The 53201-nt window shown below is 37.6% G+C and carries 56 protein-coding genes (1 of these 56 only partly in view); 33 read left to right on the top strand and 23 right to left on the bottom strand.

Translation table 11 applies throughout. From position 1 onward, the window contains the following. Positions 1-272: 272 nt before the first annotated feature. Complete coding sequence (locus KH400_RS16980; RefSeq protein WP_246589767.1) at positions 273-977, bottom strand: FadR/GntR family transcriptional regulator; 705 nt, start codon at positions 975-977, stop codon at positions 273-275. A 438-nt stretch (positions 978-1415) separates the two neighbouring features. On the opposite strand from KH400_RS16980, the gene KH400_RS16975 reads away from it, so the two are divergent. The 6 genes from KH400_RS16975 (at position 1416) to KH400_RS25350 (ending at position 6338) form a co-directional block, all read left to right on the top strand. Beyond that, positions 1416-1727 carry a UxaA family hydrolase gene (locus tag KH400_RS16975; RefSeq protein ID WP_246589756.1) on the top strand — a complete coding sequence of 104 codons (312 nt, stop codon included), beginning with the start codon at positions 1416-1418 and terminating at the stop codon, positions 1725-1727. Beyond that, complete coding sequence (locus KH400_RS16970; RefSeq protein WP_246589754.1) at positions 1714-2892, top strand: UxaA family hydrolase; 1179 nt, start codon at positions 1714-1716, stop codon at positions 2890-2892. Before KH400_RS16975 ends, KH400_RS16970 begins: the two co-directional genes overlap by 14 nt. Before the next feature lie 98 nt (positions 2893-2990). Then, positions 2991-4034, top strand: coding sequence for a C4-dicarboxylate TRAP transporter substrate-binding protein (locus tag KH400_RS16965; RefSeq protein WP_217226600.1), 1044 nt, complete (start codon positions 2991-2993; stop codon positions 4032-4034). Between the two features lie 203 nt (positions 4035-4237). Further along, a complete protein-coding gene (locus KH400_RS16960; RefSeq protein ID WP_217226598.1) occupies positions 4238-4720 on the top strand; it encodes a TRAP transporter small permease in 483 nt (160 codons plus the stop codon). A gap of 1 nt (position 4721) precedes the next feature. After that, the gene (locus KH400_RS16955; RefSeq protein ID WP_217226596.1) at positions 4722-6005 is read left to right on the top strand and encodes a TRAP transporter large permease; all 1284 of its coding nucleotides are present in this window, start codon (positions 4722-4724) and stop codon (positions 6003-6005) included. A gap of 204 nt (positions 6006-6209) precedes the next feature. Continuing rightward, a complete protein-coding gene (locus KH400_RS25350) occupies positions 6210-6338 on the top strand; it encodes a hypothetical protein (RefSeq protein ID WP_281418739.1) in 129 nt (42 codons plus the stop codon). A 46-nt stretch (positions 6339-6384) separates the two neighbouring features. On the opposite strand, the gene KH400_RS16950 is transcribed toward KH400_RS25350, so the two are convergent. From KH400_RS16950 to fdhD, 11 genes are all read right to left on the bottom strand, one after another. Further along, entirely contained in the window at positions 6385-6522 is a 138-nt protein-coding gene (locus KH400_RS16950) for a hypothetical protein (protein ID WP_217226594.1), read from the bottom strand. Between the two features lie 167 nt (positions 6523-6689). Next, positions 6690-7661 (bottom strand): MBL fold metallo-hydrolase, encoded by a 972-nt coding sequence (locus tag KH400_RS16945; RefSeq protein ID WP_217226592.1) that lies wholly within the window; start codon positions 7659-7661, stop codon positions 6690-6692. Between the two features lie 126 nt (positions 7662-7787). Next, positions 7788-10037 carry a helix-turn-helix domain-containing protein gene (locus tag KH400_RS16940; RefSeq protein WP_217226589.1) on the bottom strand — a complete coding sequence of 750 codons (2250 nt, stop codon included), beginning with the start codon at positions 10035-10037 and terminating at the stop codon, positions 7788-7790. A 145-nt stretch (positions 10038-10182) separates the two neighbouring features. After that, on the bottom strand, positions 10183-11553 hold the full coding sequence (locus tag KH400_RS16935) for a solute carrier family 23 protein (protein ID WP_217226587.1): 1371 nt from the start codon (positions 11551-11553) through the stop codon (positions 10183-10185). A gap of 85 nt (positions 11554-11638) precedes the next feature. Next, positions 11639-12775: an acyl-CoA dehydrogenase family protein gene (locus KH400_RS16930; RefSeq protein ID WP_217226585.1), complete on the bottom strand. Its 1137-nt coding sequence runs from the start codon at positions 12773-12775 to the stop codon at positions 11639-11641. A 32-nt stretch (positions 12776-12807) separates the two neighbouring features. Then, positions 12808-13173, bottom strand: coding sequence for a cupin domain-containing protein (locus KH400_RS16925; protein WP_217226583.1), 366 nt, complete (start codon positions 13171-13173; stop codon positions 12808-12810). A 31-nt stretch (positions 13174-13204) separates the two neighbouring features. Beyond that, positions 13205-14785, bottom strand: a complete 1581-nt coding sequence (locus KH400_RS16920) for a class I adenylate-forming enzyme family protein (RefSeq protein ID WP_217226581.1) — start codon at positions 14783-14785, stop codon at positions 13205-13207. A 102-nt stretch (positions 14786-14887) separates the two neighbouring features. After that, positions 14888-16069 carry an acetyl-CoA C-acetyltransferase gene (locus KH400_RS16915; RefSeq protein ID WP_217226579.1) on the bottom strand — a complete coding sequence of 394 codons (1182 nt, stop codon included), beginning with the start codon at positions 16067-16069 and terminating at the stop codon, positions 14888-14890. Positions 16070-16080: 11 nt separating this feature from the next. Further along, on the bottom strand, positions 16081-16860 hold the full coding sequence (locus KH400_RS16910) for an enoyl-CoA hydratase/isomerase family protein (RefSeq protein ID WP_217226577.1): 780 nt from the start codon (positions 16858-16860) through the stop codon (positions 16081-16083). 19 nt (positions 16861-16879) lie between these two features. Then, positions 16880-17737, bottom strand: a complete 858-nt coding sequence (locus KH400_RS16905; RefSeq protein ID WP_217226575.1) for a 3-hydroxyacyl-CoA dehydrogenase family protein — start codon at positions 17735-17737, stop codon at positions 16880-16882. Between the two features lie 166 nt (positions 17738-17903). Then, complete coding sequence (gene fdhD / locus KH400_RS16900; protein ID WP_217226573.1) at positions 17904-18701, bottom strand: formate dehydrogenase accessory sulfurtransferase FdhD; 798 nt, start codon at positions 18699-18701, stop codon at positions 17904-17906. A 299-nt stretch (positions 18702-19000) separates the two neighbouring features. On the opposite strand from fdhD, the gene KH400_RS16895 reads away from it, so the two are divergent. From KH400_RS16895 to KH400_RS16880, 4 genes are all read left to right on the top strand, one after another. Beyond that, entirely contained in the window at positions 19001-19369 is a 369-nt protein-coding gene (locus KH400_RS16895) for a Na-translocating system protein MpsC family protein (RefSeq protein WP_217226570.1), read from the top strand. Positions 19370-19475: 106 nt separating this feature from the next. Further along, positions 19476-21845, top strand: coding sequence for an FdhF/YdeP family oxidoreductase (locus KH400_RS16890; protein WP_217226569.1), 2370 nt, complete (start codon positions 19476-19478; stop codon positions 21843-21845). Between the two features lie 165 nt (positions 21846-22010). Further along, positions 22011-23126 carry an RNA-guided endonuclease InsQ/TnpB family protein gene (locus KH400_RS16885; protein WP_217226566.1) on the top strand — a complete coding sequence of 372 codons (1116 nt, stop codon included), beginning with the start codon at positions 22011-22013 and terminating at the stop codon, positions 23124-23126. A 201-nt stretch (positions 23127-23327) separates the two neighbouring features. Further along, positions 23328-24086, top strand: a complete 759-nt coding sequence (locus tag KH400_RS16880; protein WP_217226565.1) for a methyl-accepting chemotaxis protein — start codon at positions 23328-23330, stop codon at positions 24084-24086. A 290-nt stretch (positions 24087-24376) separates the two neighbouring features. On the opposite strand, the gene madM is transcribed toward KH400_RS16880, so the two are convergent. Both madM and madL read right to left on the bottom strand, forming a co-directional pair. Then, the gene (madM, locus tag KH400_RS16875; RefSeq protein ID WP_217226563.1) at positions 24377-25141 is read right to left on the bottom strand and encodes a malonate transporter subunit MadM; all 765 of its coding nucleotides are present in this window, start codon (positions 25139-25141) and stop codon (positions 24377-24379) included. Continuing rightward, positions 25122-25544, bottom strand: a complete 423-nt coding sequence (gene madL, locus KH400_RS16870; protein WP_217226561.1) for a malonate transporter subunit MadL — start codon at positions 25542-25544, stop codon at positions 25122-25124. The genes madM and madL overlap by 20 nt, the downstream gene beginning before the upstream one ends. 224 nt (positions 25545-25768) lie before the next feature. On the opposite strand from madL, the gene KH400_RS16865 reads away from it, so the two are divergent. The 7 genes from KH400_RS16865 to KH400_RS16835 are packed head-to-tail and all read left to right on the top strand — an operon-like array spanning position 25769 to position 32553. Next, complete coding sequence (locus KH400_RS16865; protein ID WP_217226559.1) at positions 25769-26425, top strand: GntR family transcriptional regulator; 657 nt, start codon at positions 25769-25771, stop codon at positions 26423-26425. 15 nt (positions 26426-26440) lie between these two features. After that, the gene (locus tag KH400_RS16860) at positions 26441-27373 is read left to right on the top strand and encodes a malonate decarboxylase subunit epsilon (RefSeq protein ID WP_312889243.1); all 933 of its coding nucleotides are present in this window, start codon (positions 26441-26443) and stop codon (positions 27371-27373) included. A gap of 22 nt (positions 27374-27395) precedes the next feature. Next, on the top strand, positions 27396-29057 hold the full coding sequence (mdcA, locus tag KH400_RS16855) for a malonate decarboxylase subunit alpha (protein WP_217226557.1): 1662 nt from the start codon (positions 27396-27398) through the stop codon (positions 29055-29057). Next, positions 28960-29934 (top strand): triphosphoribosyl-dephospho-CoA synthase, encoded by a 975-nt coding sequence (locus KH400_RS16850; RefSeq protein ID WP_312889242.1) that lies wholly within the window; start codon positions 28960-28962, stop codon positions 29932-29934. The genes mdcA and KH400_RS16850 overlap by 98 nt, the downstream gene beginning before the upstream one ends. A 15-nt stretch (positions 29935-29949) precedes the next feature. Continuing rightward, positions 29950-30246, top strand: coding sequence for a malonate decarboxylase subunit delta (locus KH400_RS16845; RefSeq protein ID WP_217226553.1), 297 nt, complete (start codon positions 29950-29952; stop codon positions 30244-30246). Next, on the top strand, positions 30239-31927 hold the full coding sequence (locus KH400_RS16840) for a biotin-independent malonate decarboxylase subunit beta (protein ID WP_217226551.1): 1689 nt from the start codon (positions 30239-30241) through the stop codon (positions 31925-31927). Before KH400_RS16845 ends, KH400_RS16840 begins: the two co-directional genes overlap by 8 nt. After that, entirely contained in the window at positions 31918-32553 is a 636-nt protein-coding gene (locus KH400_RS16835) for a malonate decarboxylase holo-ACP synthase (RefSeq protein ID WP_217226549.1), read from the top strand. The genes KH400_RS16840 and KH400_RS16835 overlap by 10 nt, the downstream gene beginning before the upstream one ends. Before the next feature lie 230 nt (positions 32554-32783). Here KH400_RS16835 and thiM read toward each other — a convergent pair whose 3' ends face one another. After that, positions 32784-33590: a hydroxyethylthiazole kinase gene (gene thiM / locus KH400_RS16830; RefSeq protein WP_246589752.1), complete on the bottom strand. Its 807-nt coding sequence runs from the start codon at positions 33588-33590 to the stop codon at positions 32784-32786. A 216-nt stretch (positions 33591-33806) separates the two neighbouring features. Between thiM and KH400_RS16825 the strand changes: the two genes are divergently transcribed. The 7 genes from KH400_RS16825 to KH400_RS16795 all read left to right on the top strand — a co-directional run bounded on the left by KH400_RS16825 (position 33807) and on the right by KH400_RS16795 (position 38962). Beyond that, the gene (locus tag KH400_RS16825; protein WP_217226547.1) at positions 33807-34715 is read left to right on the top strand and encodes a 5'-3' exonuclease; all 909 of its coding nucleotides are present in this window, start codon (positions 33807-33809) and stop codon (positions 34713-34715) included. Positions 34716-35420: 705 nt separating this feature from the next. Beyond that, positions 35421-36149: a hypothetical protein gene (locus KH400_RS16820; protein WP_217226545.1), complete on the top strand. Its 729-nt coding sequence runs from the start codon at positions 35421-35423 to the stop codon at positions 36147-36149. 60 nt (positions 36150-36209) lie between these two features. Continuing rightward, entirely contained in the window at positions 36210-36536 is a 327-nt protein-coding gene (locus KH400_RS16815; RefSeq protein ID WP_217226543.1) for a single-stranded DNA-binding protein, read from the top strand. Positions 36537-36660: 124 nt separating this feature from the next. Further along, the gene (locus tag KH400_RS16810; RefSeq protein WP_217226542.1) at positions 36661-37221 is read left to right on the top strand and encodes a hypothetical protein; all 561 of its coding nucleotides are present in this window, start codon (positions 36661-36663) and stop codon (positions 37219-37221) included. Between the two features lie 150 nt (positions 37222-37371). Next, positions 37372-37737, top strand: coding sequence for a hypothetical protein (locus KH400_RS16805; RefSeq protein ID WP_217226540.1), 366 nt, complete (start codon positions 37372-37374; stop codon positions 37735-37737). Between the two features lie 100 nt (positions 37738-37837). Continuing rightward, the gene (locus tag KH400_RS16800; protein ID WP_217226538.1) at positions 37838-38119 is read left to right on the top strand and encodes a hypothetical protein; all 282 of its coding nucleotides are present in this window, start codon (positions 37838-37840) and stop codon (positions 38117-38119) included. A 453-nt stretch (positions 38120-38572) separates the two neighbouring features. Then, on the top strand, positions 38573-38962 hold the full coding sequence (locus KH400_RS16795) for a hypothetical protein (RefSeq protein ID WP_217226536.1): 390 nt from the start codon (positions 38573-38575) through the stop codon (positions 38960-38962). Between the two features lie 32 nt (positions 38963-38994). On the opposite strand, the gene KH400_RS16790 is transcribed toward KH400_RS16795, so the two are convergent. The 4 genes from KH400_RS16790 to tnpA all read right to left on the bottom strand — a co-directional run bounded on the left by KH400_RS16790 (position 38995) and on the right by tnpA (position 41373). Beyond that, on the bottom strand, positions 38995-39396 hold the full coding sequence (locus KH400_RS16790) for a type II toxin-antitoxin system death-on-curing family toxin (protein WP_217226534.1): 402 nt from the start codon (positions 39394-39396) through the stop codon (positions 38995-38997). After that, entirely contained in the window at positions 39393-39644 is a 252-nt protein-coding gene (locus KH400_RS16785) for an AbrB/MazE/SpoVT family DNA-binding domain-containing protein (RefSeq protein WP_217226533.1), read from the bottom strand. Before KH400_RS16785 ends, KH400_RS16790 begins: the two co-directional genes overlap by 4 nt. A 249-nt stretch (positions 39645-39893) precedes the next feature. Then, on the bottom strand, positions 39894-40970 hold the full coding sequence (locus KH400_RS16780; protein WP_217226530.1) for an RNA-guided endonuclease TnpB family protein: 1077 nt from the start codon (positions 40968-40970) through the stop codon (positions 39894-39896). Between the two features lie 4 nt (positions 40971-40974). Next, a complete protein-coding gene (gene tnpA, locus KH400_RS16775) occupies positions 40975-41373 on the bottom strand; it encodes an IS200/IS605 family transposase (protein WP_217226529.1) in 399 nt (132 codons plus the stop codon). A gap of 249 nt (positions 41374-41622) precedes the next feature. On the opposite strand from tnpA, the gene KH400_RS16770 reads away from it, so the two are divergent. Continuing rightward, entirely contained in the window at positions 41623-41952 is a 330-nt protein-coding gene (locus KH400_RS16770) for a single-stranded DNA-binding protein (protein WP_217226527.1), read from the top strand. 20 nt (positions 41953-41972) lie between these two features. Then, positions 41973-42566 carry a hypothetical protein gene (locus KH400_RS16765; RefSeq protein ID WP_217226525.1) on the top strand — a complete coding sequence of 198 codons (594 nt, stop codon included), beginning with the start codon at positions 41973-41975 and terminating at the stop codon, positions 42564-42566. A 79-nt stretch (positions 42567-42645) separates the two neighbouring features. On the opposite strand, the gene KH400_RS16760 is transcribed toward KH400_RS16765, so the two are convergent. Continuing rightward, positions 42646-44322 carry a helix-turn-helix domain-containing protein gene (locus tag KH400_RS16760; RefSeq protein ID WP_217226522.1) on the bottom strand — a complete coding sequence of 559 codons (1677 nt, stop codon included), beginning with the start codon at positions 44320-44322 and terminating at the stop codon, positions 42646-42648. Between the two features lie 915 nt (positions 44323-45237). Here KH400_RS16760 and KH400_RS16755 point away from each other — a divergent pair. Continuing rightward, positions 45238-46326 (top strand): hypothetical protein, encoded by a 1089-nt coding sequence (locus tag KH400_RS16755; RefSeq protein ID WP_217226520.1) that lies wholly within the window; start codon positions 45238-45240, stop codon positions 46324-46326. A 474-nt stretch (positions 46327-46800) separates the two neighbouring features. On the opposite strand, the gene KH400_RS16750 is transcribed toward KH400_RS16755, so the two are convergent. Continuing rightward, a complete protein-coding gene (locus KH400_RS16750) occupies positions 46801-47997 on the bottom strand; it encodes a tyrosine-type recombinase/integrase (RefSeq protein ID WP_217226518.1) in 1197 nt (398 codons plus the stop codon). 466 nt (positions 47998-48463) lie between these two features. Here KH400_RS16750 and KH400_RS16745 point away from each other — a divergent pair, with 466 nt between their 5' ends. From KH400_RS16745 to KH400_RS16725, 5 genes are all read left to right on the top strand, one after another. After that, complete coding sequence (locus tag KH400_RS16745; RefSeq protein WP_217226516.1) at positions 48464-49429, top strand: helix-turn-helix domain-containing protein; 966 nt, start codon at positions 48464-48466, stop codon at positions 49427-49429. Between the two features lie 29 nt (positions 49430-49458). Then, a complete protein-coding gene (locus tag KH400_RS16740) occupies positions 49459-49629 on the top strand; it encodes a hypothetical protein (protein ID WP_217226514.1) in 171 nt (56 codons plus the stop codon). A gap of 581 nt (positions 49630-50210) precedes the next feature. Then, the gene (locus tag KH400_RS16735) at positions 50211-50354 is read left to right on the top strand and encodes a hypothetical protein (protein ID WP_217226512.1); all 144 of its coding nucleotides are present in this window, start codon (positions 50211-50213) and stop codon (positions 50352-50354) included. After that, on the top strand, positions 50327-51118 hold the full coding sequence (locus KH400_RS16730) for an Abi family protein (RefSeq protein ID WP_217226510.1): 792 nt from the start codon (positions 50327-50329) through the stop codon (positions 51116-51118). Before KH400_RS16735 ends, KH400_RS16730 begins: the two co-directional genes overlap by 28 nt. 309 nt (positions 51119-51427) lie before the next feature. Beyond that, a complete protein-coding gene (locus KH400_RS16725) occupies positions 51428-51643 on the top strand; it encodes a hypothetical protein (protein WP_217226508.1) in 216 nt (71 codons plus the stop codon). Between the two features lie 180 nt (positions 51644-51823). On the opposite strand, the gene KH400_RS16720 is transcribed toward KH400_RS16725, so the two are convergent. Together KH400_RS16720 and KH400_RS16715 are read right to left on the bottom strand one after the other, a co-directional pair. Then, positions 51824-52231, bottom strand: coding sequence for an ester cyclase (locus tag KH400_RS16720; protein ID WP_312889247.1), 408 nt, complete (start codon positions 52229-52231; stop codon positions 51824-51826). Positions 52232-52258: 27 nt separating this feature from the next. Further along, the gene (locus KH400_RS16715) at positions 52259-53038 is read right to left on the bottom strand and encodes an MBL fold metallo-hydrolase (protein ID WP_217226506.1); all 780 of its coding nucleotides are present in this window, start codon (positions 53036-53038) and stop codon (positions 52259-52261) included. A 130-nt stretch (positions 53039-53168) separates the two neighbouring features. Between KH400_RS16715 and KH400_RS16710 the strand changes: the two genes are divergently transcribed. After that, positions 53169-53201: the 5' end (the start) of an Lrp/AsnC family transcriptional regulator gene (locus KH400_RS16710; protein ID WP_217226504.1), read on the top strand. Its footprint extends 378 nt past the window's final position; only the first 33 of its 411 coding nucleotides appear in the window; its start codon is at positions 53169-53171; the stop codon falls past the right edge of the window.

Genomic DNA, 53201 nt, shown 5'->3' with positions numbered 1-53201 from the left:
GATTAAGCGTAATGCATTTGGGTTCCGCAGGTATGATCGTTTTCGGATGAGGGTTTTACTCCATCATCAATGGAAAGCAATTCAAAGTCATATAGGATAGGGAGTAGGCACATAGCCTACCCCAACATTTGACTTAGAACCTGTTTTACGGAATTATGAGATTAGAGGGGGCAGAGCTATTCAACCGATACCCAACATAAATACCATCGAAATGGTGCTTACATTTTGTATAAATGGGGTGGATGGTCACTCTTTCCTCACTGATTGCCAATTTAATTAACTTTTCCATAAAACTTTTTAGCATTTGTGAAATTAAGCTCAATAGCTTTTTTTACTGTTTCATTATCGTGGTCTTTAATCGCTTTTACCAACATCGTTCGGCAGTGAATACTGTTTTCCCAAGCCCCAGGTACATTCAGAAGCTTTAACATCGTCTCATGGCGAAGATATACAATCGTTTGCATTAACTTACTATATATTTTATTACTACTACAAAATCCCATGTGTAAATCAAATTCATCAAGGAGTTCCTGAAATGCTTGTGTATTTTTATCTTTGACAGATAACTCTTTTAACTGACCTAATATTTTCTCAAGTACTTCGATCTCTTCTTTTGACATGTTCTGAGATGCTTCGAAGTAAATCTCAGACTCGATTAGCTTTCGTGCAGCATATACTTCTTCTAAATTGTTTATTTCATTGTAATACATCCAAATAATTGTCTCAGAGGGGATTGGAGATTCATGTTTACTAACAAAGCTTCCTTCTCCGGGCTTAATTGTAATGAGACCAATCAGGGATAAAGCTCGCAAAGATTCACGTATTCTTCCTCGATTTACTCCAAACTCTTCAGCTAACAATCGTTCATTTGGCAATTTATCTCCAGGTTTTAATTGATTTGATGTTATCCAAGAAGCCACTTGTTCCATCACTTGCTCAGTGACTGTCATTCTTTTAATTGGATTTATTTTCACCATATAACCACCCCCTTTTTGATGTTTTACAAATGAATTGTGGTACCACCAAAATACCACAAAAGCATATCAAAAGAAAATATTTTATCTTAATTTTAATTTAATTATAAAAATAGATGTCCATATGCTTAACAGGTATAGTGTAGAAATTTTTATTTAAATATGAGTGATGAGTAGTATGCTAAATTAAAATAGTGTGAAAATTTGTTGAAGAAAGAAAATTCTTATGGTACTATAACTATACTGGTACTACCACACACCTTTAGGAAAGCGCTTTAATTTTAAAATTAAACAAACTTAGTTAGTAGAGCAACCGAACCTTTAAGAATCCCCTTGATAAATAATCAGTTCTATAGTGGTCCTACCATGCTATCACACTACAATAGAACTAGACTTTAAGAGTTTATAGTTACGCTAAGAAATTCGGGAGGGTGAATTAAATTGAGTGAAGAGACATATCGAACAATTGTTATGAGAACAGTTGATAGCGTGGCAGTTGCTTTGCAAGAGATCCCTGCTAATGCAGAAGTAACAGTGAATTTACCTGATGGCTCATCGAAACAAATACTCATGCAAGATACAATTTCTTTCGGTCATAAATTTGCAGTCCATGATATTAAACAGGGCGAAAATATTGTTAAGTATGGAGAAGTTATCGGAAGGTCTGTACGTGATATTAAAGAAGGCGAACATATTCATGTTCATAATCTTGAAGGAACTAGAGGACGGGGGGATAAAATTGCTACAGATTAATAAGGAAGGAAAATTTTTAGGATATCGTCGAGCAAACGGAAAAGTCGGGGTACGTAATCATGTTTTAATCTTACCAACCATTACATGTGCCACACAAACAGCACAGCGAATCACTGAACTTGTACAGGGTACAGTTAGTTTTATTCATCAACATGGATGTGCACAAGTGGGTGTGGATTATGAGCAGACGTTCAGAACGTATGCAGGAATGGGGAAAAACCCAAATGTCTATGGTGTGGTCGTTTTGGGTTTAGGGTGTGAAACTCACCAAGCAAGAAGTGTAGCTGAGGAAATTGCTAAGACTGGAAAACCTGTAAGAACAGTTTCTATTCAAGACCATGGAGGGACATTAACAGCTATAGCTGAAGGAGCCCAAGCTGCCTCTGAGCTCGTTCAAGAAGCTTCGGCCCAAATGAAAGAATGGTGTGATTTTAACGAATTAATTATTGGGACTGAATGTGGTGGGTCTGATGCATGTTCTGGATTATCTGCAAATCCTGCAGTTGGAGCAGTAAGTGATATGATCGTTGAAAAAGGTGGAACAGCGATTTTAGCTGAAACAACGGAATTAATTGGAGCAGAGCATTTACTTGCTAATCGGGCTAAAAATGATAAAGTAGCCAAGCGTGTTTATGAAGTCATAGAAGCAATGGAAAACCGTTCTATCCAAATGGGAGTAGATATTAGAACAGGTAACCCAAGTCCAGGAAATATTGAAGGCGGATTAAGCTCACTCGAAGAAAAATCTTTAGGAGCTGCAAATAAAGCTGGAAAAAGTACGCTAAATGAACTTGTTGATTACGCTGAAGAACCAACGGAAAAAGGATTGGTTTGGATGGATACGCCAGGTCATGACATTGAACAATTAACAGGGATGGTTGCAGGTGGCGCTCAAGTTGTACTATTTACAAGTGGAAGAGGAACACCTACAGGATCACCAATTGCACCAGTTATCAAAATTTCTACGAATACGCCAATGTTTGAAAGAATGAGTGAAAATATCGACCTTGATGCGGGAACAATCATTGACGGTAAAGAAAACGTACAAGATGTGGGAAAAAGAATTTTAGATGAGATTTCCTTAGTTAGCTCTGGAAAGCTTACAAAAGCAGAAATTCTTAAGCAACATGACTTTGGTATTTGGAGAATTGGTCCAACATTCTAGTTCAGTTTTTAGTAGGGATAGTTTAAGTGGCTTGTATTGTAAGCGTTTTCTAACTATCTCTACTTAACATAAAAATTAAATGGAGAGGGGTTATCGTAATGAAAAAAGTACTTAAATTGTTACCTGTAGCCGTAGTTATGATGTTAATTATGATTACTACAGCTTGTTCGTCAGACTCTAGTACAACAGATACTTCATCAACAGGAGGCGAGTCTGAGGGAGCATCAGAAGGAGAAACAATTGAAATTAATGTTGCTTATGGAAACCAACCTGATGAGCCAATTGATAAGTTTGCTCAAAAGTGGAAAGAACTCGTTGAAGAAGAAAGCAATGGACAAATTGAATTAAATCTTTATCCAAGTTCACAATTAGGTTCTGAAAAGGATGTTATTGAACAAGCTACAATGGGGAATAACGTCATCGTATTAGCTGGATATGATTTCTTAATGGATTATGTACCAGATGCAGGGATCTTAACGGCACCTTACTTAGTGGAAAGCATGGATGACTTATTATATTTAACAACCACTGATTGGTTCGAGGGATTACGAAGTGATCTTAATGGAGAAGGTCTTGATATTATTGCAAACACAGTTTACGGAGAGCGGCACCTTTTAACAAATGAAAAGGTATTATCACCTGAAGATTTAAATGGTATGAAAATCCGTGTGCCAAACAACCAAATGTCAATTGCTACATTTGAAGCAATGGGAGCAGCTGCAACACCAACTCCACTAGGAGATTTATACACTTCACTTCAGCAAGGTTTAATAGATGGGGCAGAAAATCCACTTTCAGTACTTCAAGGCGTAAAGGCGCATGAGGTTTCTCAACACCTTTCTTTTACAGGACATCAAAAGTTTATTATTTCTTGGGTTGGTGGTACATCCTTTATTGATTCATTACCAGAAGATGTTGTACAAACTCTTAGAGATACTGGGATTGAGGCTGGAGAATATGGAAAACAAGTATTAGAAGAACAAAACGAAGAAGTTTTAGCAGAATTTGAAGAGCTAGGTGTAGAATTCTATGAAGTAGACATTGATCCATTTAGAGAGAGTGTACAAGGGGTTTATGAAGAATTCCCTAATTGGACACCAGGACTTTATGAAGAAATCCAAGAGTTACTTGAACATCGTTAACACTAAATACTTTCTAAAGAAAATTGTGTTCATTACATAGAAAATGTAGATGGACAAAAAGGGAAAGATTATCACATGGAATAGTGCGCATGTACTTAAGTACGATGCGCACTATTCTCTCCATATGAATTTACCTTACTCTTCAATCTAAGAGGAAAGGAGGTAAGGTGTACTATCATTATTGTTGGTTAGGGGGAAAAATAATGATTATGAAGTGGTTTAACGCTATTGATGATGTAATTGCGACTGTCGCACTTGCAGTAATCATTTTACTAACCGGTTCTAATGTATTTTTTCGGTTTGTATTAAATAATCCGATCGCGTGGGCTGAGGAAATTGCTATAGGGTTATTTATTTGGTTAGTCTTTATAGGAATTAGCTCAGCAATGAAGCGGGATAGTCATGTAGGCGTTGATTATTTTGTGAATAAGATGCCAGAGCCTTTGCGTATCACTTGCTCAATTATTCGTGCCGCAGCCATTTATTTTGTTCTTATTTATATATTTATTTTCCTTGGCTCTGAGTTAACGGCACAGGCTACCAGCAAAGTAACACCTGTACTTGGTATCAGTTATCAATTCATTAATATTGCTGTACCATTAGGAGGCCTTTTAACAGCCATTCAATTTACCAGGGTTTTGGTTAGATCCTTTAAACAGAAGCCTGGGCAGGAAGGGGGATCTTAAGATGGCTCTCGCTCTCGTATTGTCTGTATTACTCATTTTATTTCTTCTGAATGTACCAATTGCATTTGCTTTAATAATTAGTACAGCTTCTTATTTTATATTCGTTGACACTTTTTCATTTATGGTCCTCATTCAAAGGATGATAGGGGGAATAGAATCTGTTCCTTTACTAGCGATCATCTTTTTTGTTACAGCAGGTATACTAATGAACTACACTGGGATTACAACAAGAATGTTACGATTTGCAGAAATTATTACCAGACCTCTTCCTGGGTCGATGGCTCAGGTTAATGTTGTTCTTAGTACATTAATGGGTGGTTTGTCTGGATCTAATATTGCTGATGCAGCTATGCAGTCAAAAGTATTAGTTCCAGAAATGGAGAAAAAGGGGTATTCCCGATCTTTTGCCACTGTTCTTACTGCATCAACAGCTTTAATTACACCAATTATTCCACCAGGAATTGCTTTAATTATGTATGGGTATGTTGGTAACGTTTCGATTGGGCAATTGTTTTTAGCAGGGATTTTGCCAGGGATTACTCTGTGTTTGATTTTTATGATATATGTTCATTTCTATGCGAAAAAACATAACCTTGAAACTGAAAAAAGTGAAAAGGTAACAGCAAAAGAGTTCTTTTATGCACTTAAAGATGCAGTGCTAGCGTTACTTTTACCTGTTATTATTATTGGAGGAATACGTTTTGGGATATTTAGTGCTACTGAGGCTGGGGCGATTGCTGTTGTTTACGCACTAATCCTTGGTTTAGTCATCTACCGTGAAATGAAGTTTGGTCAATTAGTTAAGGCTCTTGTTGAAACTGTACATACTGCAGCGTCAATTTTAATCATCATTGCTGCTGGATCAGCATTTGCTTGGGTATTAACTTTAGAGCAAGTGCCACAGAAAATGACGCTTTTTATCACTGAATATATTTCCTCACCATTTATGTTTTTTATTATCGTACTTGTATTTTTAATGGTTGTAGGAATGTTTATAGAAGGAAACGTATCAATTATTATTTTGACTCCTTTATTTATGCCAATGTTATTAGAATATGGTATTGACCCTGTTCAATTTGGAATTTTCTTTATCATTTGTGTTAGCCTAGGGACTATAACGCCTCCATTGGGAACCATTATGTATACGACATGCTCTATAACTGGTACAAAAGTAGAGGAGTTTATTAAACATAGTGTACCATTTTTAATGATTCTGATTATTGCGGCAATTGTAATTGCCTTTATCCCTGCCATTTCTCTTTGGGCACCTACAAACTTTATGTAATAAAATGCTTCTTACCGTTTGATCAAGTGGTGCACTAATAGAAAGTACATAGGGTATTTAGATTTCATTAGTTTTTAAGTGACTATTATTTCCCCCTTACTGATCATAGTTATTTAGAATAAAAAATGTTAGATTTGAACTATTATAACCCCTTTATTCTTAAAGGGGTTTTTTATGTAAACCAAGAGCAAGGGAAGTACGGATATGTACTTTATTATTGGAATAAGAATCAATATTGCTGAAAACAATCAGTCATTGAAGGAAGAAAAAGAGCGTTTTGATCAGCTGATGGAGCAGTTACGAGCGCGAAAACTAGCAGCGGAGAAGGGGTAAGTCTATTACTTTTATAGTGAAATGATAGATTCTTTACCTTGTTTTGTTAGGAAGTTTTCAACAAAGATTCTATTTCTTCTTCGGTAAAGGTCTTCCATTTAATATCTTTAAAAGAGTCCTTATCGATTGATTCAATCAGGTTATCTATTTCTACGTACGTAAGCGTTGTTGTTTGTTTACTCATATTGTCCATCCTCCCTTTCACTTAGAACTTTCGGTGCAGTTCACCTGTATATGGGGGTGGCGTCGTTTCATTGTGATTGTTAATTATTTCTTGGATGGGAGTAGCGTATCGGCATAAACACAAAAAATAGGAGTAACCGGATCATCGGCACTCCTATCTGAAGCATTTTAGCAATGATACTGCCAAATGCCCTCTTTGAGGACCTTTTCCACTTTATTTTTAGATTCTAAATAATCGAGTTGACCGATAATTTCAGACATGACGAGTGAAAATTGGCTTTTATATTTATCACCGTAAAACGTTTGGGCAATTTCACTCCCAGTTGAATGGCCTTGTTTGATGAGGTTGAGTATTTGTTCTGACTTTTCATCAATTCTTGTTAAACGTTTTTGTATTAATTCTTTATGGTTTTTGATATGCTCACCATGTCCTGTAAACACTGTTGACACATCTAGATTCAAACAGGTTTTCAATGACTCAATATATTCTATTAATGTTTGTTTTCGCTGTCCATTTTGGTCTGGTTCAACGATGGCATTGCTTGAGATATGTTCGATGAGATGATCTCCGGCAAATAGCCATTTTTTATCAGGGTGATAAAAGGCGATTTGATCTGGGGCGTGACCTAGCACTTCGAGCACTTGAAAGTCTAATATGTCATCTAAATGGTTTAGCGGTAAAATATCTGTGTTTACTTTCAAATGGGTATTTTTTTTACGAGCGTTATCGATATGCTGGACTTGCTTTTCTCCTTGTTGACCGCAGCCCATCTCATGATATAGTTGCTCAAAAAATTTAACTCTTATCTTCAAAAAATCATCATCTCGGTGTAAACGCGGAATGGATTGATGGTGGGCATAAACAGGGATAGGGTGGTTTTCAGTAATCCGATTGACTAGCCCCACATGATCATGATGATGATGGGTTAGAAGAATATGAGTAATATCGGTCACCTTCAGCCCATGACTGGATAAAGTCGTTACTAATTGATCCCAACAACTTTCATTATCAATACCGGCATCGATCAAACATAGGTAATTATCTTTTTGTATTAAAAAGAAGTTGATCGTTCGCAAATATGGCATTGGTGCGGAAATTGAGTAAACTTTACTATTTTCTGTTTCAATTACTTGATACATTTGTAACACGTCCTTTATCTTGAGTAAGCATAGAAGCATTCGTACCTTTGGTAAGATCGTTCTTAATATTATGCTATAAAAATTTTAGTTGTTATAAACATAATGTACAATAAAAGGTTAACTATTTCAACTTTTCTGATAATTAAAGGAGGGAGGTGATCCTCTGTCAAGTTTTTGAGGTTTATCGGACAGGCTATATAACCGATAAGCCATCATTAAATTAAAACGAACATCGGCATCATCTAGATCTACTTTTAGCACTTCACGAATTTTCTCAAGGCGATATTGCAACGTACTGCGGTGAATAAACAGAGCTTCTGATGTTTCTTTTATACTGCCATTGCGGTCTAAATAGGTTTTAAGCGTAAGGAATAAATCTGCTCCTTGACCATCTGCATAATTCAATAGGGGGGTTAAATATTCATTGACGAAGTCGTAAACCGTATCTTGATCATTGATACTATGCAAAATTGCATAGGACCCCAAATCATCGTACAAAGCAAAACCTAAAGTTGAAAAACGATGATAGACGACATTAGTTGCTTTCGATGCTTTCTTATAGCAGGGGTAATATTCGTCAATCAATTCCGTAATTCCACCAACCCCCATATAGACGTCAAAAAGATCATCCTCTTTTTTAACGATTTGTTTAATCCGTCGATAAACATTTGACCAATAGTTATTTACATCAGCCTTTTCGTTTTGAACATGAGAGATAAAAATAAATTCATTTCCTTTACGAGTAAATATCGTTCCTGGATCAAAATTGGACATGTTTGTTTTGATCTTATCCCAGATGAATGCTTTTTTTCGTTCCAATTCAACTAGGTCAATCTCAACGTCTTGATTATTCACAATCGTAAGTACGGTAATTCGATGTCGATCAAATAAATTCCAATTTATTAAATTCGCATATTGGATGATTTTATCGTAATCATCGATACTCGGAGCAAATAATTGATTAATAAAGCTCTCTTTTACTTGTTCTTTGGTTTCCAAGATTAGTTTTTCCTTCATAAATTCAATCGCATATATATTAAGTACATAGTCTAACGTTAAACGGTGAATCTGGTCAAACTTCTTTTGATTCGTAACGATGGCTAAATAACCAAGGACATCACCGCTACTAATAACTGGCCAAATGCCGAGTTCGAGTTTATCTTCTCCGATCCATAATTCATCGGTTTTTAGCGCAAGGATTTGATCCTTATGGATGGATAGACGATTGATAATTAGGGAGTGGAGGTCCTTGTCCTCTTCTTGTGGATAGTAGGAAATGGGACGTAAAAATCGATCCAATAAATAGATCGAACTCTGCAACAGAGAGCTTATCGTTTCAGTTAGTTCATTAATACTTTTTCCTTCCACCATTTTTTGAGATAGTTCTTGATGATGAATAATGATACTTTTCATTCGTGTTTTACTTTCTGATTCAAGTTTATACATACGAGCATTCTCAATTTGTGTGGAAACATGAGAGGCTAAAAAGTTTAAAAGCTCGAGATCCTCTTCAGTAAAGGTTCCATCGTCTTTTCCGCAAACATGTAGAACACCAATGGTTTTTAAGTTAACAACCAAAGGTACCGTTAACTCGCACCCTCCAGCGGTTTCTAAAGAGGGGAAATAATTCTTCATTGATTTTCTTGAATCAATTACAATGCTCTTAGGGGGTTCAATCGATCCATACGCTGGTTGATGGAAACTGAAGCGATTATTGTTCTCATCATATAAAAAGATACAGGCTCCTTTTGCTTTCGTTCCTTTACCAGCGCGTTCAACAATCTTTTCAATCATTTGTTCAATTGAAGATCCTGGAAAAATATTTTCTCTTAACCATTCGATCCCTTTTATTTTCTTTTTTTGTTTTTCTTTCTTACGAGCTAACTCCATCGCAACGGCAACATCACGACCAAATTCCTCAAATATTTTTTCAGCCTCTAGTACCAAAGGGACAAACTTACGAAAGCAAATGAGACAAAAACCAAAGCTATGGTTATTTTCTTTCAAAGGAACCGTAAACCACGTCGAGATCTCCTCATTTTCTAAGGAGCGACTAAATTGACACTCACTGTTGTCTTCCTTATCATTTGGCCACCATAAGGCATCCTGTAAGAGATTTGGAGAACAACGGTCAAGTGGAAGAGTGAGTGTATCTTTGATATTATAATCTTCACCTATCCAAACTTTTGGTGTTAAAATGTCACCTTCCTTTAAGATAACGGCAACTAAATCGCAGGTGAATTCAAGCGCAAAGGATTCTAATAAAAAGTTTAATGTTTCTTCGACCGTATCGAATTTCACTAACTGTCTAGTTACTTCTCTTAAATGATAATCGATTCTTTGTTTAAGTTTTTCTTGTTTTGTGATTGAAGTCATACGATCCCTCACTTACTTTTGCAAGTTTAAAACATAAGAAATATTTAAAACATTCATAATATTATATCATTTATTTGTTCGTGATCTCATGTTATTCACCTTCAAAAAACCTTGAAGCTTCTTCAAGGTTTTTTGAAAATGATAGTTACCCGGTTTTTTCAATGTTTTCATCAAAACTTTGATCTTCCTGTTTATCATTAGATTTTTTCTGGATTAAGAAGTAGAGGATCAGACCAACGATCAGTGCATGTGCGGCTCCATATGCAAACAAGACAATGGCCATGACTCCCGCTACACCTCGTTCAGCAGGCGTTTTTACTTGATCAATACCGATCGAAATACATAGATACCCAGTTAAAATTAATGTTAATGATAATGCGATTGGTAATACAGGTTGAAAAAGTGTCACTAGTGGCAGTGTAATCGTTGAAATAAACATGGCAATCAGTAATGAATTCGTGCCAGAATGGATTGAATCCATCGCTTTTCGTCCGTATTTATACCGCTCCATCACGGAAGCTGTACCTGCTGTAAAGATCGGTCCGGCTAACCCTGGGTGTGGTGCGAATAAAGCGTGAACAAAGTTTCTAAAAAACGTTAGCGTGTGTAAATTACTAATACTTACGGGAACCTTTTCATCGTTCCGTTTTTCTGATGCTCGATCCAACAAGGACGTTCCCACAACGATATCACCATAAGCGATAATATAAGCGATGAGAGCGGTTGGAATCGCTAGTAAAATAATGTTTAGATCAGGTAGTCCGACAACAAATGGGGTATAATTCCACAGCTCTGGAAAATTTGGAATGACAAATCCCCATTCAATCGTAGGTGTCTGGTATTCTCTTGATGCCCAACCGATGATAATCGCGACGATTATGGCAGGCATGATTCCAAAGTTAGCGATAACCTTCGCAATTCTACCTTTGTTATATAGTTGTTGAAATGAATTAGAGAACATAAGGTAGAAGCATACTAATGTTCCGATAATTAATGAAATCGGAGTTGTTGCAAGTCGACCTCCTGCTTCAATTTCTCCTAGTATCGCTGCGATACCAGCACCTATTAAGATCCCAGATTTTAACGAGTTGGGTAGTTTGGTCACAATCATTTTCCCTAAACCAGTAATTCCAAGCAAGAGGAAAATGACAGCGACTGATAGTTGTAAGCCGATCAGAGCCCTTACAGCCTCGGGACCTGGTTCAAAATTACCGAGGAAGATAATGACAAGTGGAATAGCAGCTGTAATAAACCCAGGGACAAACGGTACCCCCATCAGAGGTGGAATAAGCATTGTGAGAAGGTAAATCGTGGCAACGGCTAATGCTGCCTCGTAAGAGAACCCAACATAGTTTTCTAAAAGAGGGATGACGGTTAGGCCGATGGCAAACAAAACAATTCCTTGAATAATTTCTGGTGTCTCTAAGCGGTAATGAATAAATGGTAAGCGAATTTGAAACGGCCCCAGCGGCCAATGCGGATGCTCTTCTCCGTCTTTACGCTTGTAAAAAGCCATAAAACCACCTCCGTTATTTTAATTTTCAGAATTTATGTTTAAAAAATGTTCTTGGATCTGCTTTTTTCTCTCTATTGGATGTTTGTTATGAAAGGATTTCCTTAGCGATGACGACACGTTGAATTTGATTGGTTCCTTCATAGATTTGCATAATTTTAGCGTCTCGTAAGTATTTTTCAACTGGATATTCGCGTATGAACCCATATCCGCCAAAAATTTGCACAGCATCCGTTGCGACCTTCATTGCCGTATCAGAAGCATAGCATTTCGCGAATGAAGCATGAGTAAGAGAAGGGGTGCCTTCTTGTAAAAGGTATACAGCTTTTTGTACAAGCAATCGAGAAGCTTCAATCGTCATTGCCATATCAGCAAGCATAAATTGTAGTGATTGGAACTGAGTAATCGGTTTTCCAAATTGTTTCCGTTCTTTGGCGTAAGCTAACGCCGCTTCATAAGCCCCTTGGGCGATGCCAACTGCTTGTGATCCGACCATCGGACGCGCGCTCATCAATGCTTTCATAAAGATTTTAAAACCGTCACCTTCAGCTCCTAAACGGTTGCTAACCGGTACTCTGACTTCTTCAAAAATAACAGATGATGTATCAGAGGCACGTAGACCCATCTTTTTCTCTTTTTCACCAATCGTCACCCCAGGAGAATCGCGGTCAACGATTAACGCTGTGAATGATTTTTTTTGATCTTCATCTTTTTGAACAGCTAGCACGACAAAGAAGTCAGCGTAACTAGCATTGGTGATAAAGCATTTCTCTCCATCAAGGATATACTCATCTCCGGCTTTTTTTATCGTCGTTGATAAGGAACTCACATCGCTTCCTGCATTCGGTTCCGTCAAAGCAAAGGATGCAAATTTCCCTTCCTCAGTCAGTCGAGTTAAGTATTTGCGTTTGAGGTCATCGCTGCCACCGATAAGGATCGGATATGATGATAGTGAGTTTGCTTCAAGACTTGTAGCCACCCCTGCGCATGCCTTCGCTATTTCTTCAACGATTAAGGAGTGGGAGACCTTATCGATGCCAGGACCTCCATATTGTTCCGGAATGGCTAAGTTAGCCAAGCCATTTTCATATAACTTTTGCATAATATCTATCGGGAACGATTCTTCCTCGTCGTATGTTCTAGCAAAGGGTGCAATTTCATTTGTGGCAAAATCTCGTGCTAATGATTGAATCGCTAATTGTTCTTCTGATAAATGAAAATTCATATTACCCACCTCTATAAACGGAAGATCATGTACTAACGTGATTGATCTTCTTTTTTATTTAAAAATTTTAATGGCTTTCGGGTTGTTGCTAGAAGAATGCACCCCTTACGGGAGAATGGCGCATGAATCGTTTCTGGTGATGTAAATAGATAATCTCCTTGTTCTAAATGATATTTACCTACTTTTACTTCTCCTTCAACGACATAGACTTCTTCTTCTGCTTCGTGGTTATGAAGGGGGAATGAACTATTTGGTTCCATCTTGATAAGGACCGTACTACCACCTTCCTCAAATTGATGGAGGTTTTTCATTGAGATGCCTTCGATCCGTAAGGGTTTCCAATCTGTGTGACGAGGGATATGCTCGCTTTGTTGGTATGTTATAGATTGTTTGCTCATGTTTTGCTAGCTCCTTTTTTAGTAGTAGCTATTAACGTAATTCAGTTGTTAATTTTTCTTTCAATTGTTTTTGGAGTTCTATCTTTTTAATTTTACCGCTTGCCGTCATAGGGAACTCATCTACGACCAAGACTTTGTCAGGGACCTTGTAATCGGCAACCTTTGTTTTTATAAAGTCTAGCAAGCTCTTTTCATCGGTATCATCCTCAGCTTTTAGCTTGATACATGCACACGATATTTCTCCAAGGACGGTATCAGGTAGACCGACAATGGCTACTTCCATGACATTCGGGTGAGTGTAAAACACTTCTTCTACTTCTCGTGGATAAATGTTGTAACCGCCGCGGATAATCATTTCTTTCTTACGTCCAACAATACGGATATAACCGTGATTATCCATGGTTGCTAGATCACCAGAATAGAACCAACCATCGTTATCAAGGGCTTCTTTCGTTTTCTCAGGCATATTGTAATAGCCTTTCATAACACCAAAGCTACGACAAGCGAGTTCACCAACTTCTCCTACGTTGACCTCTTCTCGTTGTTCGTTGACGATCTTTATTTCTGCACCAGGGAGTGCTTTTCCGACTGTTTCCGAACGCACTAGGTCATTATCATTGAAGCTAGTCATCGTTAATGTAGGGGAGGTTTCACTCAATCCGTAAGCGACAATAATATTACAACCCATATCAGAGCGAATTCGTTTGACAACCTCAACAGGGCATGGAGCAGCCGCAATTAAACCCGTGCGTAATGTTGATAAATTATAATTCTTGAATTCAGGATGGTTTAACTCGAGTACAAACATAGTAGGTACGCCATGTTTGATCGTAATACCTTCATCTTCGATAATTTTTAGTGCTTCCTTCGCTTTGTATTGATCCATGAATACCATTCTTGCGCCAGAGGCGATCGTCGTTAAGATGCTTGGAACCATCCCAAACACGTGAAAAACGGGGACAGCTACTAGAAAAACATCATCTGATGTACATTTCATTTCCTCAGCCGTAATGACGGCCGTGCTGACGACATTAGCGTGGGTAAGCATAGCCCCTTTTGGTGCACCTGTTGATCCTGATGTATATAGAATCGTAAATACATCTTCCTTTGGATCGATAGCGACAGGAGAGAACGTTTTATTTTGTCCGGTGGTTAATAAATCTTCGTAAGATAAATGATCATTATCTTTGAAGCGTACCGTAAATAATTTCTCGAGTTGTTCGCACGTTTGACTAGCTTGTTTGAATTGCTCGAAATGATTTACACCACTAAATTCTTTTGTAAAGAAGGCGACTTTAGCTCCTGAATTGTTAAGGATGTATTCGACTTCTTCTGATTTATATCTTGTATTAAATGGAACCATAATAGCGCCTAAGTGAGCGATGGCCATATAAATAACGACGAATTCATTCCAGTTCGGCAAACAAACGGCGACTTTATCTCCTTTAGAGACATTTTGTTCACGAAGTGCTGCGGCTAGGGTAAGTGAATCATTCCAAACATCCTGATAAGTCATTCGCTGATATTGATCAAACACGATTTCTTTCGTAGGCCCTCTAGAGGAAGCGCTTTCAAATAGTTGGGTAATACTTTGCGGATCTTTGTTATTCATAAACGACCTCCGTATTTTACTGAATTTTACAAAAATTAAACTTATAAAAAATAGGTACGAACTAGTTCGTGAACAGGTCTGTTCAATTTATCTATGAATAGATTACAAACACTCCCAAATGGCTGCGATTCCTTGCCCGCCTCCGATGCATAATGCCGAAGCCCCGTATCGCTTGTTTCTACGGCGTAGTTCATAAATAAGAGAAAGCGAGATTCTTGCTCCACTTGCTCCAAGTGGGTGACCTAACGCAACGGCACCACCGTTAACATTTCCGATTTCAGGATTAAAGCCAAGCTCTTTTTGACAAGCGAGGTATTGAGCAGCAAATGCTTCGTTGATTTCAATTAAATCTAAATCCTCGACGGATAAATCAGCATTCGCTAACGCTTTTTGAATGGCTGGAGCTGGCCCGATTCCCATATATTGAGGATCTACGCCGACAACTGCCCAAGAGACGAGTCTAGCCACCGGTTTTAAGTTTCGTTGTTGTGCGTAATCGGACGATGTGACAATTAAGGAAGCTGCCCCATCGTTAATACCACTGGCATTTCCTGCAGTAACGACGCCATCCTTTTTAAACCGGGCAGGTAATTTCGCTAATGATTCAGCTGTTGTTTGACGTGGGTGTTCATCTTGATCAATGACGATGTCCTTTTTTCGTTTTTTGATCGTATACGGAACAATCTCTTCTGAAAATCGTCCACCTTCAATCGCATCAATTGCTCTTTGATGACTGTTAACGGCAAACTCATCAATTTCCTCTCTTGAAATGCCGTATTTTTCTGCTAGATTTTCAGCTGTTAAGGCCATTGTGCAGTCGCCATAAGGATCATATAGTGCTTCCCATAAATAGTCTTCCATCGGTGCTTTGCCTAATGGAACCCCCCAACGTGCTCCGCGAATGACATGTGGGACTTGGCTCATATTTTCAGTACCACCAGCAATAGCAACGGATGATTCACCTAATTTGATTGATTGTGCTGCATTCACAATGGCTTGTAGTCCAGACCCGCATAAGCGATTCACAGTCAGACCAGGGACGTTCTGTGGGACCCCAGCTTTTAAGCCGACGTGTCGACCTGTATAAATGGCATCCGAGCTAGATTGAATCACATTTCCAATCACGACATTGTCGACTTCCTCAGCCTCAACACCTGATTTTTTCAATGCTTCTTTGCTACTCGTTGTTGCTAGGTCTATAGCGCTCACATTACGAAATGAACCTCCGAATTCAGTAAAGGCTGTTCGTGCACCTTCGATGACCAAAATATCATTGTTTTTCATGATAATCCTCCTTATCGACCTACAAATTGTGGCTTTCGTTTTTCAATAAATGAATTCATACCTTCTTGTCGATCTTCACTGGCAAACGCATTTCCAAAACAAGCCGTTTCAAGGTCTAAGGCTGTATGTAAATCAGCGCTAGATCCGCTATTTACCGATTTCTTCATCATACGCATGGCAACTGTTGATTTATCGGCCAATTTTTGCGCCCATTGTTCTGCTTCAGGAAGTAACTGATCCAATTCAACGATTTTACTAACAAGTCCAGCTGCTAGCGCTTGCTCTGCATCAATCGTTTCTCCAAAGTAGAGGAGTTCTTTTGCTTTGGCTTGACCGATGAGTCGTTGCAAGCGTTGTGTACCACCACCACCTGGGATAATGCCGAGGTTAATTTCTGGTAAACCAAACTTTGTATTATTTGAACAAATTCTAAAGTCACAAGCCAATGTGAGTTCGCATCCGCCGCCAAGGGCAAGACCATTCACCGCTGCAATCACGGGTTTTGAAAGAGATTCAACTTTATCTAGAGCTGTTCGTGACAGCTGACACATATCTAATATTTCAGAGCCGTTCAATTTCATCATATCGTGAATATCTGCACCAGCTGCAAAAGCACCACCGTTACCCGTAATGATGACAGCTTTTACGTTGGGGTCTTGTTCAATTTCATCCATAATGAAACCGAGCTCTTTAAAAAGTTGTCTGTTCAGAGGGTTATAAGGTGGGCGATTTAAATACACCGTCGCAACATGGTTTTCGCCTACAACGTATTGCAATGTTTCCATACTCATTTTTCGCATCCTCCTATTCCTATTTATTGTAATCGAACCAACCGGCACCAGCCTTTTTACCAACACGACCTGCACGAACTAAATTGCGAAGAGTGAGTGGTGCAGCAAAGCGGTTGTCTTTAAATTCATCGTAAAAATAATCCATGACGTGTAAACCGATATCGACCCCCGCATAATCTTGCAATGTAAATGGCCCCATTGGATAATTCAGACCAAGTGTTACCGCCTTATCGATATCCTCAGGTGTTGCGACTCCTTCTTCAACTAAACGAACGGCTTCAATAAATTGTGGAATCATAATACGGTTCACAATAAATCCTGGGGTATCCTTTTTAACTTCGATCGGCTCTTTTCCTAATTTTTGAGATAAATCTTTTAGCTGTTCGACGGTTTGGTCACTAGTGCTATATCCTCTGACAACTTCAACTAGTTTCATAATTTGAGGCGGATTAAAGAAATGCATGCCAGCTACTTGTTCAGGTCGATTCGTTACAGCGGCTAGATCAGTGATTGACATGGATGACGTGTTAGATGCAATGATAGAATTAGACGGCAAAATTTCATCAAGCTGCTTAAAGATATCTTTCTTAGCTTCTAGGTCCTCGATAATCGCTTCAATCACAACTTGTGATTGATGAAAGTCTTGTAAGTTCGTCGTGCATGTAATTCGGTTTAAAATGTCTGCCTTTTGATCACTAGACATTTTTCCTTTTTCAATTGATTTATTCATAAACGCTTCCATACGACTGATGGCACGCTCTAAAAATGCTTGATCAACATCACATAGAACAACCTCATAGCCAGAAATGGCAGCTACATGAGCAATCGCTCCTCCCATTGTTCCTGATCCTACAACTCCAACTTGATTTATCGTCATACTTTTCCCTCCAGTGATTATCAGTGAATAAATGAGTAGTACTTGGTTAGATAATTAAATATTAATATTATTCTGAAAATTTTTATACCTACACGATGTAGGAGAAACAGTAAAAAAATTCATCAAATTAGCGGAATGATTGCAGGAAGGAAAAAAATGTCCACCTTTACAAGGTGGATTCAACAATTCGATATGAATGTGAATAGACGTTGAAAGAGTTCCCCCGGATAAATCCGACAGCGGTAATATTGAGGTCATCAGCTAATTTGATCGCCAAGTCGGTTGGTGCGGATTTTGATAAGATGATCCCAACGCCAATTTTTGCTGCTTTCGTTAATACTTCTGAAGAAATTCTACCACTAAAGGTTAAGATTTTATCTCGTACAGGGATTTGATTTAGAAGGCAATGGCCATAGAGTTTATCTAAAGCATTGTGCCGACCGATGTCGGTGTGTGTGACAATCATTTCACTTGGCGTTGATAATGCCGCATTATGAACCCCACCCGTTTTTTTGAAAACGTTACTTTTTTCTTGTAACTGTCTCATTAACGATATGCATTGCTGTGGTGTAATTGTCGTTGTTGATTTCGATGTTTTCGCTGTTTTTGTATCATTGTAAAAGTAAAACTGCCTGCTTTTTCCGCAACACGAACCAATGAAACGTTTCGCGTAATAGTGTTGATTGGTGATTTGGGAAGCATACAAATTGACATAGGCCAATCCGCGTTTCTCATTGATGTTGATGTTTTTTATATCACTTAGAAAGCGTATAATTCCTTCTGAAGCCAGAAACCCAATGACCATTTCTTTTATAAAAGTAGGGGTACATACGATGGTTGCAAACTCATCATTATTCACATAAATCGTTAACGGAAATTCGGTTGCGATTTCGTCCTCAACACTTTGAAATTGATTATCACTATACTGAACAATCGGTCGTTTTAAACTAATTTTTTGAGTCATATCCTTCACCTCTATTATCGTATAGCTTTACAAACTACCCACACAGTATAATTTTCAGAATTAACTAAATCTTAAACTTCTAGCAGTTGAATAACAAGCTTTTAATCTTGAAAAAGATATACATCATACATAGATATTGAAATTAAAAACAAAAACAAGTAAAATTTATATAATAGTCAAAATAGTTAGACATTTAAGATACGAGATAGCGATCCTGTCATCGGTTTTATGTGTCACATGAGGTAAGCGCATTCAAATGACCATTTTAGACTACGAAAGAAAAGGATGGACAAGGGCAGATGAATAAATATGAAGCAGAGTTTAGTAATATTGTTCGTACATTTCGAAAACAGCACATGGGAAAAGGTCCGAGCAAAATTACCACAACTTTTTGCAAAAATTGGGCGATATGTGAAATGGAAGGGAACTTGTCTCCTGTTGAAAAATTCATCGCGAGCACGTCTGATGGTAAGCAAATGCTGCGATCAGCTCGAACGGAAATGGTCAAGGATATATATAAGCAACACCCCCCAGTTGAAATGGAAGAGTTCTTACAAAGTAGGTTTATCGAGCTCTTTGTTGATATTAATATAGAACGTGATTTTGGAATGTCTATTTTTGTATTTGATCAAGACATTGAACAGAAATTTTCGAACCAAAATAAATAGGTTTGGTACAAAGTAGCGATCCTGCTGATGACTAACCACCGTGATCTCTTTTCTTCGTTGCAAGAAAGAAGTACGGTGGATTTTTGTTTTTAAGGGAGTGAATGAAATGGGGAACACAAAACATACAGGACCGATTAAATTAAATAAAAAACCGATGCCTAAACATTGGGTGAGTAAAGTGCCTTTTGGTCTAGGAAAAGTAAAGCCAAAGCACATTCGCGATACGATGAAAGTGGTCTGGAATAATAAAGATAATTTATCCTATGCATCAAAGATTTTAACGAAAGGAGTGTGTGACGGGTGCGCCCTCGGTGTATCTGGCCTTTATGACCAAACGCTTGCAGGTCCGCATATTTGTACAACGCGATTAAATGTCTTGCGTTTGAACACAATGCCTGCGATGAAGCCTGAAGTCGTTCATGCGGATATTGATGAGTTGCGTAAATATTCGAGTGCTGAGCTTCGTGAGTTAGGGCGTATTCCTTACCCATTGATTCGCAGGCCTGGAGAAAGAAAGTTTTCTCGCATTGACTGGGATGAAGCGATGGATATGGTTGCTGATAAGATGAAGCAATTAGACCCGAAGCAATATAGCTTTTTCTTAACGTCGCGAGGAATTACCAATGAATCCTATTATGTTGCAGCCAAGGTGGCTCGTTATTTAGGGACAAACCATATCGATAATGCCTCTCGCATTTGCCATTCACCATCAAAAACGGCGTTAAAGCGTTCGCTAGGGTTCGGTGCATCGAGCTGTAGCTATAAAGATTGGATCGGCTCCGATGTGATTGTCTTCTGGGGTTCTGTCGCTGCCAATAACCAACCGGTATCAACTAAGTACATGTATGCAGCTAAACGAAGAGGAGCAAAAATCATTGGTATTAACCCTTACAGAGAGCCGACGATGGAAAAGTATTGGATTCCGTCAGTGGCAGAATCGGCTTTGTTCGGAACAAAGCTTGCCGATGACTTTTATCAAGTGAATATCGGTGGAGATATTGCCTTTATGCACGGAATAATGAAGCATTGGTTGGCTATGGAGGAAGCTGAACCTGGATCAGCGATTGATCATGGTTTTGTTCAAGAGCATGTGAACGGTTTTGAGGAGTTAAAAGCAAATGTCGAGAAACAAACATGGGACCAAATTGTAGAGTCATCAGGGGTTAGCCAGGAACGGATCATTGAATTAGCGGAGCTGCTTGCTCATAGCCAATCGGGTATTTTCGTTTGGTCATTAGGGTTAACGATGCATACATTTGCCTCTGATAACATTTCACAAGTTGCAAATCTTGCGTTATTAAGAGGGTTTATCGGAAGAGAAAACTGCGGAGTGATACCGATTCGTGGCCACTCTAGTGTCCAAGGCAGCGGTGAGATGGGAGCAGATCCATTCGTCCTTCCTGGCGGCGATTTCGAACAGTCCAACATTGAGCGAATTGAAAAGCTATGGGAATTTGACCTTCCGAAGTGGCAAGGAGATGTATTAGGAGTCACACTTGAAAACATCCTCCTCCCAGACGATCATGAACGCAAGGTTAAACTTTATTATCTATCAGGTGGTAATTTCCTTGAAACGATGCCAGATCCGAATTTCGTTGAAAAGGCACTATCTGAATTAGATATCCGTGTTCATCAAGACATTATCTTTAATACATCAACGTTAGTGGATGCAAAGGAAGCGGTCATTGTTCTCCCTGCGAAAACTCGTTATGAACAAGAAGGAGGAGGAACATCGACATCTACGGAAAGAATGGTCTACTACTCTCCTAAAATTGACGGGAATAGCCAGCAAGTCGAAGAAGCCCGAACAGAATGGAAGATCTATGTTGATCTTGCCAAACGGGTCAAGCCGGAGTCTTCTCACTTGATTGACTTTAAAAACGCACAAGATATACGTGATGAAATCGCAGTCGCTAATCCGAACTATGACGGCATTCAACATTTAAAAGAACAAGGTGATGTCTTCCAATGGGGAGGGGCTTGGCTATGTGAAGATGGTGTATTCCCAACCTCTGATGGAAAAGGACGTTTGATTCCAGTTGAAATCCCTGATTTAAACAAAAGTACGGGCGATTTCTACGTGACAACGAGACGCGGAAAGCAATTTAATTCAATGGTCTATAATGAAACCGATCCTGTTAATGCCGCTGAACGCTTCGACGTCCTCATGAACGAAGAAGATGCGAAAAAACTGAGTATCACAGAAGGTGAACAAGTCGTCGTTTATAACCAACATGGCGTTTTTCAAGGGCGTGCGAAGTTTATCGATATCGCCAAAGGCAATTTAGAAGTCTATTTTCCAGAAGGAAACTTTTTGTTACCGAAAGGCGTGTATGAAGAGCACGCAAAAATACCAAGCTACAATGTCGCTGTGAAATTGGAAAAAGCTGAACGCTTTAACGCTCGAAAAGACAGAGAATACCTAGGAAAAGATGAAGAAGACCTAGAATTTGAAGAAATGAGAGATAATGCATAAATCGTTTTTGACAAGTAGCTGTAGTGAGAGCAGCTACTTGTTTTATAGGTCGAATTCACAATTAAAAATGATCAAATCTAAAAAAATTGCAGGTGAAATGAGTTACTTTCATCCAAAAACGGCAAGGATACTCCCACTTCAATCGTGTGAAGGGCGGTGAAAATAATGTCAACTATTACTGCAAAAATACAAATCTATGTTTCTGACAATCAAGATGAAAGTCTAAGGGAAACAACTAATGCTTATCGCAAGGCTTGCAACTGGTTATCGAAGCACATATTCGAAACAAAAAAACTAAATCAAGCAAAACTTAACGACTTATATTATTCTGATTTGCGAAATCAATTTGGACTAAAAAGCCAAATGGCTCAATCTGTAATGAAAACTGTAATCGCTCGCTACAAGTCAGCTAAATCAAATGGACACGAATGGTCTTTGATTGAATTTAAACTACTAGAATATGATCTTGTTTGGAATCGTGATTACTCACTAACTAAAGATCAATTTAGTGTAAACACTCTAAATGGTCGCATAAAGCTAAATTACGAGCGCAAGGCTATGAAGAAATACTTCAATGGTACTTGGAAATTCGGTACTGCTAAATTAGTACATAAGTACAAGAAGTGGTTCTTACATATCCCGATGACAAAAGAATACAAAGAGCTAGAATTCGCAAATGTAAATCATATCGTCGGTATTGATTTAGGCATTAATTTCCTTGCTACTACTTATGATAGTCAAGGTAAAACCACTTTTTACAACGGAAACATAGTAAAACATAAGCGTGGTACGTTTAAAGATACTCGCAAACAATTACAAATGCGACAAACACCATCTGCTCGTAAAAAAATAAAACAAATTGGTTCAAGAGAAAACCGTTATGTAACTGATATAAATCACCAAATTACAAAGGCACTCGTTGATAAATACCCTAGAGGTACAATGTTTGTTTTAGAAGAATTGACTGGTGTTCGTTCTGCAACAGAAAAAGTGCGTGTGAAAAATCGCTATGTTTCTGTGTCTTGGGCTTTTTACCAGTTTCGTCAAATGCTTGAATATAAAGCTCAAATGAATGGGCAGAAAGTAATTGTTGTACACCCAAAATATACTTCTCAAACTTGCCCTAAATGTGGACACATTGAGAAAGCAAACCGTAATAAAAAGCTACACACGTTTAAGTGCAAAAATTGTCAATACCAATCAAACGATGATCGTATTGGTGCTATGAATCTACACCGTAAAGGCAGTGAACATATTGGTGTAGTTACCACAGGGGCATGACCCTCGTGGTAGGGGCGAAGTCAACCGTCCTTATGTTCCACCATTCGAAGGTAGGAGAGAATTGCTCGTTCGAACTACTGGGTAGGAACAAGCGTAGTTGCTATCTACGAGGGTAGAAGCACTGTCAAACTCTGACAGACGCAAGCCCCCACTTCAAACAAACGCTAGGTCGTTAAGTGGTGGGTTGTTGACCAGTTAGTATTGGAGGATTGCCATTTTACCGTCGCAGATAAGGAAAAGTTTATTGTCTCTCTACCTGGTAAGGATCTAAAAATGGCGATTGAAGTAGGCGATCCTATTCGAGAAGGATCGATAACAGCTGTTGCTTTAAATGAAAAGAAGAGAATTGTACGACAAGGAAATAAAGAACTGTACGGGATTGCACATATGGCCGTATGCACTCCTATTTTTGAAAACAACGAGGTCGTTGGTTGTATATCCATCGGTTATTCTCAGGAAAAGAGTGAGCAAATTTCTACGATGGCCGATACATTAGCAAAAATGACAGATGAATTGAATGCTAGTGCACAGTCGGTATCAGCGTCCTCGCAAGAAATTGCTTCTACAAATCAAGGACTTTCGTCGATGTCTAATCAAGTAAGAGAAGAGATGAGATCGATAGGTGAGTTAGCTGATTTTACGACCAAAGTTGCTCAAGAGACTAATATAATTGGGTTGAATGCATCCATTCAAGCGGCACATGCAGGGGATTATGGAAAGGGATTCGGTGTCGTAGCCAATGAAATTCGAAAAATGGCTGATCGCTCAAGTGAATCTTCAAAAACAATTAAACAGCAACTTGAGACGATCCAGCAATCAGTTGAGTCGATGTTAGCAACCATCGAACGCGTAAATGGTTATACGACCGAACAAGCATCTGCGTCAGAACAGCTATCATCATCCGTCGAAAAATTAAATGAAATGGCTCAAGTTTTAAATGAGCTATCTAAGTGGAGATAACGTTATCTCCGCTTATTGCTTCAAGTCTGTTCAAACGGGAGAAAACCTCTCTTTTTTGAACATGAACTATATGGCTATGTTTCTATAGAGCCGCCGGATTTTCAATATGCACTGTAATGACTCCCGTTTATAAATTAAGGTATGTATGCTAAAAAAAGAGAGCGACATCGGTTTTCTAGTCACTCTCGTTAAAGACCTATTTCCTATCTACTATTCAAAAAGGAAGAGTTTTATATCATAGAAAAATTTGAAGGGATAGATTATTGGAAATTATTTAAACCCGATTCTATTTATCCAAATATCGCTTTTGTAGTTAGAAATAATATAGATGGGGCGAGTAAACAACCAAGTCCTGTATAAAATGTTGCGGTAACAGCTCCGTATGGTACTAATTTGGGGTCTGTTGCAGCAAGTCCACCAGCAACTCCACTGGTTGAACCGATTAATCCTCCGTAAACCATTGCTGAGCGAGGGTTATTTAACCCTATGTACTTAGCTATAAACGGCGTACCGATCATTGTTATTATTGATTTGACAAGACCTGCAGCGATACTAATCGTTATAACTTCTGAACTTGCGCCAAGGGCAGTACCTGCTACTGGGCCGACTATATAAGTAGCAGTACCAGCTCCGATGGTTGTAAGACTAACAGCATCTGTGTAACCGAAAGAGAGTGCAATAATTACCCCCACCGCAAAGGAAGCGCTTACACCAATGAATAGAGAAAGAACTCCGGTTACACCAGCTTTTTTAATTTCTTCGAAACTTGCTCCAAATGCAGTGGCTACAATAGCAAAATCACGAAGCATACCGCCACCCATTAGGCCAATACCAGCAAAGATGCTAATATCTGCTAACCCTTGTGAACCTCCAGTTGTCGCACCACCCATATATGCAAGCACTAAGCCGAGGATAATCGCTATAGCTGATCCGTGAAGTCTTCCTTTAGTTAATTTGTCAGATAGAAAGTATGCAATATACATTGTGATCCCAACAATGGCAAAGGAAACAATAAGGCCATTACTTGTAAATACATTAGTTAGCGCTTCGTACATCTGTTTCCCCTCCCTCTACGTCAATATTTTCGTCTTCATCATCAAATCTTGAATTCCCACCTCTACTAATAATTGGAACAAGTATCCAACTAACGATAACAGCAGCAACCCCAGCTGCGATAGCAAGTGGACCGCCGTCGAGTGCGCCATACACATTTTGATTGGCAGACATTGCAATTACAATAGGGATGTACATCGAACTCCAAAACCCTAGACCTTCTTGAGAAGGTTTACTTAGCTTATTCCGTTTTTTTAAATAATCAACGATAAGAATAAGCATTACCATCGCCAAACCTACTCCACCAACATTTGCATCAATACCGATAGCAAGACCTAATAGTTCACCGAGAATTACACCAACTAACAAACAAATTGCTAGTAATGCTACACCAAAAATGACCATTGACTCACCTCACCTATTTTTTATTAAAAGAGTAATCGCAACCTGCACATTATACTGAATATTCAGAATATACAGTCGACTGTATTCTAGTGATTATCTTACAAGCAGAACAAGAAAAAAGCAACAAATTTATTTAATTTTCTAAAAATATTGAAAATTAAATAAATGGTCTGTATACTGATTGGTATCGACAGTCGACCATTAATCAATCTAGGGGTGAGAAAATGTCCTCAAATAACCTTTTAAATAATAATGCTTTATCCAAGACAATCGCAGAACATATTACAGAACAAATTATTACTGGTGAATTAGCACCGGGAGATAAACTAGTCGAGAATATCTATGCTGAAGAATATGGAACGAGCAGAGCCCCAGTTCGTGAAGCTATTTATTTACTTACCATTGAAGGTCTCGTGGAAAGAATCCCTCGAAAGGGTGCAGTTATAAAAGAATATACAGAAAGTGAAATTTATGACCTACTTGAGATTCGAAATATGCTTGAAGATATGGCGTTAAAACGTATCAAAAGGTATGGAGTAGACGTACATTTACTAAATAAAATGAAACAAATTCTAAAAGAAATGAAAACAGTGGAAGATATACATCTTTATACGCAATTAAATCATTCATATCACATGCTTCTCATTGAAATGAGTAAAAGTAAAACGATTAAAGATATGTATTCAAGGCTGGGTTGGCCATTATTAAGGATTCAAGCTCTTTCGTTTAAAAGTGAAGGAAACATTGAAAAATCAATTGCAGAGCATGCTCTTATCATCAAACTCTTATTAGAACAAAACATGACAGAGTTATCTTCCGTGTTATCGAAACATAATGAAGATGTTATTTTTAGCGTGAAAAAAAAGTTAAACTCCAAGTAACGGGGACGAAATGAGGTGATTAAATTGAAACTTGCTTTTTTGTTTCCGGGTCAAGGTTCTCAATATCCAGGACTTTTACATGAGTTGCCGGATAATCCTATTGTGGAGAATGTAATAACGGAAGCAAATGAAGTGCTAAATGAAAGCGTATACACACTTCATACAGAAGAGGCGCTTACTTCGACGAGGTCCGTACAACTCTCATTACTGACGTCTGGGGTTGCTACATATAAAGCATTTGAAAACAGTGGAGTAACTCCAGACTTTGTTGCAGGGCATTCAATTGGAGCGTTTGCTGCAGCCGTGGCTGCTGGTGTTATCGATTTTAAAGATGCAGTAAAAGTTGTAAATCTACGTGGTGAATTAATGGAGAAAGCTTACCCAGAAGGATATGGGATGGGTGTTGTACTAGGTATGGAAGCTCATAAACTCCAAGCAATAATAGACCGGCACTATGATGAGCAGTTCCCGGTGTACATGTCTAATCAAAATGCAAATGATCAAATCACACTCTCCGGGGCTTTGGTCAGATTACAAAGTGTACTAGATGATGCTGGGCAGAATGGTGCCCGCTGTGCCTCACTGTTAAATGTCAGTACGCCATCACATTGCCCACTTCTATCATCAGTCTCAGATGAACTGATCGAAGCGCTTCATGATATCCCAATATACCGTCCCTCGATTCCTTATGCAGGAAATCGAAGGGCACGTTTGTTGGTTGATCCGGTCGACATTCGACTAGATTTAGCTGAAAGTGTTTCTGCCGCGGTTCAATGGCACGATGCCTCAACTGTTTTATATGAAAAAGGTGTGAGGTTATTCATTGAAATGCCACCTGGAAACGTACTATCCCGATTAGCGACCAACGCATTTCCAGAGGCTAGAGCTTTATCTGTAGCAGATCATGGGTTTGAAGATTGTCACTTTATAGCAAGTATAAATAATTGAAATGAGGAGAGGGGTTTTTATCATGCAAACAACCAAACAATCAGTAAGAAATAGAAGATCTTGGACAACACGTCTTGATGCTAAGAATAAACGGTTAGAGAACGTTAGTCATATCACTAATGGAAATATTATACCGACTAATCGAATTGTAGAGGCATTAGAAAAACTAATTAGGCCAGGTGATCGGGTTGTTATGGAAGGGAACAATCAAAAGCAGGCTTCATTTCTATCAGAGGCTCTTGTACAAACCAATCCTAGCGAATTACACGATTTGCATATGATCATGTCTAGTATTTCAAGACCCGAACACCTTGATCTATTTGAGCGTGGAATTGCGAATAAAGTAGATTTTGCTTATGCAGGTCCACAAAGTCTTCGTATAGCACAAATGCTAGAGGACGGCATATTAAAGATGGGTGAAATCCATACTTATATTGAACTTTATGGACGTCTTTTCATCGACCTTATTCCATCTGTAGCTTTAGTAGCAGCAGATAAAGCAGACCGATATGGCAATTTATATACAGGTGCAAACACGGAGGAAACACCAACGCTGGTCGAGGCTGCAGCGTTTCGAGATGGCATCGTTATCGTTCAAGTCAATGAATTGACTGATGAATTACCCCGAGTAGATATCCCATCTTCTTGGATTGATTTTGTTGTTGTTGCGGATGAACCTTTTCAACTTGAACCGCTATTTACCCGAGATCCACGTCATATTACAGATATCCAAATTTTGCAGGCGATGATGGTATTACGAGGTATTTACGAGAAACATGAAGTAAAATCCTTAAACCATGGAATCGGATTCAATACAGCGGCGATAGAACTGTTACTCCCTACGTATGGAGAATCACTAGGGTTGAAAGGTAAGATTTGCAAGCACTGGGCTTTAAATCCACACCCAACATTGATACCAGCAATTGAGAGTGGTTGGGTTGATAGCGTTCATTGTTTTGGAGGAGAAGTAGGCATGGAAAAATATATAGCGTCCCGCCGCGATGTTTTTTTTACTGGTCGTGATGGAAGCCTACGTTCAAATCGCACTCTGTCACAGATGGCTGGCCAGTATGCCGTTGATTTGTTTATCGGATCAACTCTACAAATGGATCAGTATGGAAATTCTTCAACTGTAACACGTGGAAGGCTAGCTGGTTATGGGGGGGCCTCTAATATGGGACATAACCCTGGAGGAAGACGACACTCAACTCCAGCTTGGCTGAACATGATGACTTCGGATGATCCATTAGCTCGTGGTAAAAAGCTGGTTGTACAAGTGGTGGAAACGTTCCAAGCTGGAAATAAGCCAGTATTTGTAGAATCTCTTGATGCGATTGATGTAAAAAGGGATGTTGGACTCGCAACAGCTCCAGTCATGATTTATGGGGATGATGTTACACATATTGTGACTGAAGAAGGTATTGCCTATTTATATAAAGCAGATAGCATGGAAAAAAGGAGAGAGGCTGTTTCAGCCATTGCCGGTGTTACACCATTAGGTTTAACAACTGATTCGAAAAAAACAGAGAAACTTCGACGTGAGGGAATTATTGCTCTTCCAGAAGACTTGGAGATACGTAGAACGGATGCAAAAAGGTCTCTACTTGCAGCAAAAAGCGTTGAGGAACTTGTCGAGTGGTCAGATGGTTTATATGAACCGCCTGCCAAATTTAGAAGTTGGTAATGGAGAGAGGAGGGGGGAAATGAGTAATGAAATGTATATTTTTAGTTCTAATACAGCTGAAATAGCTGTGAACTCTTTAATCGAAGAAGTGGAATTAACACCGAAGCCAGGTCTTGTTGATCAAGAAAATACAGGTGCTCACCATGATTTAACTATTGATTTAATGAGAAGATCAGCAAATTCTCTTAAGGAAACATTTGAAGAAATAGCATTTAAAAGTTATGGTCAAACCCCTTCTCAGTTAATTAGAGAATCGATTGCTGAAGTAGGAAGACGTGGAGAAGCGCACATGTTTAAAGCAACTGGAGGTGTAAACACCCATAAAGGCGCCATTTGGGCGTTAGGGCTCCTTGTTTCTGCTTATTCCATGGGGAAAGGAACGTATACAGTAGACAAAATTGTTTCAGCGGCTGGAGAAATTGCACGATTTCCAGATCGCTTTTGTAAAGATACGAGTACAAATGGAAAGCGTGTCATAGAAAAATATTCTGTAGCAGGTGCGAGAGGAGAAGCACAGCAAGGCTTTCCGCACATTATAAACTATTCGTTTCCAATATTGAATCAAATGAGAATGGATGGAGTAGAAGAAGAAGAAGCACAGATTTATTCACTCCTTTCATTGATTGCTCATTTAGACGATACATGTATTTTACATCGCGGTGGTTCAGATGCACTTATGTTTGCTAAGGAGTGCGCAAAAAAGGTGTTGATAGGTGGTCAATTTTCTTGTCTGAGAAAACTTGATGAAGAGTTTACGAAAAGAAATATTTCACCGGGAGGTAGTGCTGATCTCCTTGCATCAACCTTCTTTTTAGATAAAACGCAAACGTTAACAAAGCTTAATAAAAACGAGAAAAAGATTGAATATACCCATTAATTGGAGGTGTTTCTATTGGAAAATCTCACATATACGTTTCCGGCAAGAGAGGCAATTAATAAACGTGCGCATGTAGGAGTCGTTGGATCAGGAGATTTAGAAATTATTATGGAATCAAGCGACAATTTAGAAGCAAAAGTAGTGATTCGAACAGGTATAAATGGATTTAAAGAGACATGGGAAGCTGTACTTCAACGTTTCTTTGAAAAAAATGATATTGCAGCGCATGTGAAAATTAATGATTTTGGAGCAACACCGGGGGTAGTAACACTCCGTCTTGAGCAAGCACTGGAGGTGAGTAGGAATGATTAAAGCGTTAAAAAATAGTTTCGTAGAATGTAATGGGCGTGAGCGAGCGCAAAATTTATTTGATGAGGGGACATATAGAGAATTACTTGATCCATTTGATGGCTTAGAATCTCCCCATTTAGAATTACAGGGCATTGTTCCACAAAGTGACGACGGTGTTATCGTTGCAAAAGGAACAATTAATAAACAACCTACAGTGGTTATATCGATAGAAGGTAATTTTCAAGGTGGAGGAATCGGCGAAGTATCAGGTGCAAAAATTGCTGGGGCACTTGAATTAACTTTAAAAGATTGTGAAGCGGGTATAAAAACGACTCCTATATTAGTATTTGATACAGGGGGAGTCAGATTACAAGAAGCCAACTATGGTTTACTGTCTATTGCTGAAATAGGCGCTGCGATTGTTGCTCTTCGACGCCATGTTCCAGTCATTGCAGTTGTAGCAGGAAAAATTGGCGCATTTGGAGGAATGTCTATTACAGCAGGACTCTGCAGTTCCATTATTATGACTCGTGAGGGAAGACTTGGACTAAATGGTCCGGAAGTGATTGAGCAGGAAGCAGGTATTCGTGAGTTCGATTCCAAAAACCGCCAGCTTATTTGGGGAACCGTTGGTGGCGAACAACGTACAGCTACAGGCTTTGCGGATCAAATGATTGATGATGATATAGACGATGTGAAAGCGTTTATTTCTTCTGTAATAGACGGTGGCATTACCCCTGTGCGAACAGAACAAGTTAAAAGATATGAGAGGCTTTTACATTCAGTGGATACAACAAAGAGGTTATCGCCTGAGAAGGTGAGAGAACTGTGGAAACAGTCCGAAACAGAATTAATGGATGATAAAAAACATTTTGATATGAAGGTTGATAAGTCAACTGGTAGGGGGCAAACTTGGTTTGACTTATTACGAAATGACTGCGCTGAGGTAGGAGAGGTTCCATCTGTCCGAGTTGCTGATAGTTTCATCGGAGAAACTAAAGTACGGTATATTGTAGTTGTCCCAGACGCTAATAGTCGTTTTCCGCGGGCTAGAAATGGAGAGGTTGGCTTGCAAGAGGGATGGTCAATTGCTAAATATGTACGAGAAGTGATAGAAGCAGACAAAGACGGCGAAAAGCGGGCTATTGTTCCCATTGTAGATGTACCTAGTCAAGCATATGGTTATCATGAAGAACTTCTTGGTATTCATCAAGCTTGTGCTGCTGCTGTTGATGCTTATGCTTCAGCAAGGCTAGCTGGACACCCGGTGATTTCATTTATACCGGGAAATGCTATTTCAGGCGCGTTTTTATCCCATGGACTGCAGGCGAACCGTTTGATTGCCCTACGTGATTCAGGGGTAAATGTGCATGTAATGTCAAAACAATCAGCAGCTAGAATTACACAAAGAACCTTAAAAGAATTAGAGGAAGCAACGCAAAAAGTACCTGCAATGGCATACGATATTCAATCATTTGATAAGCTAGGAGCCTTGTATTCATTAGTGGATGGTGTAAAAGCAGACAATCCAGAAGTAAATGACCGTAAACTTATTTATGAAGCCATTGAACGAGCAATTATAGATGTTAACATGAATGAATCAAAAGATCTTAGTGTACGGTTATCTTCTGCAAATGCGAAAAACGGAGGGCGTTCAGCATCGATTTTAGTAAGAGAGAAGTTGAGTGATCAATGGAATTAAACCCACATGATTTATTAGAAATTCGTGGTCAGAATGATTTAGTCAGTTATAACCCTTTACAAGAATGGATAAATCAATCGTTAAGTGAAGCACCTTTTGTAGTTGTAAGGAGAGCAAGTGCTCCTCAAGGGTTTGTTGCTGTTGGTATTAGAGGGTCACTGAGAAATCAACGCTTTGCTGCTTTTTTACCCACTGATTGTATCGTGAGGCGTATCACCCCTGAACAAATAGCATATAAAAAAAGATGGAGAAAAGTAAATAAAGATATTTTCCATAATATAGAAAGTGTTAGTCGTTTAATGAACCGTTATGCTCTTCAGTGGGGACCGACTGGAAGCTGTGGCTTTGAACTAGCTAGCAAAAAAGAAACAGTAACAGCAACAAGTGATATTGATATCATCATTCGCCCAATTGAACAATTTACGATTGAGTTAGCTCAAAAACTAGAAAGCGATTTTAATAAACTTCCCTTTCGAATAGACACACAAGTTGAGATATCAGAAGGTGCCTTTTCACTAAGTGAATATGCAAATTCAAAAAGAAAGCCAATACTAATTCGAACAATTAATGGTCCTATCTTAAAGCGCCCATCACAAAATTATGTAAAGGATAGCAAAAACGTTTAAAACTATTTTTACTTCAAGGAATTTATGAAGAACATGCAAAAATTCCGATCTACAATGTCGCTGTGAAATTGGAAAAATCTAAACGATTTAACGCACGAAAAGACAGATAATACCTAAGAAAAGATGAAGAAGACCTAGAATTTGAAGAAATAAGGGATAATGCCTGAATAGTTTTGACAAGTAGCTGTGGTGAGCAGCTACTTGTTTTATTTTAAATTTTTGAGTTAATATTAATGATTTGAATGGTCATACTTCACCTTGATTAAATCTTTAATTTGTTCACTGTCAACGTTATATAACGCATCTAAGAATGCAGTCTGAAAACTTCCAGGACCACTTGTTTGTTGTGCAGCGATTTCGGCCGCAATACCGTAAAAGCTTACAGCACCAGCTGCAGCTTCTAATCCATGATCATTACTTGCTAAAAAGGCCGCAACAACCGCACTTAATAGACATCCTGTCCCGGTTACTTTTGTAAGTAAGGGATGGCCGTTATTAATATAATAAAAATCCTTTCCATCTGAGATGATATCCTCAACACCTGTGACTATGACAGGAACTCCAATCCGATTGACAGCTTCAGTTGTGATTTGTTTTTGATTCGCTTGTACCGTAGAATCAACGCCTCTTATTTCCGCATCAAGGCCTGCTAACATGGCGATTTCGCCAGCGTTTCCACGAACAAAAGAGACTTGCACGTCTTGTAAAATTCTTTGGGCCGTTTCTGTACGAAATGGGGTCGCTCCGACTCCAACCGGATCAAAGACGACTGGGATCCCCTTTTGGTTAGCGGCTTTTCCTGCCTGTATCATCGCATGAACTTGAGGTGTGGTGAGGGTGCCGATATTTAAAAGAAGGGCGTCAGCGTTCCTTGCCATATCAGCAGCTTCTTCAACTGCATTTGCCATAACCGGTGCGGCACCAACGGCATATAAGCCATTAGCGGTGAAATTAATAACGACTTGATTTGTAATGTTATGTATTAAAGGTTGCTTTTCTCTTACTTGATCAATTAACGTTGTCATTTGCTCCATCATAACACCTTCCGTTTCGAAATTATTCTATTAAAAGTATGATCATAAATGTATGGTATCATCAAAAAGATTTGTTTTGTATGGAAGTTAATAGTTGATTTAGACAAGCATTAATAAGTTTAAAATGAATCCCATCGTTTTACAGCAGAAAAAGGAGATTTTTCTGTTACAATGGTGAGTATTCATCAACGAGAGAAAACAAAGGAGACCGAGAAACCAGTGAATTCAGCAAAGAACAACAAGGAATCGAAGTTATTATTGATCGACGGAAGCAATTTATTAGCGAAAGGGTATTTTGCCACATCTTGGAGAGGTGATTTAAAGCCGAATTCAAATGGCATTTATACAAATGGGGTCAATGTTTTTATGAAGTCGCTATTTCGCTTAATTCGTCAATATAAACCAACACATGTTATCACTTGCTGGGATACAGACTCAAAAACGACGTTTCGAAAGCAAATGTATCCCGAGTATAAAGCAGGGAGACAACTCGATGAGGAATTAGGGCAACAATTTCCTCTGTGTGAAACGCTGTTAAAAGCGATGAATGTGCCTTACTTCTCCCATGAGAAATGGGAAGCTGATGATTATATCGGTACGCTTGCTACTCAATGGAAAGAACACCATGATGGTGAGGTATTGATTGCATCAAGTGATAAGGACTTATTCCAATTGTTAGATGATCGAACACACCAGTTATTTAAGCGGCAGGGTAAGGAAGAGTTATTGTTTACAGCGGCTGATTTTCAAAAGCAATACGGCATCGAAACGAGCCAGTGGTTAATAGCCAAAGCGATACTTGGTGATAAATCAGATAATATACCTGGGATCAAAGGCGTCGGTGAGAAGTTTTTGCCTGCATTAGCTGAATATAAGATTTTTAATCTTGAGGATTTATATAAAGATGACGTGATCGAAGCTTTAAACGACAGCTCATATAAACGTTATGTAAAAAAGATCCAGGGTTCTAAAGAGGTGGCTGAACTTAGTTATGAGCTTTCTAAAATCGTTTGTGATATCGAGGGTGGACAGGTCGATTTTGATGACCTATCTTTGCAGATCGATAAATCCGCAATGGAAGATCAATTTGAAGAGCTGGAATTGACGAAGTTAATAGGTCAATTTTAGCAGGGGATAATAAACATCTCGCCCTCTATTCAAACAGGTAATCCCAACGACCAGTAGACGATTGAATTGTCGTATTGGTCGTTTTATTTTATAAATACAATACCTCAAAAATAAGTCTTCTAGAGTACTAATAACTGTCATTCCACCTTAAAAAAGATCACCTCTCACCATACCCTGCCTATGCTCACATGCTACCCCTCCACGTCACAGACTTCTACCCATTTATTCATCCATTCACCCTAACTACCTTCCGTTTTTTTCCCCAATATGCACAGCACATCCTTTAAACCCACTGAACCCCATGCCACACGCGAACGACCACCCACACCATCAAACCAAAAAGTAAATGTGTACGTACTCAGTCACTTCCTAACGTAATAATAAACTGAAAGCGTACCCAGTAAAAACAAGCACTTGGAATGGTTTGCTGAAGGAACAGGGGGAGGGTGAATAGCGATGGAGGGGTGGAGAGTCGCATGTCGAAAGATGATGATTTTTTATAGGAAGGAGCAGGAATGAGAGGAGGATATGCAGAATATGTACTCTATTAGACTTTATAATGTTAGTACAATTAAAGTAGATATAATGAAGACTGTTGCTGAAAGTCTTAAAATAAACGAATTTCAAATAAGGATTTCAATGGGTACTCTTTATCCGAGGTAGAAAATGCAGGCGTTCAAATGTAACCATAAGGTGGTGAACATAATGGAAAAACAACAAGCTCTTACTCAACAAGAGTTCTACAAACTATTTATCTTAAAAGAGTTACAGCGGTTTGATCAATGTGTGTCGGACATGTATGAGTCCTTGCATCGAGAGTTTCCTCATAAGCCACACAGCCGTAATCACTTCTTTCTAGCAGCTTCAAAACTAAAAGAAAACCATGAAATCGTCCTTGCTTACCAGGAAGGGAGAAACAAGGTCTATACGGTTACAACGAAAGGAAAGCAACTCTACGACTCTTATATCAAGCAATTTAAGGATCGGTTTATTGCCCTTAAAAAAGTAGCCGACCGCTTTGTCTATGAGATCACTGGAACCGGTAAAGCTGTACCAGCTGGAGAGGTCAATGATGAAGACCGCAACTTTTTTAGCACACTTGTCTCAGTCAAAGATGTCGTTCGCTATGTTCTATTAAAACAAGCGATGAATCAGCCAGTTATCGTTATTAGTGAAACCCAAGAATACATTAAAGATCGATTCGGTTGGTCAAGTAGTAAGGCTTTCATCTATAATATTGCGCATGAAATGGAAGAGGATGAAACTGGTCCCTTAATCCTTGGTCGGTGGGGGAGTGAACGTCGCTTTAAGCGTGAGTACCGCATTCAACCACGTGGCAAAGAAGTGTTTAAACAAATTGCAGATGCTGCGGAGACAAATGTACGTCAGGCCCAGCACTTTTTAGGAGATGCGTTGAAACTATTTGAATCATAGATTTTATAATCATCAAAGCGACTATTACATTTTTGGTGTCAAAGGATAGGTGAGGAAACGATGGCAGACATTAACCGAGTAACCATATCGGGTCGATTGGTTGCTGATCCCGAACTACATTATACTGAATCACAAGTCGCCATTTGTCGCTTCACAGTGGCTTCAGATCGAGACTATCAAACGAAAAAAGGGGATCGTGCTGATTTCATCCCCGTCCTTGTCTGGCGAGCGTATGGAGAACGGTGTGCCAACAATTTGGAGAAAGGACAAGAAGTTATTATTGATGGGAAGATTCGATCACGCAATGGGACAGACCATCAAGGGAATAAGCGAACATTTATTGAATTACATGCGGAACAAATTAAGTTTGGAGCAAAGGCTCTATGATCATTACTGTGCAATAAAACTCTTCATTTTCCTTTGTGAAAGGTTTCACTTAAGCTAACGAAGCAGGAATGTTTAATAAGGAATAATGGATTTTTATGGTGAAGTTGTAGTGGGAGGGGTTAATTTGAAACCAAAAACAATATTTAAATTGGTTATTTTATCATTTTGTATTGTGATGATAGGTGCTTGTTCAGCAAATGAAAAACCAACTGTTGAAGAACAAGTTATGAAACGGGTGCCTTTTCCTAAGTCTACCAATATTCTTCATATTGAAGACCATAGGGATGGTAAAATTATTCTATATAAAGATGAAACTGGGTTTAGGTCCAGTTATTATATAGAAAAAGATGATTATTTCCAAAGCACATCAAATGCTCAATTAAACCCAGAAGATGGTTTTGAGTGGACAATGGATAATAACCCAAATTTGGCTATGTTTTCTGGTGTAATTACTGATAAAAATATTAAAGAAGTTATTGTAAAGCAAAGGACGGTAGAACAACAAGCAAAAATAATTGATATTAATGATGGCAAGAGATATTGGTTTACTACATTTGACGAATTAGAAGACCCACTAAATGGTGAACCTGATCCACTTAAAATTGAAGCTTATGATAAGGAAGGAAATCTCTATTGGAAATCAGGGGTTTATGAAGATGGTTTGTTTGAAGGGAATACAAATTAGTCCCTACTCGTTATTCGCTAACGGGTGCGATTGCTTAACAAGAGGGTATCGCCTTTTCTTGTATAAGTATAGAACAGGAATGTTTAACAAGGTTATTATATTTTTATGAAGAATTCCTATGGCAGTCATTTATGAAGTAGGATGAGAATTATGAAAAAATCAATTAAACGTCTTATTATCGGGATTTTAGGGGTTCTTGTAATATTTATGGTTATAGGAATAGTTTCTTTTTATTCTGCATTCAAGACCGAGAACCAAATGCCAATTGAGATGGTAGCTTTTAATAGTTTAACTGATGAAGAAAGTGCTTTAATACAAGTAAGCTCAAAGGATTCAATTGTAAAACAAGTACCTGTTAATGATGATTTACAAGAATCAATTGATATGAATTATGACAAAGACCAAGTTTATGCTGTTACTTTTAATAACACTGCGACAGATACTACTGGAAACCTTGTAGTTTATGTTAGTTTGGATAAAAAAGCAGTTCTTGGTAAAGGGTTTACCAGTAATTAAAATTCGGGCTTCTTGCGTTAACGGAGGCGATAGCTGAACAACGGCTATCGCTTATGGTGCTAACGAGCAGGGTTGTGGAATAAAAAATTGGAGGAGAATTATGAAGTATTTATATCGTTACGGATTTCTTATATTTACAATTATCCTTACCATAGTAGGATTTTCAAAACTAATAAATAGTGTTGAAAATGGTAGAGATTCTGCAAATGAATATTTGCGTACATCAATGGGTGGAAGTATGGATTCAGATGAATTCCGAATTATTATTGATGGGTATATTCTTTCTAATATCACATTAGGTGGAATTTTGTTTTTTGTAGGACTTACATTTTTTTGTGTTTCTGCTTATAAACTTAGTAAAAAATTCAACGAAATCAGCTAGTAGAAACACATTTCTTATTGTGTTAACGGGAGCAATAGCTGAACAAGGGGCTGTCGAATTTGGCGGCTCCTATTGCGTTAAAGAGCAGGATGCTTCAATAGCTACTCCTTTAATTTACCAAAAATGTTGAAGAGTTTTTATGTTAGGCTTAAAAGATACATTTTTATTTTGGAGGACTAAAAATGAAGTGGTTGTTTTATACGGTATTATCCATTTGGTTTTTTTACCTGTTAAATGTGTTTTTTGATGCCTTACCTTTTATAATTGTTATCGGAATTCAGATAATAGTGATGATACTTTTAGCAAAATGGTTTGTAAAAAAATAATTTGAATTCCCTCTTCAACAAACGGGAGCGAATGCTTAACAAGGGTATTCGCTTCTTTCGTTATAGGAGCAGTAATCTTTTAATAGAATTTATTTGTAGGTAAAAAAATTTATAAGGGGGAGTTTGATTGAAAAGAAAACTACCTGTTATTATCATTGTTATTGTTGTTTTATTAGGCATTATATTTATGTTTTATCAATCCGAAAAAATGGAAAATTCAAGGTTACTAGAAGAAAGAAGACAAGAGGTTATGGATAAATTAGTAAATAATTTAAGTGATTTCAATCCTGTTCTCTCTGAGTTTGTGGATGATGATTATAAAACTACAATTGCTTCTAAAATTAGTTCAGAAGGTATAGTTGAATATGATAGAGGATTGGCAAAAAATGAAGCTCCTTTCGGGAATTATATAGTTGAATTTGATTTAAACAATATGGAGATTGTTTCTGAAGAACTAGAAGTGACTAATCCTGATTACTCTGAGGAGTGGCGAGAATTTCAAGAAAGCAAAAAGTGATTTTTCACTAACGGGAGCTCTTCTTTAATAAGTTATAATTTTTCGGTATGACTTTCTATAGTGGACACAATTTGATCAAATGTGTATTTATGATTAACTACATCAACTGTAAAGTCTTGTTCCTCATCAATTCCCATCTTCCAACGAAAATGGTTTATTTTCAAAAAGACAATTAATGAAGCAAGAGCTGTTCGCTTATTCGCATTATGAAAAGCGTGGTTCTTTGCAATTGATTCAAAAAGTGCAGCTGCTTTTTCGTAAACTGTAGGATAAGCGTCACTACCAAACACTGATTGTTTTGGACGATTTAAAGCTGAGTCAAGTAAATTTGAATCTTTTACTCCTGTTGGCTCATCTGGGGAATATAGACGAATTTGAACGGTATTAATAGCGATAACTTGATTTATTGTTAAATAGACAACCTCTCCCATCATCTATCTACTAACCCTTTAAATGCTTTGTCATGCTCTTTTATTACATCATTTAAAATATCCATGAATTCAGCATCAACACCTTCAGGAAGTGTTATCTGTTCTTTTTTTCTCAACACGATTTTCCCATCTTTAACTTCAACTTGGACATCATCTCCCTGTGCTAAGCCAACTTGTTTAAGTAATTCAGTAGGAAGGGTGATTCCAAAACTATTCCCAATCTTAGTCACTTTTCTTTCGAATTGTTCCAAAAGATCACATCCTTGTTATAATTGTTATAACAATTATAACATATAAGAATGAGTTAGAAAAAAGTCCATTTGTACGTGAAATGTTACACTTAAATTGAGACTCCCACGGCTAAAGCCGCAAGCCCTACACCTGACGGTTTGACGGGTGGGATTCTTGAATGACTAAACGTTCTCAGTCCATTTCTGTTTCGAACAGCCTTCAAGGTTAGGGTATCTCATTACCCCTCCTAAGACAGTGCATCTAGCATCTTAGGCTGATTGACTATTACCATCAATCACAGGTGCATATCGAATATTCATAGCACCTACTAAATCTCTGTGTTTTTCGAATCCACATTTACACCTATATTTGCGGTCTTGTGCCTTGTTCTTTTCAGAACATTTTGGACATGTCTGGCTTGTGTATGCAGGATTCACATATTCAACTTTAATTCCTTCTAAATTCGCTTTGTATTCAATGAATTGAGATAGACGATAGAATGACCAACTGTGCAAATTCTTTTCGTTTTTACGGCTTGTTCTTGCCGTCTGTCGGATATTCGCAAGTTGTTCTAAGCGAATGACAGAAATCTTATTATCTTTTGCAAAATTAACAATCTCACGGCTAACTTTATGGTCTTGGTCTTTCATCCAGCGTTGTTCCTTATCTTTTAAATTACAAATGGCATTTAACTTTTTCTTTTTACCTAATGATTTGCGTTCATAACGAAATTTCCGCTTCACATATTTATTTTTTCTGCCGTTGCCAAAGAAACGCACCTTATCATCATCTGTTATAGCAACAGCAGGTACTTTCAAGCCCAAGTCTACACCCATGACTTTTAAACCAGTTCCTTGAACGGTAGGTATAGTGACAGAAATTTGGGCCATCCATTTATTCGTTTTCTTTGTGATACGTAGTGTACCTAATTTGTGTTTCAGCAAATCTAAATTACGTTTATCTTTATCATCCAACAAAGCACGAATAGGTGTTTTAGTTGCTTTACCGTTAATCATGATAGGCATTGAAATGTGTGTGAAATCAAAAGAATAGTTTTGGTTATTCCAAATGCATACAGGCTTCTTCAAAACAGGAACAGTAGCGAATTTGCTTTTCTTTGCTTTCTTGAACACGCTTTTAGCATCTTTAATCGCTTGATTCTTGACTGCACTTGGCAAAGAGGCAGAAATATCTTTACTTGATTTTTTTGTGCTTTTCTTTTCAACAACCATTTCAGACACAAGACTATTGATAGTAGAGATATATTCTTTACACATTTCCTGCAAGATAATTGCTTGTTTTTTTGTGGGAAGTAGTTTTATTTTGACGGTTATGGTCTGTGACATAGTTTCACCCCCTTGTTTTTTGTTGTTCGACATAGCGTTTAATTGTTTCACTTGATACATTTCCTGCGGTAGACACAAAATAGGAACGTGTCCAAAGACTCGGAAGGTGTTTAAGGTGAGAAAATTCTTCTCTTAATTTTTTAGAAGTCACTCCTTTGATTTTTGCCATAATATCAGCAGGGCTAAATGTTGGTGGTGCGTTCAGAAACATATGGGTATGGTCTTTGTCACATTCTAAAGCAACAATAATGATTTTTAATTCTTCACATTTCTCTTGGACTAATTCTTTGAATCGTTTCTCAACATCGGTTCGAAGAAATATTTTCCTTCTATACCGAGGACAAAAAACAAAGTGGTAGTTAATTAATGATACGGTTGTGTTGGTTCTTCTATATTCGTTCATATACACACTGTATCAGTCTATATAATAAAATGAAACAAATGTACAATAAATATATAGTGAAATTTTCAGATACTTGAAGTACCACAAACCTTCCATACCGTATCTGACGGCAATTCCTCCCCCACTTACCGTTGGTGCTATCGCACCTAAACACGCTTGAAGTGGGGGAGGAATTGCCGATTAATGATGAATTTTATAACATAAAACCAACTATTACATTTTTGGTTACAAAGGATAGGTGAGAAAACAATGGCTGACATTAACCGCGTAACCATATCGGGACGATTGGTCGCTGATCCCGAACTACATTATACTGAATCACAAGTCGCCATTTGTCGCTTCACAGTGGCTTCAGATCGAGACTATCAAACGAAGAAAGGGGATCGTGCTGATTTCATCCCCGTCCTTGTCTGGCGAGCGTATGGAGAACGATGCGCCAACAATTTGGAGAAGGGACAAGAAATCATTATTGATGGGAAGATTCGCTCCCGAAATGGGACAGACCATCAAGGTAACAACCGTACATTTATTGAACTACATGCGGAACAAATTAAGTTTGGGGTTAAGCCTCAGTCATAGGAAAAGAGAGTTGAAACGTTGTGGACTATCATAAACAAGAGCTATATCGCTCCATTCTAAAAAAATTAAGAGAACCGTTTCCTCCTGGGACCATCCAATTACGAAACAATTCCCCTCACAGCCAATACATACCTGCCCAAGCCTATGAGGAACGTCTTGAGGAAGTAGCTGAGATGCATTGGTCCTGGTCAATTAAAGGGGAGCCAATCATTTATGAACGTGAAAATGAAGTACAAGTAATTGGAACGTTAAAAATCCTCGATGCCAAACGTGATGGGATCGGATTTGCGTCGTTTCAACGGTTTCCAGAGGGGAAGATTAAGAACCTTAAATATGCGATTCGTTCTGCCGCTCAAGATGCCTTACGTGATGCGTGTGATCACTTCCAGATGGGATGGATCGATTTAGGTAAAGGAACTAACTTGAAAAACACAAAAAAACAAGATACTAGAATCCATATAGAAAAATCACAACCGAAAATTGATATTTGTATGATTTGTAAAACAGAATTGAGTCAAAAAGAAATAGAGTTATTACAAGAGAATCGAATTAAACTTCGGTATTGTCGTGAGCATTTGCCAAAGCATTTGGTTAATGAAGGAGTTAATCGTTAAACAATAGTTGAAAGAAGTACAGCACATATTATATGTCTAATATGTGCTGTGCTTTTTAATCTATATACTTAAGATGGGATCAAGAATTCTTTTGTACCCATGACTCAAACTTTTTGAACGTGTTTTTTTGCGGGTTACGTACTTCCCCCTTCTCATAGCGACTCAATGATTGTCGAGGAACACCAATTTCCTTTGACGCTTGGGTTAAGCTCAACCTTCTTTTCTGTCGTATCGCTTTCATTGTCTCAGGGGTCACCTGTACCTCCTGTTTTTTAATATCCCAATCAGAACTTACTACACTGTTTTGAATAGAATCTTCACTTACATTTACATCGATAACTTGTTGATCTCTTACGAAGTTGGACAGTAACCCTACTCCTTGTTCTGTATTATAAATCTCTATTAATTCTTCAGGCGGTTCAATCCAAACCTCCTGTTGCAACCAATATTCTTTAAACCAATTTGGATGATGACGTCCCATTCGACTCTCATCTAATTCTTTTACATAATCCCAGTCTTTGACTAGGCCATCCTTTTGAAGTTTATTTAATATCGATTCAAAGTGTTCCCTTACCCTTTTTGGATATCCCCCGTAGTCATGATAGTGAATATGTTCTAAGATCGTCTCAATCTTTGTTTGGATGCGCGTAAGTTTGTTTAAATTGTTATATGTGGTTCCCCAACGCCAATCGAGATATCTTGCTAAACGTTTATGATATTTTTCAGTTGTATGCTTATAATGTAGAATTTTTTGACCTATATAAGCGGTAATCTTATTATCACCGACTAACGAACTTGCTAAAAACTCATTAGGACGAATTACAAATTCATAAATACCCGTTTTTTCACCATCAATTTCCGCAGTTGTAATCCCTTTTGTTAAAAATAACGGCTCTGACTCTCTCAATCTCACACTATGAATTTTATCAGACCCTTCTTCAACTTCTTTATAGTATGTATTTTTAGTGTTTACTCTTATTTTAGATAAGAGATCCATTCGTCTCATGATTTCCTTCTTCTTTTCTATACGAAAATTGGTCTGATACCCATCTTCAATCTGTTTTCTTCCTTGAATATTCTTTAAGTTTAACACTTGATCACTGCTAAACGTTAACCAAGAATGGTTATTATCCGTATGGTTGATATAAAAAATCGTAATGATATCTAACACATCTGCGGTATAGTCATCAAGCAATGAAATTTCATTATCAACGGCTAGTGATTTCCAATCCTCAATATATGCACTAACACTTTTATTTCCCTTATTACTTTTGATTTCAAAAGTAAGGATATCATCAACAATAGTAAACTTCCCTTTCGATAATGCATCCCTAATATGGTAATAATCAAACGTGTTCCCTGACTCAAGAAAATTTTTTGATTTCATCTCAATCACTTTATCGTAAGGAACTTCAACAACGTTCTCATCATAAGCAGTTATGGTATCATTAGTAGCTAATTGATTATCGTAAGTAGGAAGGGGGTGGTTAACAGCATCCGAAAACTCTGTTTCTACGATAGGATCGATAAAGTAGTGAATTCTCTCTTCATAATGTACAGTCATCCCCAACTCTTGAACCGTTATCCCTTCATCTTCGGCTATGCTTCGAATTACACGATCTAACATAATAAGTGATGGACTATGATTCATATGATTACTTTCTAACATAGTTTCCCATTTTTCTATAATAAATGAGTCAAATAAAGGACGTACTAATTCGATCATATACTTATAAATCACTTTATTTCCTCTCATCTTCCCCCCTCCTTTACTATTATGTTTTTTCATCATAGTACAAAACGAACATGCATGACAATGGACTTTCTTATCTTTTGAACCATGAACGGGACGAACTGGTTCAAACTATGCACTTTACTAAGACGAGTGAGTTCAATCCATGTACTTTGCTAAGACGAGCGAGTTCAATCCATGTACTTTACTAAGACGAGCGAGTTCAATCCATGTACTTTGCTAAGACGAGTGAGTTCAAACGATTTGTAACAGAAAGACGAGCTCTTTCAAACAACCTTTTTAAAATACTCTTACCATATATTTTTTAAAACAAAAAAAACGATACTAGTATCGGTAAAATTTAATTCGTTCAAAAAACCCTGGTATAAAGCCATTTGTAAAGAGTCTGCAATGAATAATTCCAGCATTTCATACTGATCTTAATAGGGAAATTCCTATTTATACTCACCATAAAACAACAATATTTTCACCTTTCTGAAAACGACCAGTACATAATGAATGCACATTCAGGACGAGTGAGTTCAAACGATTTTGTACACCCTAAGACGAGACGGTTCAAACGATCGATACATATAAGAACTCCGTAACACATAAAAACATGATTGTATCAGTAGGTAGAGTCTAAATTTCATCATCAAGGTAAGTAACTAATTTTGTACGGGGTGTACAATCTTAAGACGAGCGAGTTCAAACGAATTTTTTTTTAGGAAATCTCCTAGCACTTGATATAATCACGTTTTTAAGGGGCATGTACAAAATTTTGTACGGGTATATTAGAGAAAAACACTCATTCTAACATTCTGCTATAATGACAACAACAAATTGGAGGGGAAATTATCCAATTCTGTCGTATGGACTCTAAATAACCAAAATGATTTTGTACTAGTATCAGCATGGTAGGAAAGGAGGGAAGGTCGTATGAATCCAGGAATTAGATTACATAAAGCTACATTTAAAATGGACGGATTTCGCTTTTTTGTGCAGCATTATAAACGTTTAAAGCAGTGCGACCTTCCCTCGTCGGCTTGGACAGTTTTCTTAACCATGCTTTCAGAAGCTGATAGCAGAGGAATATTACGCGAATACTCCCTTTCTGAGTGGTCTTCGGTATTAGGAGTCTCCTACCATACCCTTTATAGTGGGTTAAAATGGCTTGAACGCTGTCATTTTGTGGAGGAGATCATTATAAATGACATGCCGTACTATCGTATTTGCGAATATGAAGAGTTAAACTCGTCTGAAACGAAGTTTAACTACTTCAGAGTACCTCGTGCAATTTTAGACTCAAATGTATTCGCTAGATTTGTTCCTAGCAACAATGTGCGAGGTATCATTTTCATGCTTAGCCTCCTCGATCGTTTTCGAGTCATGGTTTCACGAAACAAAAATAAGGATCAAAATGTTCTTCGTTATACAATGGGTACATTAAAAGAGAAGTTATACAAACGTGAAGCGAAGGCTGTTCGTGAAATGATAGATGTATTACAACCGATTTTTCATATTGAAGAAGTAGGCAAAGAAGTACGTGGAAACCAAGTCCGTGTAGCTAAGTATGATTTTACACTAAGAACGGAATACCTAATTGATGTAGAGGATTTCAGTGTTCGCCAAATGATGGCAAAGTATGGGGAATCGCTCACTCAATTTTTAGATGCTATAAAAGTTCCTCATAAGAAAAAGGATACGAGGGATGTATTAGTCGCATTCCGACAAGAGGTTATCCGAAAAGTAGCCTTCTTAAATGAAAAGAAGAGTAGCCGCATTATAAGGGACGTGTTTATCGATTCACTCCAGAACATCGAGAAGCAGTATAAGGAAGTCCCAACATTTAAAATAAAATCTATTGGTGCTTACTTCCGAACAACCATGCGCGATCGGATTAAAACGATCTTTAAAACATCGACTACACGTGAAGAGCGTATTAATGCCTATGTCGATGAGTACAATCAAACGAAAAATCAACCTGATCTATCTCTTTATGAGTTAGATCAATACAAGCCTTTTTAAAAATCATGATAAAAAGGCTTATTCGTCGTTCCTAAAAAATTGTACTTAAATAAATAAGTAAGAAGCAAAGTTATTCTTTGCTTCTTTTTTTATTTCTATAAGACTTTTAAGCAAATGCTAGAAAATAACCCGAGATTTTAAACTTATAGACTTTTATATATATGGTTGTGAATATGTGTAATCTTTATAGAGACCCTTGTTAGTTTCTTAATTCTTTTAAATCATGGTGTGTAGATGTTAATTATTGAATTAGCTAGAATGTGTATTGTTAATTATTTGATCTTACTGGTTCTTAAAAACTCTCAAAAACCTTGTATCCATCGTCTCCACAAAGAATTTGAATCTCTCTTTATATTTATTGAATTCTTTATTTAAAATTGATCTTTTATATTTAATTAATTGATATCTTTAAGATGAATATGAATTTTTTATTATTAAAATGATGAAAGAATTAGAACTATAATTATAACTTCATTAAACATAATCCTCTTCATCCCACAACAATCCAACATTATTACGATCATCATAATCCTTTTGTAAGTACCGTTCAGTCGTTGATCTTGATTTATGACCCACGGATCGTTGGACATCTGATAAACTATTCGCTTTCTTTTCACTAATGGTCACAAAGTAATGGCGGAACCAATGAGGACTAACTTGCTTTTCTTTATGCTTGATCCATTCCAATCGTGGATCTCCTGACTCACCAGCTGCTTTAATGATTTTAACAACGTAATTACTCAAGTATTTGTAATTGTAAAAGTCCCTTTGGCGATTGGGAAGTAAAGGTGAATCATCATTTGGATTGATCTCGTGACTAAACCCTCGGCATTCTCTAAACTCTTTGATTCGTTGCAATGTAGGACCCATAATATACGCCCGCCTTGGTACATTTCCTTTTCCGATGACTTGTAAATAAAAGCCTCCGACTGAGCTGTTGTAATAGAGATCGTTAAATCTAGCATTGGCAATTTCACGTATTCGTAAACCTGTCGTTGCTAATAAAACGATCAAACAACTATTAATAGGATGGTCATCATAGTAATCGATGAGACTCCGTACTTCTTGATAGCTTAAATCACGTTTTGGAAAGTCATCACTTTTATTCTTCTCCCTTTTAAAGGCCCCATGTAACGGCAATTCAATATAATCGTTCTCATATAACCATCGTAAAAAACTTTTAATGACCGCAACCTTACGACGTCTCGTGCTTTTGCTGTATCCTTCTTTTCCTCGAACATTCACACCTTCTTTTAACCAATTGTGATAACTAGTGACGTGTCGTGGGTGTAGGTTTTTGAATAGTGATCCCTCTTTAAAACCAACGACATCCTCCTGGATAAACGTTTTATTTACGTGCAGCTGCATATAAAACTGAAGTAAATCTCTTAAATACTCCTTATTACTTTCAAGTGTTCGGTTATCCTCCTCATCAATATGCGTGTCTTGATGGACAAAGCAATAAATGACTTCGAGATCGGATAGGGAGTCTAGCTTCGGTCTACCGTAGCGTTCATTATTCGTCATGATGATTTCAAATTGATCCATCTGATGTTTATTAACGAGGACTGGTTTTAACTCATTTAAGACATGCTCAATCTTTATATCATTAGTTACTTCATTTAATCTACCTTGAATCAATGACAATAACTGACTTTGTTCAATTGACACTTTTAACACCTCAAATGGAATAAAATATTTTTATATGTATTTAAATTCTACCATATAAGACTAATGAACTTTAGTAATACAAAAGATTAACCTTTCTTATTATAAGAAAGAAAAATACCCAATTTTTCTACTATAAAATAATATAAGATATAGATTATATAAGTATTATAGTTATTATCATTTCATTTGTACTTTTTTATTCATTTAATATTTAAATGAGTTCTAATAAATGATAAATTAAAGGTAGGTATAGACAATACTATAAATGTTAATTTAAATATCAAATTATGTAGTGAATTTTAGTAGGGATATTTTCCATAATGACAAAAAGTGGATGTTGCTCAGGGGATCTAAGAAGAAATTAATTCTGAATTTATAGATGGGGTTTACCTGATAGGGAGTTTTATAGCCGAATAATAGTTAGTCGTATTCTTGTAAAAATTAAATTAGGAAGGTTAGTGAATGTATGATGGACCATAAAGAATTTTTTACAGTCAAAGATGTAGCATCCATACTTAATATCAGCGAGCCCGCTGTCTATAACAATATTAAAAATGAAAATTTTCGTCCTTATAACAAAAAGTATAAACATATTCATGGTGGTTATCGTTTTTCAATTGAAGAAGTTGAACGAATTAGAGAAGAGTTTCGTAAGCCAGGTCTTACAACGAAGGACATCGCAGATGAGCTCGGTGTCTCGATAAATACTATTTTAAAGTATATTCATGACGGCACCTTACCATCGGACCGACAAGAATACCGTGGACGAGTGCGTAACTTCGTTCAGGAAGAGAACTTTGAATCGTTTAAGAAATCATTTCAACAGAAGAAAAGGGAAAAAAGCTCTTTTTATTCAAGACAAACAGGTTACTTTCTATTTCAGCCCTTTAAGAACAACACTAACAATGACTTTGCAAGAATTATGGAATTCTCTGATGGAGAAGGGGTTGCAGTTACAACATCATTCGAAAAGATCCACACGGATGATTTAGAACAACGAGGATATCAACCCCTGATCGAGTTCCCTCATCTTAAAGTCAATCAAAAGAGAGGCTATGCCACGTTCACATTTCCGAAACCACCACACGTGAAGTCTCCAGTATACTCTTTACTTGAGTTCTTCATTAAAAATGTTGGGCCGCAAAATATGAAGGTGATCAACGAAGATCATTCAATCAAGGTAAAGGTTAAGCCGACGTTGATTCCATTAAACCAAAACGATAACCATGGGGAAATGGCTTTGATACAGCAACACCTCACAGAAGGTAAGCTCACGACATTGCCGGAAGAAATCTTTATCGATAGCGACTTAGAAGTTGTTAAGACGTATATCCCTTCTGAAGATAAGGATCGGTTGAAGAAAGAAGCCAAGGAGCTCGGTATGTCTTTAGAAGAATTTGTTGCACATAAGTTGTTAAAAAATCCGCAATAATCAATGGAATACGAGGAAGGTTCTAAAGGATGGAACAGTTAAGTTTGTTTGGCGATCATGTCCCCAATGACGAAAACGTATCACAGGAAGACACTGCGACAAGCCAATTACCTAAGATGGTTCGGAGTTTTGGCCCTGTTTATCATGATCGAATCCTTGATGGCATAAATAAGGGGTTAAATGCCAAAGAAATTTGTTAAAATCTTATCAATAAGCATGGGGCACCCAGTGAAACATTTTCTCAGGGAACGCCACGTATTTACCCATTGCTGATGATCTATTTAGAATTTTTATCTGAGGAAATTGAGATGACACATGTTGATCGGATAGGAGATGGAACTTTTATTCCACTTACTGAAAAAGGTACAAAACCTAGTATAATCTTAAACGCAAATTCCAGGTAAAAAAGTAATTATAAATTCATAATGGAAGGTGTACTACATATGTCGGATTCGAACATAATTGACCTTAATGGTTATAAGGTAGAAAAATCACCCATGCCCCACATCCAACGCTAGAAGAAAAGCAGGAACTGTTCATCGAGTATTTCGCTTATTATGATGATGTCGGAACGGTACAGATCACCGACAAACAAGAATATCAAAAAAAATGGCTTTATCGTAACCATTGACCGTGAGGAAGGTGTCCTCTTTCGCGCTATGATAGAATAGTTAATGTTGACTACTATAAAAATAAGTATTATTATAATAATAACAGAACCCACCACGCCTCTTAACAATGCGGACCAAGGTGGGTCATTTTGTTTTTAAGGAGAAAATAAATGGGATCGGAAGAAAATGGAGTGGAAATGAAAAAGCCCACTACGGTTAAAAAACAAGTGGAAATATTAAAAAGTAGAAATTTATATGTTGAAAATTCCGAATACGCAGAGAATTTTTGCGAAGAGTTAAATATTATCGCTTAGTAGCCTATGGATTAACATTTAAAGATCCTCTGATAAAAGATCGATATATGGAGGGTTCGTCATTCAATAAATTAACATCTATATATGAGTTCGATAGGCGACTAAGGCTTCTATTGTTGGGCGTTTTAGAAACCATTGAAATAGCATTCCGTACCCATATTTCATATGACATTGCTCATAAATTTGGTGTACTTGGCTATAAAGATAAAGAGAACTTTATTAACGAGATATATCATCGGGACTTTCTAGAAGAGTTGGAAAGGTTAATTAAACGAAGTAGAAAAGGTGAACTCTTTATCGAACACCATTTTAAAAAGTACGATGGAAATATACCGATATGGGCAGCAGTAGAGGTTACTCCAATCGGATTTATTTCTAAACTATATCGAAATTTAAATGAGGATGTTAAAAGAAACATTGCTAAATCTTATTATAATGTCCCTTATTTTTACTTAGAAAGTTGGTTACAGACATTATCGAATGTCCGAAATGTTTGTGCTCATTATGGGCGTTTATATAATAAAGAACTTACATTTAAGCCCAAATTATTTAGAGAAGAGAAAAGGCAGTTCGATAATAAGATGGTATACGCAGCGATTTATATTATTCAACGTTTATTGACAAAGACAGATGGCAGTAGATTTGTTAACGATTTAGAAACTCTAATCCATGCATACGAAGATGATATTGAATTTCTACATATTGGTTTTCCGACAAATTGGAATGAGTTGCTGTTAGAAATTAATAAGCAAAAACTATTTTGAGGAAATGCGTTGAGATGACATCGAGGTGCCAAACCTCTCCGTCGTTGTGGACTCCTGTGGGAAATCGATTTTGTCAAATGAGTTAATTGAATGAACTAGAATTGTTAGTTAATAAATTAAAGTAAAAAAATAAATCATTCATTAGTAATGGGACGCCCCACGATAATTATCTTACTGATTATTCACAGCATAAAGACGCCCGAACTTCCTGAATAATTTAAGTATATGTAAAAGAATAAGGTGAAATCTATGATATTGAACTACTCACCACTTAACACCCTTCGGGTTGTTTGAAGTGGGAGGGATTGTATGGTTTTTGAAACATTGACAGGGCAACTTTCCGTTGTGATTACTCTTGCTTTTGGGACATTGCTAATTGTTCTATACCCCTTAATAAATAAGGAAAATAAATACTTTGCTTGGTTTAGTTTGGTGATGGGCATTATAGTTTTATTGCTTTTATTATGGTTCACATTTGGCAACGAGGTTATCAGACATCAGATATTAAAATATGGACTACATTAAAAACCTGCATTCAATTAACGGATGCGTTAGTTGAAGAACAAGTTTTGAAAAAAAGCCTGTATCGTGGATTACCAAAGTAATCATTGATACAGGCTTGATTTATCAGTAACTAATTATCCTTATATATATTTAACAACAAGGTTCTTTTTTGTCTATCACACAGTTTTATCTATTAATGAATTAAGCATTAAGCTGGCGAAGAATGTCATGCACATCAACATGTGATCGTTTCTCAATAATCTTGCTATCAGCAATTCGTAATAGCATCATAAGAGAAAATCTAACCGCTTTTCCCGTTGCGGGAACACCCAAAAATGGGATGCCAGTGTGAGTACCTTCAAAAATAAAATAAACGGCTACTTGATCGCCTTCAGCTAATATTGCTTTGATTGGCATTTTAAAGTCTGGAAACGCATCAAAGTTTTTCTTTTCTGATTCGACTAGACCTTCTACACCAGGAAACGGCGTATCAATTTGCGGGAAAAAAACAAAGTCTTGATAGCAAAATTCATGTAGAGCCTCATAGTCTTCTTGTTCAATCGCCTCATAAAAACGACGAACTAATTCTTTATTCGCTTCAACGGAAATAATAATCGCTCCTTTATGGCTCTTCTCTTAAAATTTGTAAGACTCACCGTCATCCGGAACTAAAATATTAGAGGAGATCCCTTTTTCGTTAGCAAAGCCTTTTAATTCTTCTCGTGATAATGTCCAATGATTCACAGCTTCCATGTGAACGGCAATAATTTTTGCATCAGGAGTAGCCTTGTACACTTCATATACATCTTCTTTCCCCATTACTAAAGAACCACCTACTAAGAATTGATTATCTCCAGCATTTACGACAATAATTTCAGGCTTATGTGTGCTAATTACTTCCTGAACGGCATCATACCAAACCGTATCTCCAGCAGCATATAATGTTTTCTCCGATGAGTGTTTAAAAACAACCCCACACACTTGACCAGCTGCTTTTAAGATTTCGCCTCTGCCATGCTCGCCTTTTGTTTTAATCAGTTGGATATCTTTAAAAACGGTATCCTCTTGTAAAACCTCGACATTTTGGAAACCTACGTTGCGTATTTCTGTCGCATCTTCTTCATTTTGGGAAAATAGTTTAATGTCTTTTGGCAATGCTTCTATAGCTGCCTTATCCCAGTGATCAGGATGTAGATGAGTGACGGTGACCGCATCAATATCTTGAATAATATTTTCAATGGATGTAGGCAAGCTTATCAAAGGATTGTTCTCATCTTGTCTTGGTGCTTCAGGTAAGCCCACTGCAGGTCCAAAAGCAGGCAAAGTCCCTTTTTCGGCTAACATTGGATCGATTAAAAACTTTTTCCCTGCGTATTCAACGACCATTGTCGCATTTCGAATTAGCTGTATATTCATATTTAAAACTCCGTTTCTTTAAAAATTCCTTAGTACAATGTATATTCTAAACTATGACCCATTAACTGATACACAGGTTAAATAAAGTCTTTTTTCCTTTTGACTTTATTAATGAAAGGAGTTAAAGAAAATGTTAGATAACACGGACAGAAAGATCTTACAT

This window comes from Desertibacillus haloalkaliphilus, from assembly GCF_019039105.1.
GTDB classification, from domain to species: Bacteria; Bacillota; Bacilli; order Bacillales; family KJ1-10-99; genus Desertibacillus; species Desertibacillus haloalkaliphilus.
Note: the sequence above shows the minus strand (reverse complement) of the source record. Positions and strands in the feature narration are given on the sequence as shown.

Bases quoted from the DNA above. Each gene is read 5' to 3' on its own strand.
- KH400_RS16980 (WP_246589767.1), bottom strand. From the start codon at position 977: ATGGTGAAAATAAATCCAATTAAAAGAATGACAGTCACTGAGCAAGTG.
- KH400_RS16965 (WP_217226600.1), top strand. From the start codon at position 2,991: ATGAAAAAAGTACTTAAATTGTTACCTGTAGCCGTAGTTATGATGTTA.
- KH400_RS16960 (WP_217226598.1), top strand. From the start codon at position 4,238: ATGATTATGAAGTGGTTTAACGCTATTGATGATGTAATTGCGACTGTC.
- KH400_RS16955 (WP_217226596.1), top strand. From the start codon at position 4,722: ATGGCTCTCGCTCTCGTATTGTCTGTATTACTCATTTTATTTCTTCTG.
- KH400_RS25350 (WP_281418739.1), top strand. From the start codon at position 6,210: ATGTACTTTATTATTGGAATAAGAATCAATATTGCTGAAAACAATCAG.
- KH400_RS16950 (WP_217226594.1), bottom strand. From the start codon at position 6,522: ATGAGTAAACAAACAACAACGCTTACGTACGTAGAAATAGATAACCTG.
- KH400_RS16945 (WP_217226592.1), bottom strand. From the start codon at position 7,661: ATGTATCAAGTAATTGAAACAGAAAATAGTAAAGTTTACTCAATTTCC.
- KH400_RS16940 (WP_217226589.1), bottom strand. From the start codon at position 10,037: ATGACTTCAATCACAAAACAAGAAAAACTTAAACAAAGAATCGATTAT.
- KH400_RS16935 (WP_217226587.1), bottom strand. From the start codon at position 11,553: ATGGCTTTTTACAAGCGTAAAGACGGAGAAGAGCATCCGCATTGGCCG.
- KH400_RS16930 (WP_217226585.1), bottom strand. From the start codon at position 12,775: ATGAATTTTCATTTATCAGAAGAACAATTAGCGATTCAATCATTAGCA.
- KH400_RS16925 (WP_217226583.1), bottom strand. From the start codon at position 13,173: ATGAGCAAACAATCTATAACATACCAACAAAGCGAGCATATCCCTCGT.
- KH400_RS16920 (WP_217226581.1), bottom strand. From the start codon at position 14,785: ATGAATAACAAAGATCCGCAAAGTATTACCCAACTATTTGAAAGCGCT.
- KH400_RS16915 (WP_217226579.1), bottom strand. From the start codon at position 16,069: ATGAAAAACAATGATATTTTGGTCATCGAAGGTGCACGAACAGCCTTT.
- KH400_RS16910 (WP_217226577.1), bottom strand. From the start codon at position 16,860: ATGAGTATGGAAACATTGCAATACGTTGTAGGCGAAAACCATGTTGCG.
- KH400_RS16905 (WP_217226575.1), bottom strand. From the start codon at position 17,737: ATGACGATAAATCAAGTTGGAGTTGTAGGATCAGGAACAATGGGAGGA.
- fdhD (WP_217226573.1), bottom strand. From the start codon at position 18,701: ATGACTCAAAAAATTAGTTTAAAACGACCGATTGTTCAGTATAGTGAT.
- KH400_RS16895 (WP_217226570.1), top strand. From the start codon at position 19,001: ATGAATAAATATGAAGCAGAGTTTAGTAATATTGTTCGTACATTTCGA.
- KH400_RS16890 (WP_217226569.1), top strand. From the start codon at position 19,476: ATGGGGAACACAAAACATACAGGACCGATTAAATTAAATAAAAAACCG.
- KH400_RS16885 (WP_217226566.1), top strand. From the start codon at position 22,011: ATGTCAACTATTACTGCAAAAATACAAATCTATGTTTCTGACAATCAA.
- madM (WP_217226563.1), bottom strand. From the start codon at position 25,141: ATGTACGAAGCGCTAACTAATGTATTTACAAGTAATGGCCTTATTGTT.
- madL (WP_217226561.1), bottom strand. From the start codon at position 25,544: ATGGTCATTTTTGGTGTAGCATTACTAGCAATTTGTTTGTTAGTTGGT.
- KH400_RS16865 (WP_217226559.1), top strand. From the start codon at position 25,769: ATGTCCTCAAATAACCTTTTAAATAATAATGCTTTATCCAAGACAATC.
- mdcA (WP_217226557.1), top strand. From the start codon at position 27,396: ATGCAAACAACCAAACAATCAGTAAGAAATAGAAGATCTTGGACAACA.
- KH400_RS16850 (WP_312889242.1), top strand. From the start codon at position 28,960: ATGCAAAAAGGTCTCTACTTGCAGCAAAAAGCGTTGAGGAACTTGTCG.
- KH400_RS16840 (WP_217226551.1), top strand. From the start codon at position 30,239: ATGATTAAAGCGTTAAAAAATAGTTTCGTAGAATGTAATGGGCGTGAG.
- KH400_RS16835 (WP_217226549.1), top strand. From the start codon at position 31,918: ATGGAATTAAACCCACATGATTTATTAGAAATTCGTGGTCAGAATGAT.
- thiM (WP_246589752.1), bottom strand. From the start codon at position 33,590: ATGATGGAGCAAATGACAACGTTAATTGATCAAGTAAGAGAAAAGCAA.
- KH400_RS16820 (WP_217226545.1), top strand. From the start codon at position 35,421: ATGGAAAAACAACAAGCTCTTACTCAACAAGAGTTCTACAAACTATTT.
- KH400_RS16815 (WP_217226543.1), top strand. From the start codon at position 36,210: ATGGCAGACATTAACCGAGTAACCATATCGGGTCGATTGGTTGCTGAT.
- KH400_RS16805 (WP_217226540.1), top strand. From the start codon at position 37,372: ATGAAAAAATCAATTAAACGTCTTATTATCGGGATTTTAGGGGTTCTT.
- KH400_RS16800 (WP_217226538.1), top strand. From the start codon at position 37,838: ATGAAGTATTTATATCGTTACGGATTTCTTATATTTACAATTATCCTT.
- KH400_RS16790 (WP_217226534.1), bottom strand. From the start codon at position 39,396: ATGATGGGAGAGGTTGTCTATTTAACAATAAATCAAGTTATCGCTATT.
- KH400_RS16780 (WP_217226530.1), bottom strand. From the start codon at position 40,970: ATGTCACAGACCATAACCGTCAAAATAAAACTACTTCCCACAAAAAAA.
- tnpA (WP_217226529.1), bottom strand. From the start codon at position 41,373: ATGAACGAATATAGAAGAACCAACACAACCGTATCATTAATTAACTAC.
- KH400_RS16770 (WP_217226527.1), top strand. From the start codon at position 41,623: ATGGCTGACATTAACCGCGTAACCATATCGGGACGATTGGTCGCTGAT.
- KH400_RS16760 (WP_217226522.1), bottom strand. From the start codon at position 44,322: ATGAGAGGAAATAAAGTGATTTATAAGTATATGATCGAATTAGTACGT.
- KH400_RS16755 (WP_217226520.1), top strand. From the start codon at position 45,238: ATGAATCCAGGAATTAGATTACATAAAGCTACATTTAAAATGGACGGA.
- KH400_RS16745 (WP_217226516.1), top strand. From the start codon at position 48,464: ATGATGGACCATAAAGAATTTTTTACAGTCAAAGATGTAGCATCCATA.
- KH400_RS16740 (WP_217226514.1), top strand. From the start codon at position 49,459: ATGGAACAGTTAAGTTTGTTTGGCGATCATGTCCCCAATGACGAAAAC.
- KH400_RS16735 (WP_217226512.1), top strand. From the start codon at position 50,211: ATGGGATCGGAAGAAAATGGAGTGGAAATGAAAAAGCCCACTACGGTT.
- KH400_RS16725 (WP_217226508.1), top strand. From the start codon at position 51,428: ATGGTTTTTGAAACATTGACAGGGCAACTTTCCGTTGTGATTACTCTT.
- KH400_RS16715 (WP_217226506.1), bottom strand. From the start codon at position 53,038: ATGAATATACAGCTAATTCGAAATGCGACAATGGTCGTTGAATACGCA.